Source organism: Sulfitobacter brevis (assembly GCF_900112755.1).
GTDB classification, from domain to species: domain Bacteria; phylum Pseudomonadota; class Alphaproteobacteria; order Rhodobacterales; family Rhodobacteraceae; genus Sulfitobacter; species Sulfitobacter brevis.
The window spans coordinates 57,672-113,871 of the sequence record NZ_FOMW01000009.1 but is presented as its reverse complement, the minus strand read 5'-3'; the positions used below and the strand labels follow the sequence as shown (position 1 = coordinate 113,871).

Here is a 56,200-nt window from a genome sequence, read left to right as displayed (position 1 = left end):
GTGCTGCCGAGGTTCACTTCCGCATTGCCTCACCCCCGACGGCATGGCCTTGCTTCTATGGTGTGGACACGCCGCAGCGCGAAAAGCTGCTGGCCGCGACCATGTCCGAGGAAGAGATGCGCGAGCATCTTCAGGTCGACAGCCTGAAGTTTATATCGCTGGATGGTTTGTACCGCGCCGTGGGCGAAGCCGAAGGCCGCAACAAGAAGTGCCCGCAATACTGTGACGCGTGCTTCTCGGGCGAATACCCTGTGATTCCATCGGATCAGGTCACGCAGGGCTTCGAGATGAAGCCGGCAGCGGAGTAAGCGCCGCCGCCCTTCCTTACGTATCGAACTTTAAACATATTCAGCCGCTTCAGCCTTCTAAACGCTGGGGCGGCTGTTTGTTTGTTCGATCAGCGTGTTAACGGCTGGCGCTTTTCGCTCGAAAAGCGCGCTCCTGCCCGTGACCCAACGTTTCCGGCCACTGTTAAGCTAATTTTTGCGCATCCTCTGGCAAACTACGGCTGATGCAAATCTGCACGTCTTCCGGCCTCCTATGGTGGCTGCTAGCTGCAGTGCAGCAACAACAGTTGAAACCACAGGTGCTGCTCCCCGAAAGGGCTGCGCTGAAAGGAACACATGGCTTCGAACACACAGAACGGGACAACGAATGCAAGAGTCGCGCAACTGGCGACTGAAAAGGCGCAGCTTGATCGCACCGCGCTGATCGGGATTTTTGGCAGCTCCAATAGACCCGGAGCTTTGGTGCGCGAAAGCAACGGGCGCGTCACACGGGTCGGGGTCGGCGACCGGATCGACGGGGCGCTGGTTTCCGCGATTGGCGAGACCCGATTGGTGCTGTCGCAGCGCCGCGGCACAAAAATCCTGGAACTTCCAAGCACCTGAGGAACCAAACGCTGCCCCAGTGCGTTGGGAAAAAATGTCTGACGCAAAAAGGGATCGCACCGCATGGAAGAAGTTGACGCCAATCCAGGTTTGATTTTCGATAAACTTGACGCTTGGCTCGACGGATTTTTCAGACTGTTGCCGAACATCGGCATCGCCATTGTGGTTTTTCTGATCTTTCTGGCGATTGCGCGCGGGGTCTCTGGCTTAGTGCGCCGCGCCGCGCGTCATCGCGACCGCCCCTCGCTCGGCGACGTGGGCGGGAGCCTTGCAGGCTGGATGCTGATCATCGTAGGCGCAATGCTGGCCGTCACCATCGTGGTCCCGTCGATGAAGCCGGGTGACCTGATTGCTGGGCTAGGCGTCAGTTCGGTCGCGATCGGTTTTGCCTTCAAAGATATTCTGCAAAACATGCTCGCGGGGATTTTGATCCTGCTGCGGCAGCCCTTTGAAGTCGGTGACCAGATTGTCTCCTCCTCGGGCCACGAAGGCACGGTCGAGCGGATTGAAACCCGTGCAACCATCATCAAAACCTACGACGGGCGCCGCGTGGTGATCCCGAATGCCGACATTTACACTGATAGCGTTGTGGTCAACACCGCCTTCGACAAGCGCCGCTCACAGTATGACATCGGCGTCGGGTGCAACGATGATTGGAACGAATCGCGCCGGATCATGGTGGAGGCCTGCGCGGGTGTATCTGGTGTGCTGTCCGATCCCGCTCCCGAAACAATTCCGGTCGAGCTTGGCGATTTTGCCAATGTCATCCGGCTGCGCTGGTGGACAAGGCCCGACCAAGCCTCCGTCATCCATACCCGCGGCGACGTATTGCAAGCCGTCTACAAAGCACTCGATGACGCGGGTATCGACATGCCCTACCCTACGCAGGTGCAGCTTTTCCACGACCAGACGGATGAGCATGACGGCGACCGCGCCCGCCAGCGCGAAGGCTGGCCGACCACGGGCGACGATCCAAAACCGCGCCGCATTGCTGACGCGCTTGAAAAATCCGCCGCAAAAACCACAAGTAAAGCCAAGTCGACAGAGACCAAGGCACCCGCCACCTCTTGACGCCTGTGCCCGCGCGGTGCAAAGCCCGATCCATGACAAAAACAGCTCTGATCACCGGTGCCTCGCGCGGCCTTGGCGCAGCCCTCGCCGAAGCGCTCGCTCCCACCCACCACATTATTGCTGTGGGCCGCACCACTGGCGCGCTGGAAGAGCTTGATGACCGCATCAAAGCCTGTGGCGGCAGCGCCACGCTCGCCCCGATGGACATCACCACGCCCGAGGCAATGGCGGTGATGTGCCGCGGTATTCATGACCGTTGGGGTAGCCTTGATATCTGGTTTCACACCGCGATCCATGCAGCACCGCTGGCCCCAACCGACCATATCGACACCCGCGATATGGCAAAATCGGTGGCCTGCAACATTACCGCAACGGCCACGTTGATCACCTATGTCGCCCCGCTGCTCGGCCAATCGGGCGATGCGGTGTTTTTCGATGATCCGCGTGCTGGCACTAAGTTTTTTGGCAGCTACGGCGCGACAAAAGCCGCACAGATCGCGCTGGCACGCTCATGGCAGACCGAAGCCGCAACAATCGGCCCCCGCGTTCATATCGTGACACCCGAACCTATGCCGACCGCGACCCGCGCCCGGTTCTTTCCGGGCGAAGACCGCGACAAGCTCTCGGACATCCACGCGCAAGCCGCTGCGGTATTGGCGCAACTCTAAGAATTTGGGCGGCGTAAAATCCGCGCCGCCGCTTGCCCCAGCTTCCCCCCTCGCTTATCAAACGAAAAAGGGGCGGTTTCATGCGTATTCTAATCACCAATGATGATGGCATCAACGCGCCGGGGCTGGCTGTGCTGCACGCGATTGCCACCGATGTCGCGGGGCCGGGTGGCGAAGTCTGGACCTGCGCGCCTGCGTTTGAGCAATCGGGCGTCGGTCATTGCATCAGTTACACCCATCCTATGATGATCAACCAGTTGGACGACTGTGTTTTTGCAGCTGAGGGCAGCCCCGCCGATTGCGTGCTGGCCGCGATCCACGACGCGATGACCGCCGCGCCGCCCGATCTGGTGCTTTCCGGCGTCAACCGCGGCAATAATTCGGCCGAGAACACCCTCTATTCCGGCACAATCGGCGGCGCGATGGAGGCAGCTCTTCAGGGCTTGCCCGCCATTGCCATGTCGCAATTCTTCGGGGTCGAGAACCGCAGTCTAGATGATCCGTTTGAAGGGGCTGCTGCGCATGGCGCCGACGTCGTACGCCGCATTTTGGCGAATACGCCCGCGCATACAGACGGTTACCGACTGTTCTACAACGTAAATTTCCCGCCCGTGCCCGCAGCTGACGTCAAGGGCATCCGGCTTGCGGCCCAAGGTCTGCGCCCCGGCACAGGATTTACAACCGAGCCGCATGTCTCCCCTTCCGGACGGCGGTTTTTGTGGATACGTGGTGGTGACCAACAGGTCCGCACCGCCGAGGGCAGTGACGCCGCCGTCAACCTTGATGGCTACGTCTCGGTGACCCCGATGCGTGCCGACCTGACCGACCACGCCGCGCTCAGCACCCTGAGCGGCATTGATACATGAACGAACCCGCCACCTCTGACGCAGAACGCAAAATGCAATTTCTCTACGCGCTGCGCTCAAAGGGCGTGACCGACAATGCTGTACTTTCGGCGATGGAAGCGGTGGATCGCGGCCCATTTATTCGTGGCATTTTCGCCAATCGCGCCTATGAGGACATGCCCCTGCCGATTGCCTGCGGGCAGACCATCAGCCAGCCTTCGGTTGTCGGATTGATGACGCAAGCGTTAGAGGTCAGTCCGCGCGATAAGGTCCTCGAGATCGGCACCGGATCGGGCTATCAGGCAGCGATCCTCAGCAAGCTGGCGCGCCGTGTTTATACGATCGATCGCCACCGCCGTCTTGTGCGCGAAGCCCGCGAGATTTTTGACGCATTGCAGTTGAACAATATTACGGCCATCACCGCCGACGGCAGCTTCGGCCTTGCCGAACAGGCACCGTTTGACCGTATTATCGTCACCGCCGCCGCAGAAGACCCTCCCGGCCCGCTGCTGGCGCAGTTGAAAGAGGGTGGCATTATGGTCCTCCCTGTTGGCCAATCCGACGCCGTTCAACACCTGATCCGTGTGCGCAAAACCGCCACTGGGCTGGAATATGACGAAATGCGGGCTGTTCGCTTTGTTCCCTTGTTAGAAGGGTTGGGCAAGGACACATAATCGGCTATAAGGCCGCAAACCCCGGATGCACATGGGGCAGACTATGAGGACATGCAGATGCGTCACCACACCTTGCGCCGCCCGATCACACGGGCCAGCCTGCTGGCCGGTGCCAGTGTCCTCTTTCTCGCGGGTTGTGAAAACCAGCCGCTGGATTATGATTTACGCGGGCTAAATGGCGGTTTTTCGACCGCTGATGCAGCCTCTGCTCCGGTCGCCGACCGGCCCCGCCCCGATAATCGCGGCGTGATATCCTATCCCAACTATCAGGTCGCCGTGGCGCGGCGTGACGATACGCTGGCCGATGTGTCCGCGCGGGTCGGCGTCAATCTGCAAGAGCTGGCGCGCTACAACGGCATGCAGCCCAACGTCCGCTTGCGCAAGGATGAGATCATCGTGCTGCCAAGCCGCGTGGCCGAGCCTTCGCCTGCCACAGGCGCCACCACAACCGGCCCGATCACCGCGCCGCGCGACATTACCAGCATTGCAGGCGACGCAATCAACCGCGCTCCTGCGACACCCGGCGTGCAGACTGCAGCCCTGCCGCCTGCCTCGGCTCCAGTTGCGGCATCGCCTGTCGCGGCGCAGCAAGCCAACAAAGAGCCGATCCGCCACAAAGTCGAGCGTGGCGAGACCGCTTATACCATTGCGCGGCTCTATAACGTGCCGATCAAGGCATTGGCCGAATGGAACGGCTTGGGCCCTGATTTCTCCATTCGTGCTGGGCAATTCTTGTTGATCCCCGTGCCACAGCAAAATCCGCCAGCCCGCTCGGTGCCCAGCGAAGCGGCACAGGCCACCACACCTCCCGGTGCTGGCTCACCAACCCCTACGCCTCCCTCGGCTGCCAAGCCATTGCCACAAGATACAACCGCGAAGCCGCTGCCTGCGGCAACAACGCCGGCCAAGCCGGTTGCCGATGTGGGAAAAACCTCAGCTCCCTCTGCCCCGACCAAAATGTCACCCCCAGTTCAGGGCAGCATCATTCGCGGCTATGCCAAAGGTAAAAACGAGGGTGTTAATATTCAGGCCGCTGCGGGCACTGCGGTCAAAGCGGCTGATGCGGGCGTCGTCGCCGCGATCACCAAAAGCGCCGAGGGCGTGCCGATTGTAGTCGTGCGGCATCCTGACAACTTACTGACCGTCTATGCCAATGTCGCCGATGTGAATGTCGCAAAAGGGGACAACGTGGCACGGGGTCAGCAGATCGCCAAACTGCGCGGCGGTGAGGATGCCTTCGTGCACTTCGAGGTTCGCAAAGGCTTCGATAGCGTCGATCCCGCCCCTTATATTCAGTAACCTGCACCGCGCCTTAGCTGATAATTATCGACCTGTGGGGAAAATGCCTCACAGGACCACGACTCTGCAGCGCGTGCCTACAGAGTCCACGATGCTGGTCTTGCCGGAAGCCCGGGTTCCACAGCGCCGGGGTTAGATCTGGACGCCCTTCCGGCCTGCGAGATCAACAAAATACTGCCACGCCACACGGCCCGAACGCGACCCACGCGTTGCCTGCCATTCAATGGCATCTGCTGTCAGCGTCTCGTCTGCGATCTCAACTCCGTGAGCGTCGCAGTAGCCACGGATCATCGACAGATATTGCGCTTGATCGCAGGGGTGGAAGCCGAGCCACAGACCAAACCGATCCGAGAGCGAGACCTTTTCCTCGACCGCTTCAGACGGATTAATCGCGCTACCGCGCTCGTTTTCGATCATATCCCGCGGCATCAGGTGACGGCGGTTGGATGTCGCATAGAGCACCACATTGTCAGGGCGCCCTTCAATGCTACCATCTAACACCGCCTTAAGCGATTTGTAGTGGCTGTCATCATGGCCAAAGCTCAGATCGTCACAGAACAGCACAAAACGGTGTGCGTCACCACGTAGCAGGTTCAGCAAACGACCCACCGATGGCAAGTCTTCACGCTGCAATTCAATCAGGCGCAACCCTTCATGCTGTGACTGAACATCGGCATGTATCGCCTTGACAAGGCTGGATTTACCCATCCCGCGCGCCCCCCAAAGCAAGGCGTTATTCGCAGGCAAGCCAGCCGCAAATTGGCGGGTATTGGCCAGCAGTGTCTCGCGCGACCGATCAACTCCGACCAGCAAATGCAAATCAACCTTTGCAACCTTGTGCACAGCTCCCAATCTGTCGGGGTTGGTGTGCCAGACAAAGGCAGTCGCTGCATCGAAATCAGGGGCTGCCAGCGGCGCGGGAGACATACGCTCCAGCGCCGCGGCGATCCGGTCCATCGGGTCGTCAATCACTTGTCAGCGTCCTCACGATCGTCCTCGAACTCGGCCATCAGGTCTTCGTCTTCGTCATAGAAGCCCTCTTCGCGTAGACGCTTCTCGCGCTTGCGTTCAACACGCTTCACCAGTTGGATCGAAATCTCGTAGAGGCCGTAAACTACAACGAACAAGATCACCTGCGTGATCACATCAGGCGGCGTTACCAGGGCAGCAAGCACGAGGATTGCCACAACCGCGTATTTACGTACGCTGCGCAGACCCTCGGCACTGACCAGCCCAGCCTTACCCATCAGGGTCAACAAAACTGGCAACTGGAAGCACAAGCCAAAGGCCACGATGAACTTGATCGTCAGGCTCAGATATTCCTGAGCGGAGCCTTGAAAAGCAATGGCTGCGATGCCGTTTTCGCCATTTGGCCCTTCACCGACAAGTGTACCCGCCTGCTGAAATCCAAGGAAGAAATCAAAGGCCAACGGCGTGACCACATAAAAGGCAAAAGACGCGCCCAGAAAGAACATCAGCGGGCTGGAGATCAGAAACGGCAGGAAAGCGCCCTTTTCGTTCTTGTAAAGCCCGGGCGCCACAAACCGCCACAGCTGGTAGCTGATATAGGGAAACCCCAACATCAGGCCACCAAGGAACGAGATCGAAATCGCAACAAAGAAGCCTTCTTGCAGCTTGATCAGGATTAGCCCGCAATCGTCTTGCCCACGTTCGGCCATGGCCGAGCATAGGGGCGCGGTCAGGAAGTTAAAGATAGGGTTCCATACGGTAAAGCAGATCACCATGCCGATGATAAAGGCGATGACCGAATGGATCAGCCGCGTGCGCAGCTCCGCCAGATGTTCGATCAGGGGGGCCGCGCTGTCGTCGATGTCGTCTGATGCGCTCATTTACGTGCTCTTTTTCGCAGCTGTTTTGGCCGGAGCCTTCTTGGCTGCTGGTTTCGCGGCTGTTGTGGTTGCCGCAGGTTTTTTTGCAGGCGCTTTCTTGGCGGCGGGTTTCTTTGCCACCGATGCTTTTGCTGCTGTCGCCGTTTTCTTGGCCGCAGGTTTTGCGGCTTTGGGCGTGGCCGCTGCAGTGGTCTCGGTCACACGTGCCGTGCTTGGCGCAGCTGTGGCCGCCGGTGTCAGCTTGGCTTCGGCCTCATCGGCCTTGGCAAGCGCCTCGGTTGCCTCGCGCTGTTTACGCTCTGCTGCCGCACGCGCTGTGCCCGCCTGTATCTTATTGACGTCCTCGGCCCGTTCCGCAGCTAATTTTCCGGTCTCGCTGTCCGGGTCGATCTTGGTGAGCGAACTTGCAGCTGATTTGACACTGTCCATCGCTGAACCTAGCGGATTGGTTGCGGCTTTAAGCGATTTGTTCAGGCTTGAGGAGACCTCGCGCACGCCGGTATCATCAGCGGCATCGTTCATTGCCTGACTGAATTCGCGGGCCATGCCTTTGGCTTTGCCGACAAATTGCCCGACACGCCGGAACAATACCGGCAAGTCCTTCGGCCCCACGACGATTAACGCCACGACACCGATGACCAATAACTCTGACCACCCCAGATCGAACATGTGCGTTTACACCCGGTCTTTGTCGGCGATTTTATCCGTCTTGGGGTGCGTGCCAAGGTCGGTATGCTCGGGCAGGTCGGCATCGTGCAGGTCTTCGACGTGTTTGGTGTCGGTCTTCTGCTCTTCTTCGCCTTCGCTGATGCCCTTTTTAAAGCTGGTGATGCCTTTGCCGACTTCACCCATCAACGACGAGATCTTGCCCCGACCGAAAAGTACCAACACCACAACCGCGATCAGCAGCAGGCCCGGCAAGCCAATATTATTCAACATCTGCGCTCTCCCATGATTCCGCAAAGCCGCACAGGGGCGACCGTTCGTCATCGGGTGTAGTGAATTTGTCAGGCTGGCAAAAGCGGCAAAGCCCTATGGCATGGTGATCAGCAGCGCAGTGCCGGGCTATTTGCAGGGTTGCAGCGGACAACTGACAGGTTAATGTCAGGAGTATGCTACGCCAGAACCGCCTTTTCGAGATTATGCAGCTCATGCGCGACGGGCAGACCCATCGCGCCGAGGATATTGCCAGCCGCATGGGCGTCACACCGCGCACGGTTTATCGGGATATGGACACTCTGGCGGCATCGGGCGTGCCGGTGTCGGGAGCGCGTGGCGTGGGTTACAGGCTCGCCGATGTGATCAGCCTGCCGCCGCTTACCCTGACCGACGTGGAATTCGAAGCGCTCAATCTGGGGCTCGCGATCGCGGGCGAAGTCGCCGATGCCGCATTAAAATCCGCCGCCCTTAGCCTTGCAGAAAAGATTGACGCGGTGCTGCCGGAGAGGATCACAGCCGAAGCGGAGGCGTGGAAATTTGCCGTCTATCCCTTTGCCGATACTGCGCGTGGCATCCGCCATATCGCTACCCTGCGTGCCGCGATCAAGGCACGGCAAAAGCTGCGACTGACCTATACGGCGCAGTCAGGCACCGTGACAACGCGCCGCGTGCGCCCCTTGATGATGGAGCATCTGGGCAGGATATGGCTGCTGACGGCTTGGTGCGAACTGCGCAGTGATTTCCGTACCTTCCGGCTGGATCTGATCGAGAGCGCCGAGGCGTTGCCGGAGCTTTTTACCGATGAGGCAGGCAAATCGCTGGCTGAATTCCAAGCGCAAAAGCCGTAAGGGAGTTGATCACTCTTCCTGCGCAGCGACCACAAGCCGCCAGTCGGTTTGCGGCGGCAAAAACGCCTCAACACTGGCCTGTGCGATTACAATCGTATCCTGCGCACCTGTCACATTCAGCCCGCCAAAAACCGCCCGAACTTCGGCTCGACCGCGCGGTAAACGCGCTGTGAGGGCTGCGATATCGATCTTGTCCGGCTCGTGCACCGCCACGGTCACCTGCACCCGCATCGCATCATGCGGAAGCTCCAACACGCCGAACAACGGCAGCGACGAATGGCGCAGCGCATCGTCAATCGCCCGCGCGGCGGCTTTGGTATAATCCATCCCGTGCAAGTCGTTGCCCATGCCCATTTCGATGATCACGCGCTGCTCACCCATCGGCCCGCTCCATATCAAAACCGACCGACAGCGCCACATTGGCGATGATCGTCGGGTTGCCCTGCCCTTCGGGACGCGGCACATCCAACCCGCCACGGTGCAGATTTACCGTGACAGAGCCATAGGGAAACACCGCCCGCAGCACATCTGCGTCAACCGCTTCAGGCTGCTGCACGCCAACATCGAGGGTGATCTGCATGTCCGCTTTGTCAAAACCAAACAGCTCGGCCAGATTGATCGAGTTGTGCCAAAGCGCATCCTCGACCGCGCGTTTGGCCGCTTGGGTATAGTCACCTCGCCGCAGCGACGATCCCATCCCGAATTCCACCAGCAATGTTTTGGTCATGACGTGCTCCTTGAAGCGACAGGGAAAACAAAGCAACGGTCGCGCCTTATGGTCAGCCACATCACTGCGCCGGGCTGGGGCAAAAACACATTCGGGACTGTCGCCTTAAGCGTCGATCCATCGTAATCCATCACAAATTCCACGAGGCTTTCGTTGCCCATGAACCGCGCCCGCGCCACGGTCGCACGCGCCGCCGTGCCGTCGGTGGCCGTCGGCACTGGCCCCTTGCCCCCTCGATCAAAGTCGATCCGGACGTGCTGGGGGCGAAACACGATATCAACGGGCGTGCCATCGGGCACACCGGGGGCGAGAAACCTGCCAAAGGGCGTCTGCGCCAGCGCGCCGGACACTTCGGCATGCAGCACATTTGCGTCAGAAAAGAACGACACCGAGGCGCGATCAAGCGGGCGGGTATAGACGTTATAGGGCGCGCCCTGCTGTACGATCTTTCCATCGCGCATCAGGGCAATTTCATCCGCCATGCGCATGGCTTCGTCCGGCTCGTGGGTGACCAGCAGGACGGCGGTGTCTTCTTCCTTCAACACAGTCAGCGTGTGGTCGCGTATTTCATCGCGCAAACGATTATCGAGGCCAGAGAATGGTTCGTCCATCAGCATAATCCGCGGCCGCGGTGCCAAAGCCCGAGCCAGCGCCACGCGCTGCTGCTCCCCGCCCGAAAGTTGATGCGGGTAGCCGTCCACAAAACGTTTGAGGTCCACGCGCTCCAGCAAATCTTCGATGCGGGCGCGGCGGGCGGCCTTATCCATCGTTTTGAGGCCAAAGCCCACGTTGTCCGCCACGCTCAGGTGAGGAAACAACGCAAAGTCTTGAAACATCAGGCCAATTTCCCGCCGCTCCGGTGGGACCCGAAAATTTGTATCGCAGATCAGCTTGCCATCCACATAGATCGAGCCGCTGTCTTGCATCTCGACGCCTGCGATCATCCGCAGCGTAGTGGATTTACCGCAGCCCGACGGGCCGAGCAGGCAGGTCACCTGCCCCGGCATGATCTGAAGGCTGACATCGTCGACAACCGCGCGCCCGTCGTAGCGGCGCTTGAGGTTGCGGATTTCAAGGCGGGGAATTGCGGCCTGCATGGGTATCCGATGAATTTACTCGGATACCAGCTATCAGCCGCGCCGCAGGCCCGCAAGCACTGCCGCAAAGCCCGAGACCAGAACCACCGCGCAGATCATCAGCAATTGCTCATATTTATGTCCCTCGGGCAGGAGCGCTGCAAACATCGGCCAGTCGCGGCCAAAATAGGCAATCGCGCCGAGCATCGCCGTTCCGAAGGCGGTGAAATAGGCCCAAGGCGCGATCTGCCGTCCGCCAATCAGCGCGACCAAAAGAACGGGCGTTAAAAACATCGATGCGGTGCCAGATACCGCCACCGCGTCGAACAAGGTCGCATCGCCCCAAAGTGTCAGGCAGGTGCCCACACCCATGAAAGCAACCATCGCCACCCGCCCGCCATTCAACGTGCGTGGCGCGATGCCCAATTCCTCAACAACCAAGCGGGCGGCAGCGGCCAGAGTGGAATCAAGCGTGCTTAGCGCCGAGACCAGCAAGGAGATCATCAGGGCCAGAAAAACCCAAGGCGGGAACATCACGGCCCAAGTGCCGAGCAGCTCGCCTTCGTAAGCCGCGCCCATGAGGCCGGCCTGTATCCCGAAAAAACCGAAACCGATGATGCAAAGTGTCGAAATCCAGAACGCATGCAGAAACGACCGGCGTGTGGTCTCAGGGTCGGCCAGAAATCCGCGATCCATCATCACCGGATCATGCGCAGGATAGGAAAATACCTGCAACAAAGCGACGGCCAGCAGGACCCACCCGTTCCACGCGCCCGAGGTGCCCGAAGCTGTCAGCACCGAAACGAGATCAAAAGCTGGGGCCGTGACCAGCGCCAAAAAGGCCAGACCAAAGATGACAATAAACACCAGCATCTGCATGACATCGGTGCGTAGTGATGCCGACAAACCGCCCCACGCGGAATATCCCAGCCCCAAAAGTCCGGCAATCAGAATTGCAGTGGTGCCGCTGCCCGCCAGAACCGCGTCGAAGATCAACCCAACGACCAGAAGGTTGGCGAAAACCTCGGACAGCAGCCGCAGGGCAATCACGAAGTTATAACATCCATTGCCGGCCGAGCCGAACTGCGTGCCGAGCCAATCCTGTAGCGACCGCGCACCATTTCGCCGCAAATGACCCACGATATAGCCGCCAGTCAGAAATGACCCATAGTAGGCGGCATAGGCCAGCGTTCCGGCGATCCCGTAATAATATCCCAAGATCGCTGCATTCATTAACGAACGGGCGAAGATCCATGTCGTTACCTGGCTGAGCACCAGAACCATCAGCCCCGGCGCGTGTCCGTTCTCATCTGCGCCGCCAAAGAACCCTTCGACGGTGGCGCGTTTAGGGGCCACAAGGAAACTGGCGATCAGGATCGCGCTGAAAACTATGATAAGGGTCGCGGCTTGCATCGTTACAGGAACCTTTACGCTCAAAAACTTTGCAAAGGATTAAGCCAGACGAGACGAAGCTACCAGCAACCGGAGGCTTGCTGTCAGAAACGTGATAACTAATGGCAGAAAATCTAGCGGTAGTTGCGCAGCGTTGGCGGCATGGTCTGCCGCCAACGCTGTCCATCGCACTTGGTCGCTAGAATACAATTGGCCCGAAAGCCAACGCTCCTACATGGTCAGATTGGTGCCGCCACCGTCCAACAATAGGTTTTGCCCGACGATAAATCCGGCGTGCTGCGAACAGAAAAACGCGCAAGCCGCGCCAAACTCCTGCCGCGTGCCATACCGCCCTGCCGGAATGCCCGCGGCACGCTGGCTGCGGGCTTCATCCATAGTGATGCCCTTGGCTTTCACCACACCCTGATCAAGGCTATCGGCCCGATCGGTCGCATGAATTCCGGGCAGCAAGTTATTGATTGTAACACCTTTATCGGCAACCTGCCGGGCCGTGCCAGCCACATAACCAGTCAATCCGGTGCGGGCAGCGTTCGAGAGCCCCAACACGCCAATCGGCGCGCGCACGGACTGGGAGGTGATGTTCACGACCCTGCCCCAACCACGATCCATCATGCCGGGCACCAACGCTTTGATTAGCGCAATCGGCGTCAGCATATTGGCGTCCAGTGCTTTGATGAAATCTTCACGCTCCCAATCATGCCACATGCCAGGAGGCGGGCCACCGGCGTTGTTGACCAGAATATCGACTTCGCCCGCTGCCGCGATCAACTGCTGCTGGCCCTCTGGGGTGGTCACATCAACGGCGACGGTTACAACTTCAACACCATGCTCCTGACGGATCCGCTCAGCAGCAGCTTCCAGCGCTTCAGCACCACGTGCGTTCATTACCAGCGACACGCCTGCTGCCGCCAATGCCTCGGCGCAACCAAGCCCGAGGCCCTTTGAAGACGCACACACCAATGCGCGTTTGCCTTTGATTCCCAAATCCATGATACGATTCCTTTGTTAAACTTTCCTAAGTCCTAACAGCAAAGACGCCGGACGCCAGCAAAACACCCGAAGGTTGTCCAAGCATTGTCACAATTCCGAACTATCTCTTGGGCATAAGCTCTAACCCCCGTCCAAAGGTTTTCCATGGCCCGTTCCCGCCCCGCCTCCGCGCAAAGCGTTCCTGTTTTTCGCGCCACTGATATCGTGGCGACGGATGGCGCAAATATGGGCGACACCTTGTCGTTTGCGGCCGAGCTTTTGTTGGATGATGTTTATGAGATCAGCCCTGATGCCGCACCTTTGCGGCTGTCGCTATTACCGCTCAGTGCCACACATTTCCGGCTTGGTGAAGCCACCGGCGCAGGCACGCCGGGTGCCGAAGTTTATCTTGATTCAGCGTTGATGTTCATGTCGCCGAACGGGCATTTAAATGAGGCTTTGCTTCTGGTCGAAGTAGATGACGAGCAAAACGTCTCGGACGTTTATCTGCTGCCGCTATCCACTCTTGCAGCACGGGTTGAACATCGGCTTGTCGGAATTGATATAAAGACAGCATCGCAAAAATTCGGACAGGTAGCCTGCGTTTCCTTTACGCGCGGCACCCACATTACGCTGGCCACCGGTGAGCAGCGCCTCATTGAAAACCTCAATGTTGGCGACAAGATCCTGACCCGCGACGACGGGGTACAGCAGGTACGCTGGATCGGCCAAAGCACGGTGCGCGCGGTTGGTGAGTTTGCGCCGATCTGCATCCGCGCGGGCACGTTGAATAACGAGCATGACCTGATCGTCAGCCCTGACCACCGCCTTTTCGTCTACCAACGCACCGACGAGGTTGGCGCGGGGCGCGCAGAATTGCTGATCAAGGCGCGGCATTTGGTCAATGGGGAGACCGTGTTGGTGCAAGATGGCGGCTTTGTCGATTATTTCCAGCTGTTGTTTGACAGTCACCAGATTATTTATGCCGAAGGGATCGCGGCAGAATCGATGCTGATTGACACCCGCACGCGCACCATCTTGCCAGCCGATCTCTCAGCCGCCATGGGCGACATCGTGCCCGGCCATTCCGACCTACCCCACGCCGGGCTGGACGTGAGCGAGGCGTTGCTAAAACGCCCCGACGCTGCTGAACTGTTGCGCAAGGCCAGCGGGCGCTAGCGCGCCACGCCAACGTCGCGCCTATTTGCCGCCACTAAGTGGTGTAGAAGAACTCCTCACGCGCAATCTTGCCATCGCTGACATGGTAAATCGCGACTTCTTTCATATCGAATGCCTTGCCGCTCTGCTTTTCCTTGCCCTGCATCTCAAAAATCACGGCAAAACGATCATCGCCATGCAACATCGGGTCGCTGATGTTTCCACCGGTGACTTCCATCTCGCTCTCCCACCACTCATGCTTGCCCTTGATCCCTTCAAGGCCCTTGGTCTCTCTCCCTTGACCCATATCCGCCGCCTCAACCGACACTGCGTCGGACTTGTAGAGCTTGTCCAGATTGGCAATCGTCCGGCCCTCGCGACAGCCAGCCACCAATTCTTGCGCCAATTGCTTGATTTCCATTTTTAATCTCCCCATAATGTTCATGATACGTTCACAATACATTAAATTCGGCCACCGGGGAAGGATTGCTTTTTAATCCAAGCCGCAGAAGGCGCCGCGCTTGCGCAGGTTGCGCACCGCGGATATACGCCAAACGATGTTGGACACAGCCAAAAACCGCCCCGATCTGCCGCCGGAAATTGCCCGGCGTCGCACCTTTGCGATCATTTCTCACCCTGACGCGGGTAAGACCACGTTGACCGAGAAATTCCTGCTGTTTGGCGGGGCGATCCAGATGGCCGGACAGGTCCGCGCCAAGGGCGAAGCCCGTCGTACGCGCTCAGACTTTATGGCGATGGAAAAAGACCGCGGAATTTCGGTCTCGGCCTCGGCAATGTCGTTTGATTTCATGACCTACCGCTTCAATCTTGTCGATACCCCCGGCCACTCGGACTTCTCGGAGGATACCTACCGCACGCTCACGGCCGTTGATGCGGCGGTGATGGTGATTGACGGTGCCAAGGGCGTTGAAAGCCAGACCCAAAAGCTTTTTGAAGTTTGCCGGATGCGCGATCTGCCGATCCTGACTTTCTGTAACAAAATGGACCGCGAAAGCCGGGATGTCTTTGAAATCATCGATGAAATTCAAGAGAATCTCGCGATTGACGTGACACCTGCGAGTTGGCCCATTGGCGTAGGTCGCGACTTCATCGGCTGCTATGACATTCTGCGTGACCGGCTTGAATTGATGGACCGCGCCGACCGTAACCGCGTGTCGGCAAGCGTTGAAATTAACGGTCTCGATGACCCCAAACTGGCCGAACATGTGCCCGCCGCGCTTTTGGAAAAACTCCGCGAAGACCTTGAGATGGCGCGTGAATTGCTGCCGCCGCTGGATATCAAGGCGATGCACGAAGGTACCCTAACGCCGATCTGGTTCGGTTCCGCGATTAACTCCTTCGGGGTTAAAGAACTGATGGAAGGCATCGCCACCTACGGGCCTGAGCCGCAGATTCAATCGGCCGAGCCGCGCTCGATCCTGCCAGAAGAAACCAAGGTTTCGGGGTTTGTGTTCAAGGTTCAGGCCAATATGGACCCCAAGCACCGCGACCGCGTGGCCTTTGTTCGGCTTGCATCGGGGCACTTCCTGCGTGGCATGAAAATGACCCATGTACGCAGCAAAAAACCGATGGCGATCACCAATCCGGTAATGTTCCTCGCCTCGGACCGCGAACTGGCCGAGGAAGCTTGGGCCGGTGACATTATCGGCATCCCCAACCACGGCCAGTTGCGCATCGGCGATACCTTGACCGAAGGTGAAGTCCTGCGCGTCACCGGCATCCCGTCCTTTGCACCGGAGCTGTTGCAAGGCGTTCGGGCGGGCGATCCAATGAAGGCCAAACACCTCGAAAAGGCGCTGATGCAGTTTGCCGAAGAAGGCGCTGCCAAGGTCTTTAAACCGGCGATCGGATCAGGTTTTGTGGTTGGCGTTGTGGGGCAATTGCAGTTCGAGGTCCTTGCCAGCCGGATCGAGCTTGAATACGGGCTGCCTGTCCGGTTTGAGCAGTCGCGATTCAGCTCGGCCCGTTGGGTGAACGGCACACGCCAAGCCGTTGATAAATTTAGCGAAGCGAACAAACAGCACATCGCGCATGATCATGATGGTGACGTTGTGTACCTGACCCGTATGCAGTTTGATATCGACCGCGTTGACCGCGACTATCCAGATATACGCCTGACCGCGACCAAGGAAATGATGGTGTGATTGGGCCCTTCGATGGATGAAGGTGAAAACCTTTACTCCGGCGGATTTGCCAGCCTTTTGAAGCGGCAGGAAAAGCGCCAGCGCCGGTTTGACGGGGTGGATAATATCCTGCCCCTTGAAGACACCGACCTTGCCGCGTTGTTCGAGGCGGTAACACCGCCACCCGCGCAACACTATGAAGATGCGCCGCGCTATTCGGCACAGCGGAAATGGCTGGAGCTTCAGGTCGAATTCGCGGGCCAGCCGAAAATCCTGCATCTTCACGCCATGCTGATCGCAATCTCGCGCCGCGATGACCCGCCGCCCTGCGCCGACGCGCTGTTCTTCCGCATCTGGCGCGACCACGGCAACCGGCTTGTGCCGCTGCTAACCCCGCGCTGGATGATTTCCACAGCTACGACCTTTTCAGACCGCGGAGAGACGGGTGCGCAGCGCGCGCTCGGCATGGGGCTTTCGGTGCTGTTTGATATGATCAAGCTGCACGACAGCGAGCGCCGCCGTTCGGGTCAACCGGGGCGCTCGCCGTTTCGCACTATGGCCAAGCGCAAGACTTTTCCCCTGCCCTTCGGTATGGACGCCTACGGCTTTCGCGGCGGCGATCTGGATAAAATCCTCCTGGCCCGCCTGTGGCAACTGGCAGAAAGTGACGCCATCATCCGTCCGCTGGGCTTTGCCATGCTCCGGCTGGTGATGAGCGACCAGCGCAGCATCTTTGCCCGCATCCAAGCGATAAAAGCCAAGCTGAAGGGAGACGGCTGATGGCCAACCTGACCACATGGGGGCTGAGCGCCACCATCCTCGCCCCTGCCGCCGATATCCTGCGTTTTGCCGCCTACCATCTGGAGGCGGGCGCACAGCGGCTCTATATCTATCTCGATGCGGAAAACGCGCAGGCTTTTGAGGCGCTAAAAGCCCACCCCAAAGTACGGGTACAAACCTGTGACACGGCGTGGTGGAATAAAGTCGGCAATGGGCGCCCGAAAAAGCATCAGGTGCGCCAGACCATGAACGCCACACATGCCTATAATCGCAAGGCCGAGGTGGACTGGCTCATCCATATGGATGCCGACGAATTTCTGGTCAGCGCCGAGCCGGTAGCGGAGATTCTTGGCACGCTAACGTCTGAAACCCTCGCCGCCCGTATCCGCCCGATGGAGGCGCTGTCGGGCGATGGCACGGCCTTTAAGGCCTTTGTGCCCAACGGCCCTGACCGAAACCGCATCGTGCAGGATATCTACCCGACCTTTGGCGCCCATCTGAAGGGCGGTTTTCTCAGCCATCTCGCCGGCAAGGTTTTTGTCCGCACCGGCCTTGCGGGCGTACGCGTGCAAATCCACAACGCGTTTCAAAATGAAACAATGATCCCGACCGAAGAGCAACAGGCGGGAATCGGTCTGGCACATATGCACGCAAAGACGTGGGACCAGTGGCATGCTGCCTATCGCTACCGTCTCGCACAAGGTTCCTATCGCGCCGAGCTTGCCCCCAACAAACCGCGCGACAAAGGCGGGATGTCGATGCACGATCTGTTCCAACAGATCGAGGCGCAAGATCCCGAAAGTGGTTTAAAAGCCTTTTTCGACGAGGTTTGCGCCGATACGCCGCGTTTGCGGGGCAAGCTTGCGGAACATGGTTTACTGCGACAAGCCAATCTCAACCTGGATGGCCTATTGTCCACACATTTCCCCCACGTAAGCCTCTGACGGCGCATTGATTTGACGAGCGTTACGCAACTTGCTATGGCCTGCGCAACATACAGCGGCACCTGCGCCGCCTCTTGGGCCATGCGGGCCGGTATGGAACGCTGACGCGGGCCAAGTGAGTGTCCGCAATTATTCGGACACACATGATAAAATTCTCTGATCTCAACCTGAATCCAAAGGTCCTGCGGGCCATCGAAGAAGCCGGCTACGAGACGCCGACACCCATTCAGGCCGGTGCGATCCCACCCGCCCTCGAAGGCCGGGATGTATTGGGCATTGCCCAGACCGGCACCGGCAAAACCGCTAGTTTTACACTGCCAATGATCACAATGCTGGCCCGTGGCCGTGCCCGTGCGCGCATGCCGCGCAGCCTGGTTTTGTGCCCGACACGCGAACTGGCCGCACAGGTTGCCGAAAATTTCGAGACCTATGCCAAGCACGTCAAATTGACGAAAGCCCTGCTGATCGGCGGCGTGTCATTCGGCGAGCAAGACAAGTTGATCGACAAGGGCGTCGATGTGTTGATCGCCACACCAGGCCGTCTGCTCGACCATTTCGAACGCGGTAAACTGATTCTTAACGACGTGAAGATCATGGTTGTCGACGAAGCCGACCGGATGCTCGACATGGGGTTCATTCCCGATATCGAACGGATTTTCGGCCTGACCCCTTTCACTCGTCAGACGCTGTTTTTCTCCGCCACTATGGCGCCTGAGATCGAGCGGATCACCAATACGTTCCTCAGCAGCCCCGAGCGGATCGAAGTGGCCCGTCAGGCTACCACGAGCGAGAACATCACCCAAGGTGTGGTCATGTTCAAATCGTCCCGTAAAGAGCGCGAAGCGACAGAAAAGCGTCAACTGCTGCGCGCGCTGATCGACGCCGAAGGCGCGAAATGCACCAACGCCATCATTTTCTGTAACCGCAAGATGGATGTTGATACGGTCGCCAAGTCACTGAAAAAGCATGGCTATGACGCGGCGCCAATCCATGGCGATTTGGATCAAAGCCAGCGAACACGCACGCTTGACGGTTTCCGCGCCGGCGATTTGCGCTTCCTTGTCGCCTCGGATGTGGCGGCGCGCGGGCTTGATGTGCCTGCGGTCAGCCATGTGTTTAACTTTGACGTGCCAAGCCATGCCGAAGACTATGTTCATCGGATCGGCCGCACGGGCCGTGCGGGCCGTGATGGTACCGCGATCATGATCTGCGTACCGCGCGACGAAAAAAACCTCGCCGATGTCGAGCGTCTGGTCCAGAACGAGATACCGCGTTTGGAAAACCCGCTCGGGACCGGTGCTGTCCAAGCGCCTGCCGAAGCCAAGACCGAGGCGTCCGCCAAGCCGGAAAGTACAAGCGACAAGCCCAAGCGGAGCCGGTCACGGTCACGCAAACCGAGTGATTCTGCCAAGAAGTCCGATGCCGCTAAAACTGACGAAGCCGGCAAGGTCGAGGCCATATCCGGCGAGGCGGAGCAGCCTGCAGAAGCACCTGTCCAAGCAGCCCAGCCAGAGCCCAAAGATACGCCAACTTCCACGGCTGAATCCGATGACATCCGCACCCAAAACGACAGTAACGACAACCGTTCTCGCAACGAAAACAGCCGCAACGATGCTAGTCGCAACGATAATCATCGTAATGATAACAATCGTAACGAGAGCGAGCGTAACGACAGAAACCGTAACGACAGCAATCGCAGCCGTAATGACAACAACCGCAATGACAACAACCGTAACCGTCGCAACAATGATCGCGGTGGCAATCAGGTTGTGGGCTTGGGCGACCATTTGCCCGACTTCATTGGCCTCAGCTTTGAAGAACGCGACAGCTAAGCCTCGCTGATCAGCGCAAACCAGCCAGCGCCATCACCGGAAAAACACCGGTGGTGGCGCTGGCATTTCAGGCAGGCTATTTCTCGCCGGTACTCATTTACCGGAGCTGCCGATGTTGCGCCTTATCCTCTCCATCCCTTTTGCTGTGATCGCCGTGCAAGCGCAGGCAGACCAATGCCGCGCGCTGGTTAACGGCGACGAAATCGTTGTCGAAGCAGAGAATTTTCAGACCTTCGCCGAAGAGGTCAAGACCCGCGAAAAGCTTTTGAACTGGCCGAACCGGACGTGGAACCGCACATTGGGTACACCGGTGGCATGCAATAGTGGCGTGCTCTACGACTACCTCGCTACTACGGTCCCGGACAATGACATTAACGGCTACTGCCTGACCGAAACCGCTGACTACGGCTATTTTTTGGTCCCCGGCGAGCGGAACTTCCGTGGCCTGTGCAAGACGACATTCTGTGAAAAGGTCAACACCACCAAGGATCAGGGCATCGGCATTGCGGCTTCGATGACCCAGACCATCGCGCAAAACGCCCGTACCGCCGGTTTGAACGCGATCAAACACGGCTCTGGCGCAATGATCCTGTCAGGCACCGCCTCCTCGGTCAGTGCCAGCCTTGGGACTGCCAGCAGCACGGCGGTCACAGCGCTGTCGACGCCAGCGGTTCTGGGTGCGGCGGCGGTAAGTGTGGTGGCTGTGGGGGGAGCTGTCTATATGTGCAGCGGCGACGAGGCGATACCTGCGAGTGCTGCTGAAATCCTGCCCGAGAGTGTTCCAGTCACGGAGCCCGTCGAGACCCCAGTAGAAGAATATATCGAGGTGCCGGAGCCGTCATCGGCGGCAGACATCGAAACCGAGCTGCCGCCAATTAATGACGTAATTGAGTAGTCGAGAGGCTGGTAAGTCGGCTTAACTAAGCCGGCTTACCACCACTGTCACTTCGGGTTTTTTGCCGATTTCATCGTTCGCCGACTGGCGTGCGACTTTCTTCAGACCGTCGTTCAGCGCTTTGTCGTCACGCAAAGTGCGCGCGCCTGCACGGTTGAGCCACTGTGCGAGATCGGCTTCGAGGACATCCGCCAGCGGGCTGTCGGAATTGCCCATTTCCGGCAGACCCATCATATCGACCCATGGCTCACCAAGGGGCGAGTCGTCGGCGTCGAGGATCACGGTCACAGTGACATGACCGTTCAACGCCATGCGGATACGGTCGCGAACAACGCCGTCCAGCGCACCGATTTTGACCGATCCATCAAGATAGGTGCGGCCAGTATCGATATACTCGATCACCTTAGGCTCGTTGCCCGACAAGTCGATCATCATGCCGTTCACGGCCAGCACACCTTTGATGCCTTTGGCATTGGCGATCTTGACGTGTTCGCGCAGATGGCGATGTTCGCCGTGCATCGGGATCAGGATTTGGGGCTTAACGATGCTGTGCAACTGCTCCAGATCAGGGCGGTTGGCGTGGCCGGACACATGGTACAGCCCCGAGGAATCATCCACCACATCAACGCCCTTTTCAGAGAACATGTTGATGATGCGGATCACGCCGCGCTCGTTGCCCGGAATCGTCTTGGAGGAGAACAGGAACAGATCGCCCTCTTTGGCTTCCAGACCCTGAAACTTGCCATTCGCGAGCTGTGCGGAAGCCGCACGGCGCTCGCCCTGGCTGCCGGTGACCAGCAGCATCAGGTTTTCGCGTGGCAAGCCGCGCGCGTCCTCGGGAGCGATACGGGTCGGGAAGTCGGTCATAACGCCGCTTTCGAGCGCCGCTTCGACCATGCGGTTCATCGACCTGCCCAAAAGCACGATAGAGCGCCCTGCCCGTTCGCCCGCAACTGCAAGAGTTTTTACCCGTGCCACGTTGGAGGCAAAGGTCGTCGCGATCACCATACCGTCGGCATTGCTGACCAGTGTTTCGATCTCTGGCCCGACAGTCGCCTCGGAGCGGCCAGCATTGGGAGAAAACACATTCGTGCTGTCACAGATCAGCGCTTTCACACCGTCTTTGCAGATATCGGCCCAAAGCGCATCGTCAAAGGCTTCGCCAACACCGGGGGTACGGTCGATCTTGAAATCGCCGGAGTGGATGACCCGACCTTCGGGCGTGTCGATCACCATAGCAGAGGATTCAGGGATCGAGTGTGAGATCGGTAGGAAAGCAACCGTGAACGGGCCCGCCTTGATCTGCTCGGGCCATGCCTGCACAACGGTCACCGCCTCGTCGGGGTGGCCGTGCTCGGACATTTTGCGCCGTGCGATATTGGCAGTGAAGCGCCGCGCATAAACGGGTGCGCGCAGGGCCTCGTAGTAATGCGCGACGGCACCAACGTGGTCTTCGTGTGCGTGGGTGATAAAGATAGCATCGATCCGGTCGCGCCGCTCTTTCAGCCATGTGATGTCCGGCAGGATCAGGTCCACGCCGGGGCTGGTGTCCATATCGGGGAAGGCCACGCCGATGTCGACGACGATCAGCCGTTCTTTACCGGGCTTGCCGTAGCCATAGACATAGGCATTCATGCCAATTTCGCCCGCCCCACCGAGGGGCAGGTAGATCAATCTCTCGCTGCTCATATTATTCAGCTAATTCCTTGTTGTATTCATGTATCACGGTCAAACCGTGCATTGTCAGGTCATCTTGATATTCGTCAAAGAGGTCCACGGACTGTTGGAACAGCGGTGCCAGACCTCCGGTGGATATGACGCGCATTTCGCGCGCACGTTCCGCCTTTATCCGCGCACATATCTCACGGACGAGCCCGACATAACCCCAAAAAACGCCAGACTGCATACAGGCGACCGTATTGGTGCCCACAACCCGCTGTGGTTTGGAGATATCGACATGTGGCAGGGCCGCAGCAGCGCTGTGCAATGCCTCAAGGCTCAGGTTGACGCCGGGTGCAATTACGCCGCCGATATAGGCGCCATCTGTGTCCACCACGTCAAACGTTGTCGCAGTGCCGAAATCCACCACAATCAGGTCACCCCCGAAGAGATCAAAGCCCGCGACAGTGTTCACCAGACGGTCCGGCCCGACCGTTGTGCCCGCGTCGACGCGCGGTGCGACGGGCAAGGCACACTCGGGCTTGCCGACGACCAGTGGGCGGGTATCGAAATAACGATCGGCGAAAACCCGCAGGTTGAACACCACGCGGGGCACGGTTGAGGAAATAATCACATCCGTGATGTCCGCTTCGACCTTGCGAAACCGCATCAGCGTCGACAGCCAGACATAGTATTGATCCGCCGTGCGCTGCCAGTCGGTCGAGGTGCGCCAAGTGGCAATGAATTCGGTGCCATCCCAGATGGAAAACACCGTGTTGGTATTGCCGCAATCAATCGCCAGAAGCATGCACGCCCCCTTTTACTTAGAAAAACACATCTGCAGCAGTGACAGCAACGCGGCCCTGTGCGGTTTTCAATATCAGGTTTCCAGTGTCATCGACATCTTCAAACACGCCGACGGTTTCGCTGCGCATGGTCCGCGCAGTAATCACCTCACCCAACTTGGCTGCGCGGGCCAGCCACGCCTTGCGGATCGGCAGGAAACCAAAGGTGACAAATTGGTGTTCGAGCCTGGCATATTCGGCGGCCAGCGCATCAAGAAAACCGGTCGGGGTGATCGCGACGTCTAAGGCACCCGATAGGGTCACCGGTGCCAAGGCCTGCGGCTCAATCGCTGCGACGCTGGGAGCATGTGCGAGATTCACCCCGATCCCGATCAAAAGATGCGGGCCAACGCTCTCCAGCAAAATCCCCGCAACCTTGCCGCCATGCAGCAAGACGTCGTTGGGCCATTTCAGCATGAAAGCATCAGGCTGCCCGCTGACTGCGACGAAGGCCCGATACAGCGCCAGTGAAGCCACAAAGGACCGCAGCGCGGCATAGCCGGGGTCTTCGCGGCGCTGCATGATCAGGGTGCCGGCAAAATTGCCGCGCGGGGTGGACCATGCCCTGCCCCGTCTGCCGCGTGCCGCAGTTTGCTCTTCGGCCAGTATCCAAGTCGGCCCGCCCAAAGTAGGGGCAAGCCGCATCGCTTCGGAGAGGGTTGAATCGACGCTGTCGTAGACCCGCCGCGCGTAGCCCGAGGGCCAGTTGCCGCTCTGGCTGGCCTGCTGGCCCTGCACTGCGCGCGGCAGTTCGGGATCAGTTGACAAGTGTTGACGCGGCCGCCGCTGCTGCGTTCTCGACGCCGAACATATTTACAATGCCCAACACCATAATCACGGCCGAAGCGATCAACATGCCCTGCAGCAGAGTGCCGCCTTTAACATCCAGAGGCTCGGAGCCTTCTTCGCCAAAGTACATCAGGAAGACGATACGCAGATAATAATAAGCTCCGATGACGCTGGCGATCACACCTGCGATGGCCAGCCACGCCAGATCGGCCTCATAGGCGGCACGCAGCACATAAAGCTTGCCAAAGAAGCCCAGCATCGGAGGCACACCCGCCAGTGAGAACAGCAGTACCAGCATAGCCAGTGCCCGCCCGGGCGCGCGTTTGGAATACATGTTCAGCGAGTTGATATCGGTGATCGGGGCACCGTCCTTGCTCATCAACATGATGAAGGCAAAGGTGCCGACGTTCATCGTCACATAGATCGCCATATAGACGAGCATCGCCTGCACGCCAAAGGCTGTGCCCGCCGCAAGGCCCATCAGGGCATAACCCATATGAGCAATCGACGAATAGGCCATCAGACGCTTGATATTGGTCTGGCCAATCGCGGCAATCGCACCAAGGAACATCGACAGAACCGACAGCAGCGCGATGATCTGGCTCCAGTCAGCAACAGCATTGCCAAAGGCATCAAACAGCACCCGCGCAAACAAGCCCATCGCCGCCACTTTCGGCGCAGTCGCGAAGAACGCTGTGATCGGGGTTGGCGCGCCTTCATAGACGTCGGGGGTCCACATGTGAAACGGTACAGCGGATACTTTGAACGCCATACCGGAGATCAGGAATACCAGACCAAAAAGTAGCCCGATGGAGGTATCCCCGCTTTGCGCTGTGGTGATGATGCCCGCAAACAAAGTGGTGCCTGCGTAACCATAAACCAGTGACGCGCCATAGAGCAGCAGACCCGAAGACAGCGCGCCGAGCACGAAATACTTCAAACCAGCTTCGGTGGATTTGATGCTGTCACGGCGCAGCGAGGCCACAACGTAAAGCGCGAGGGACTGAAGCTCCAACCCCATATACAGCGCCATCAGGTCACCGGCGCTGACCATCATCATCATGCCAACGACAGCCAGAACAACCAGCATCGGATATTCAAACCGCAGCAAGCCGCGCGATTTCATGTAGCCTTCGGACATGACCATCACCGCCGCTGCACTCAGCAGAATGGTGATCTTGGCAAAGCGGGCAAAGCCGTCATCGACGAACATGCCGTTAAACGCGATGCGGGTGGTGGCACCGGTCAGCCCGATCCACGCCGCGGCGGCGACAAACAGCCCCGCCGTCAGCCAGACCAGCACGCCAGCGAGCCCGTCCTTGGAGGTATAGACCGCAGCCAGCAAACCGAGCAGGGCAAAAGCCGACAGCACGATTTCGGGCATGATGATGTTCAGATCAGCGGAAATCATCGCTTGGTCCTTTTCAGTGAGAAGCTTCGGCAGTTTGGGCGGCGTCAGCGACGCTACCCAAGGCCGTTTCGTAGTTTTCAACCAGTGCCGATACTGACGGCCCGATCATATCAAGCACGAGCGCGGGATAGACCCCGAGCAGCAGCGTCATCGCCACCAATGGCGCAAAGATCCAGCGTTCGCGGGCGGTCATGTCGGTAATCGATCGCAGGCTTTCCTTGATCAGATCGCCCATCACCACACGGCGATAAAGCCACAGCGCATAGGCCGCCGAGAAAATCACCCCGGTCGCCGCAACCGCCGCCACCCAAGTGTTGACCTGGAAGGCCCCCATCATGGTCAGAAATTCCCCGACAAAGCCCGAAGTGCCCGGCAGGCCGACATTGGCCATGGTAAACAGCATAAAGATCAGCGCGTAGGCAGGCATACGGTTCACCAGACCGCCGTAAGCGTCAATCTCGCGGGTGTGCATACGGTCGTAAATCACGCCGACGCAAAGGAAGAGCGCGCCAGAGATGAAGCCGTGGCTGATCATCTGGAAAATCGCGCCATCAATGCCCTGCTGGTTAGCAGCAAAGATGCCCATTGTCACAAAGCCCATATGCGCGACCGATGAATAGGCGATCAGCTTTTTCATGTCTTCCTGCACCAGTGCGACCAGCGACGTATAGACAATCGCAATCGCCGACAGCCAGAGCACCAGCGGCGCCATCACGTCCGAACCCACAGGGAACATCGGCAGCGAGAACCGCAAGAAGCCGTAGCCGCCCATCTTGAGCAGGATCGCCGCCAGCACCACAGAACCCGCCGTTGGGGCCTGAACGTGGGCATCAGGCAGCCATGTGTGGACCGGCCACATCGGCATCTTGACCGCAAAGCTGGCAAAGAACGCGAGGAACAGCAGCGTCTGCATACCGCCCACAATCGTAAAGCCCCAGACGGTCATCGTGTCGGCAGGGAAGTTATGGGTCAGCAAGCTGACTTCGCAAGCGCCGATACAGGTGGTGCCGGCCTCAGAAAACATCGCCACCATCGCAACCAGCATCAGCACCGAACCGAGGAAGGTATAGAGGAAGAACTTGAAGCTCGCGTAAATCCGGTTCTTGCCGCCCCAGATACCGATGATCAGGAACATCGGGATCAAACCTGCCTCGAAGAACAGGTAGAACAGCACCAGATCCAGCGCCATGAAGACGCCGAGCATCAGCGTTTCCAGCATCAGGAAGGCGATCATGTATTCCTTGACCCGCAGCTTCACATCCCAGCTGGCGGCGATCACCAGTGGCATCATGAAGGTGGTCAGCATTACAAACAGGATCGAGATCCCGTCAACACCCAAGCGATACTTGAGACCCAGAAGCCAATCGGCCTCTTCGACAAACTGGAAGCCGGAATCGTCCGCATCAAAGCCAAACAGGATGAAGAGCGACACCGCAAAGGTCACGGTGGTGGTGAACAGTGCCAGCCACTTGGCATTGCGCTGTGCCGCTTCGTCGTCGCCGCGCAGGAAAATCGCAAGGATCAGCGCTGCGAAGGCAGGCATGAAGGTAATAATAGAAAGCAGGTGGGAGTCCATCAGTTCGCCCCCCCGCTCATCGTCATCCAGGTCACAAGCACCGCAATTCCGATCACCATCGCAAAGGCATAAGTAAAGATATAGCCGGACTGCGCCCGACCGGCGAGACGGGTAAGGAACGGAATGATCCCCATCGCCACGCCATTCAGCGAGCCGTCAATCACATTGCCATCGCCACGCTTCCACAAGAACCGCCCGATTGCCTTGGCCGACCGCACAAAGAGCACGTCATAGACTTCGTCAAAGTACCATTTGTTCTTGAGGAACTCGTACAAAGGCTGCTGGTTGGCCGCCAGACGCGCAGGCAGGCTCGGGTTCCAGATATAGAACCACAACGCCATCACCAGACCAAAGAGCATCGCGATGAATGGGCTGACTTTGACCCAGACAGGGGCCGCATGAGCCTCGTCCAGCACATGGTTGTCAGGGCCGAAGTACAAAGCCCCCTCACCCGGTGCGCCGCCAAAGCCTGCAGGATGCTCGCCCTCGGCAGCCTCGCCATGCGCGGCGCCTTCGCCTTCAACTGCGTCATGTGCTTCTTCGGCACCCTCAACATGGGCATCGCCCCCTGCGGCCATTTCGGCCAGCGGGATGTCATAGAACTCGGCCATATCTTCGGCATGGCCAAAGAAGGAGTTATACCAAAGCATCCCTGCAAAGATCGATCCGAGGCTGAGCACGCCAAGCGGGATCAACATGACCATCGGGCTTTCGTGGGCATGTGCATGGGTATGCTTGTCGCCGCGCGGCTTGCCGTAGAAGGTGAGGAACATCAGGCGCCAGCTATAGAAACTGGTCATCGCCGCTGCGGCTACCAACAGCCAGAAGCCGTACATCGACCCGCCACCATAGGCGCTCTCGATGATCGCATCTTTGGACAGGAAACCTGCAAAGCCGATGTGGGTCAGCGGAATGCCAACGCCGGTGATCGCAAGCGTGCCGATCATCATCGCTGCAAAGGTATAAGGGATCTTTTTACGCAGCCCGCCGTAGTTGGTCATGTCCTGCTCATGGTGCATCGCGTGGATGACCGAGCCTGCACAAAGGAACAGCATCGCCTTGAAAAACGCATGCGTGAACAGGTGGAACATCGCGGCAGAGTACATGCCAACGCCTGCGGCCACGAACATATAGCCAAGCTGAGACATGGTCGAATAGGCAATAACGCGTTTGATATCGGTCTGCACAAGGCCAATGGTCGCGGCTACAAACGCTGTGGTCGCGCCGATCACTGTCACGAACATCATCGTTTCGGGTGCAAATTCCATCAGTGGTGACATGCGGCAGACGAGGAACACACCTGCGGTCACCATGGTTGCTGCGTGGATCAGCGCCGATACGGGTGTCGGGCCCTCCATCGCGTCGGGCAACCATGTGTGCAGGAACAACTGCGCCGATTTGCCCATCGCGCCGACAAACAGCAAGAAGGCGATCAGGTTGGCGGCGTTCCAGTCGGTCCACAAGAAGGTGATGCTCTGCTCGGCCAGATCGGGCACGGCAGCAAAGATATCATCAAACTTTACGCTATCAGTCATCAGATAAAGCGCAAAGATACCTAAGGCGAAGCCAAAGTCACCGACCCGGTTGACCACAAAAGCCTTGATCGCAGCGGCATTGGCACTTGGCTTGCGGAAGTAGAAGCCGATCAACAGGTAGGACGCAACGCCCACACCTTCCCAGCCAAAGAACATCTGAACAAGGTTGTCAGAGGTCACCAGCATCAGCATCGCGAAGGTAAAGAACGAAAGGTAAGCAAAGAAGCGCGGGCGATAGCTCTCGTTCTCGGCAAAGTTCACGTCATGCGCCATGTAGCCAAAGCTATAAAGGTGCACGAGGCTGGAAACCGTGGTCACAACGATCAACATGATCGCGGTCAGACGGTCCATCCGGATCGCCCAATCGGTGCTGAGTGTGCCGGATTCGATGAACCGCAGAACCTGAATATGCTCTGTCGGGCCATCAAAGGTCAGGAAGGTGAACCACGACAGCAGTGCCGCGAGAAACAGCAGGCCCGTGGCGATCCACATACCCGCTGTTTCGCCAATGATCTTCCAGCCAAAACCGCAGATCAGCGCGCCCACAAGCGGGGCAAAGAGGATGATGGTTTCCATGTCCCCTTACCCCTTCATCACGTTGACATCTTCGACCGCGATCGTGCCGCGGTTGCGGAAGAAGCAAACCAGAATAGCCAGACCAATGGCGGCCTCGGCGGCAGCCACAGTCAGCACGAACAGGGTGTAGACCTGCCCGACAAGATCACCGAGAAAGCTGGAGAAGGCGACAAAATTGATGTTCACCGCCAAGAGCATCAACTCGATGCTCATCAGCAGGATGATCACATTCTTCCGGTTCAGGAAAAGCCCGAATATGCCAATGACAAACAGCGTCGCTGCCACCGTCAGGTAGTGTTCAAGTCCGATCATGTCGTCCCTCGGTAATCACGCCCGTTTGTCGGGCTTGTAGTCTCAGTTCATCCCGACTTCCATCGGGATCGGGCGTTTAGCCCCAGATTGAATAGCCGCCGAAAACGATGATCAGAACAACGATCAATGCGACAATGGTGGTTCTCGACATGGTGTATTCCTTTGTGTGCACCGGACCCCTTGGGGCAAGCCGGTCAGTTTCTTTAAAATCTGGCGTTTCAGCGCGCCAGACCGGTTCATCGTCTTTGGCCTGTGCCTTGGGGAATAAGCCTCCCCCTCCGCACTGGCGCCCTTTTTACGTCCGCAAAGCGGGGTGGGTCAAAGCCCCTGCCCCGGTTTCACGTCACGCAATTCCATCGCCTTGGCCGGATCACGCATCATCTGCGCCACCACGTCCTGACGTTTTACATCGACCCTATGGCGCAGTGTCAGCACGATTGCACCGATCATCGCCACCAGCAGGATCAAGCCCGCCAGTTGGAACAACAAGAAATATTGATCATAGAGGATCAGCCCGAGGCTTTCGGTATTGAAACGCTCGGGCTCGATCACCTGCGCACGCAGACCCTCGGCAGCCGCGTTGGTCTCCCATGCGCCAAAAGCCATGACAAACTGCATCAGGATAATCAGCCCGATCAACAAGGCCAGCGGCAGATAGCGCGCCATCTCGGCCTTCAGCTCGGCAAAATCGACATCCAGCATCATCACCACGAAAAGGAACAGAACCGCTACGGCGCCGACATAGACAATGATCAGCAACATCGCGACGAATTCCGCGCCCAACAGCACGAACAGGCCCGCTGCCGACAGGAACGACAAGATCAACCACAACACCGAATGCACCGGATTGCGGCTGATCACGGTAAAGAGGCCGCCGGTGATGACGCTGATCGCGAACAGATAGAAGGAAAAGACTGTCATGCGTCACCTTTCGTGTCGTCGGACTTGGCGTCCAGCACCGTCTGCGCCAAATCCAGCGCTCGGGTCATGGCGGGGATACCGGCAAAAACCGACATCTGCCCGATTGTCTCAATGATATGCTGCTTGGTGGCACCGGCCTCCAGCGCGTGGCGCACGGTCTGGCGGATCGCCGTATCATTCTGCGCGCCCTGCATGGTCAGCCCTGCCAGTGTCAGCAATAGACGGGTCCGTGCATCAAGGCCGCCGTCGTTGAAGGTATTGCCGAACATCATTTCCATCATGTCGCGCGGCATCGTGCCCATCATCGCTTCAAAGCCCTTGGGCGAGAACGCATCCATCGCCGGAAAGGCTTTCGCCATCTCCCGCGCCTGTTTCATCATCGCCTCGAAAGGGTTGGTTGGATCGGTCATCGGTAGGGTGCATCCATCTCAAGGTTGCGGGCAATCTCGGCTTCCCAGCGGTCGCCGTTCTCCAAAAGCTTGGCTTTGTCGTAATACAGCTCTTCGCGGGTCTCGGTCGAGAACTCGAAGTTCGGGCCTTCGACAATCGCATCCACGGGACAAGCTTCCTGACAGAACCCGCAGTAGATGCATTTGGTCATGTCGATGTCATAGCGTGTGGTGCGGCGGCTGCCGTCTTCCCGCGGCTCGGCGTCGATGGTGATGGCCTGCGCAGGGCAGATGGCTTCGCACAGTTTGCAGGCAATGCAACGCTCTTCGCCGTTGGCGTAGCGACGCAGTGCGTGCTCACCGCGAAAACGCGGGGACAGCGGGCCTTTTTCATGCGGGTAGTTCAAGGTCACCTTGGGGGCGAAAAAATAGCGCATCCCCAGCATGAACCCTTTGAAATAGTCCTGCAACAGAAAGTACTTAGCGGCGCGGGCATAGTCAGTATTTGCCATATCAGCCTCCTACGGTCCAACGGGCATAGACGCCCCAGAACCAATCAAACTTTGCCGCAAAGGCAACGAACACGACCCATGCCAGCGAGAACGGTAGGAACACTTTCCAACCCAGCCGCATCAGCTGATCATAGCGGTAGCGCGGCGTGATCGCCTTGACCATGGCGAACATGAAGAACACCATCAGCATCTTGATGAACATCCAGAAGAAGCCATCGGGCAGGAACGGCACCGGCGAGAGCCAGCCGCCAAAGAACATCAGCGACACCAGTGCACACATCAGCACGACGGCGACCAATTCACCGATCATAAAAAGCAGGAACGGCGTCGAGGAATATTCAACCTGATAGCCCGCGACCAGCTCTGATTCCGCTTCGGGAAGGTCAAAAGGTGGGCGGTTGGTTTCAGCCAACGCCGAGATGAAGAAAAGGATCAACATTGGGAAATGCGGCAGGAAGTACCAGTTGAACAGGCCCCAATCGCCCCGCTGCGCGTCGACAATCGCGGTAAAGTTCATTGATCCGGTCGAGAGGATCACACCGATGATGATCAGGCCGATCGACACCTCGTAAGAGATCATCTGCGCCGCAGAGCGCAACGAGCCGAGGAACGGGTATTTCGAGTTGGAAGCCCAGCCGCCCATGATCACGCCGTAAACCTCAAGCGAGGAGATCGCGAAGACATAGAGGATTGCCACGTTGATGTCCGACAGGATCCAGCCTTCGTTAAAGGGGATCACTGCCCAAGCTACCATCGCCATCACGAAAGAGATCAGCGGTGCGAGGAAGAACACCGGACGGTCTGCACCGGCAGGGACAACGACTTCCTTAACGATATATTTAAGAAAGTCGGCAAAGCTTTGCAGCAATCCGAAGACACCGACCACGTTGGGCCCGCGCCGCATCATTACAGCGGCCCAGATCTTACGGTCGGCGTACATCAAGAACGCCAGCGCCAGCAGCAAGGGGATCACCAGCAGGAACACCTGCCCCACGGTCAGAAGGCCAATGCCCAGATACGTGTTGGTAAAGAAATCAGCCATATGTCCTCACACCGCCGGAATGCCTTTTTCCGCACAGTTTTGTGCGGTCACTTCAGCATCAATTGTCTTCAAGCCCCGTGGCAGGCTTGGCGAGATTGTGTAAACAGCATCTGCCCGCCAGACGCCACCCTCTACGTCCACATTTGTGCGGACATGTCGGGCAAAACCGTAGCCGCGGATCAAGGTGTACTGCGCTGCAGCACATTCGGCATAGGCTGCCACATCTTCCGTGCTTTGTGCTTTGGTCATTGCCACCTTGAATTGCACTAAATCCCCGTCCAACAAGGCGGTTTTAACGCCTTTATATTCGGGAATAAAATCTTCGGCACTGGGCACCTGTGGTTCGCAGGCGCCCAGCAAAAAAGGTAGAATCGCAGTCAACCGCTTCACTCTGCCGCCAGCGCGCCACCGGCCCGCACCGCGACCCCGGCAGAAAGCTCAGCCATCAGGGCGCTTGCACGCGCAATCGGGTTGGACAAATAGAAATCGGTGATCGACGCGGCGAACGACGCCTGCCCCAACGCGCCTTTTTCCAGCGCTTGCCATTCATTTTCGGCAACCTGATCAATTTTGCCCAGATGTGGCACCTCGGCGACCAAAGCCCGACGCAGGGCCGCAATCGAATCAAACGGCAAAGTGGCGCCCAACTCGGCGGAGAGAGCACGCAGTATCGCCCAGTTTTCCTTGGCTTGCCCCGGTGCAAAACCGGCACGCTGTGCAAGCTGTGGCCGCCCTTCGGTGTTCACAAACAGACCACCCTCTTCGGTGTAGGCGGCACCGGGCAGGATAATATCGGCACGGTGGGCACCACGGTCGCCATGGCTGCCTTGATATATCACGAAAGGACCACCAGCGATATCGACCTCATCGGCGCCAAGGTTATAGATCACCTCGGCAGCGCTAACATCGTCCATACCGTTCTCGGCAACGGCACCGATGTCCATCGCGCCCACACGGCTCGCGGCGGTGTGCAGAATCATCAGCTTGCTCTTGGTCTTGTCGGCAAGTTCCATCGCGGCGGCGAGCACGGCGGCGCCGTCAGCCTCGCGCAAGGCACCCTGCCCGACGATCACTACCGACGGCGCGTCCAACACTTCGCTGAAGTCCTTGCTTAACAACCGGTCGAGGGCGGCGCGGTCGTCACCGAGATAGTGATGGTCATAGGTCAGATCTGCCCGCTGGCCGATCAGACCAATATCAGCTCCCTTGGTCCACGCTTTGCGAATTCGCGCGTTCAACACCGGAGCTTCGATAGCAGGGTTGGTGCCGATCAGCTGGATCATTATGGCGTTATCCAGATCTTCGATCCGCGCTGTCCCGACATAGCCCGAGCGGTTCCCCGCAGGCAATTTCGCGCCATCAGTACGGCATTCGACAACGCCGCCCTGCCCTTCAATCAGCTGCTTAAGCGCAAAGATCGCTTCCACGGGCGCCAGATCCCCCACGATACCGGCAAGTTTCTTGCCCTTCATCGCAGCGGCCGCGGCGGCCAGCGCTTCGGGCCATTCGGCTTTGCGCAGCTTTCCGTTCTCACGAATATAGGGCGTGTCCAACCGCTGGCGGCGCAACCCGTCCCAGACAAAGCGCGACTTGTCGGAAATCCATTCCTCATTCACACCATCATGATTGCGCGGCAAAATCCGCATCACTTCGCGGCCTTTAGTATCGACGCGGATATTCGCGCCCATCGCATCCATCACGTCGATGCTCTCGGTCTTGGACAGCTCCCAAGGGCGTGCGGTAAAGGCGTAGGGCTTGGAAACCAGCGCACCGACGGGGCAAAGGTCGATGATGTTACCCGACAGATTGCTGTCAATCAGCGAGCCCAAATAGGTGGTGATTTCGGCGTCTTCGCCGCGACCGGTCTGGCCCATCACATGCTGGCCCGCGACCTCGGTGGTAAAGCGCACGCAACGGGTGCACGAAATACAGCGCGTCATATGGGTTTCGACCAGCGGGCCGAGATCAAGATCAACCGAAGCACGCTTGGGCTCGCGGTAGCGGGAGAAATCGACGCCGTAAGCCATCGCCTGATCTTGCAAGTCACACTCGCCGCCCTGATCGCAGATCGGGCAATCGAGCGGGTGGTTGATCAACAGAAATTCCATGACGCCCTCGCGGGCTTTTTTGACCATCGGCGAATTGGTTTTGACCACGGGCGGCTGGCCTTCGGGACCGGGGCGCAAATCTCGCACCTGCATGGCGCAGCTCGCCGCTGGCTTCGGCGGGCCGCCCACAACCTCCACAAGACACATCCGGCAATTGCCCGCGATGGACAGACGCTCGTGATAACAAAAGCGCGGGATCTCAACGCCAGCCTGCTCACAGGCCTGAATCAGCGTCATCGCCCCTTCGGCTTCGATTTCCTTGCCGTCGATGATGATCTTGCGGATATCGCTCATATGTTCACTTCGCTCTTAGTAACGAACCTATTCGGCTCGATTTCTGAATCTCTGCCCGTCCAAGCGCACAATAGCTTTGCGGGTCAGAAGTATCGACCCCCTTTGCTTTGAAAAACGCCTTACCACGCGCCCTCATACGCGCTTTTTCAGCGTCTGAGTCGACATATGCCTCAATCTCGGCCTCGGAATAGCCCAGATCGCGGGCTTGGGCCTTCACGCCCCAGACGTAATTCACGGCTTTAAGCATTCGAGCGCTGATATCGGGGCACTCTTTGCGGATAATGTCGGCGATTCCCAGATCGAGCAGCGCGTCATCGACAGCTGCCACGTCGCGCAGGGGTGGTTTGGCAAATGCAGGGGCGGCGCTCAGGCTGGCACCCAACAGGGCAATGATTAAAACTCGCATGGTCTCTCCTCATGTGCGGGGGCCAGTGTGGCCCGTGTTGCACATGTGGTCTGCACCGGCTGATATGCAATAACACGCAGCGTTCCAGCCGCTTGCCTGCGATATCCCGCCGTTTGCGTCATTGCGGACACGTACCTTGGAACACGATCGCATTGTCGACGATCCGCAATTCCGGCGTGTCTGGCCCGACCACCCAATCGATGTCAGAACTGCCGTAGGTCCCGACGCAATAAGACACCGCCTCATGGCGGCCTGCTTCGCGCGCACCCGCAATCGACTGGGCCACATCCCGCACGGTGACGGTAAAGACGTCGCGCTTGCCGTCGACCTTGGTGACCTTGGTGCGGAAATATTTGCCGTCAAAAGCAACGCGCTCGCTGCCAGCCTGACAGGCGGCCACGGCGGTAGTTGCCACCAGTATCCCGATTAAAAACATCTTCTTTGTCATATCTTACCCTCGAATTTCCGCTGGCCGTGCTTTGGTGTTGTGATCCCACCTAAGGGAGGTCGTCAATGATCTGCGCCGTTGCCTCAGCGTTTTCGGTCGCGCAGCGGCGCCACCCCGTCCAGCGCTTTACGTAGAAAAGCAATCGTCAGGTTGCCCCCGATATAGATCAGCCCCACCAGCGCCAGATAGGCCCATACCCCGATCAGCCCGCCGTTGATCGCCAGATGCGTGGCCCAAACCGGTACCGCAAAAATCGCCAGACTAAGGAGCGCCGCGCAGAGGCTCAGCAGCCCGTCCAAGACATTGCGCAAAAAGCCCATCAGCGCGCCATCACGTCAAATGGCCGCAAAAATTGCGATGACAGCCAGCCCGAGCACACAAAAGAACCCGATCCCGAAGAATGCGGACCGCATCGGCTGGTTGGTGGTCCGGATATGAACCACCGCCATCGCCAAACGCGCAACCACAAAGACCGACGCCAGAATATTAACCCAGAACGGGGATGCGCCCGCCAGCATTGCCGCGACCGAGGCCGCGATAAACGGACCGGAAGTTTCAATCGCGTTCATAAAGGCCCGCTCGCGCCGATAGACCGCATCGCCATAGTCGCGCTTTGGCTTGCCACAGTCACAGCGTTTTTCGGCGCTGCGCCCGACGGTAGAGAGCGCTCCCAGCACCATGATCAGCACCGACCAGAGCGCTAGTGAAACGATCGTGTGGCTATAGGCGGCAAAGCTTTCCATCACTCAGCCGCCACGGCACTGACGCGGCCAGTGCGTTTGTGTTTGATCCGGTCCTCGATCTCGTCACGGAAGTGACGGATCAAACCCTGGATCGGCCAAGCCGCCGCATCACCAAGTGCGCAGATGGTATGGCCTTCGACCTGTTTGGTCACGTCCAACAGCATATCGATTTCTTCCGGCTCGGCGTCGCCGGTCACAAGACGGTCCATCACCCGCATCATCCAACCGGTGCCTTCGCGGCAAGGCGTGCACTGGCCACAGGATTCGTGCTTGTAGAACTTCGCCAGACGCCAGATCGCCTTGATCACATCGGTCGAGTTATCCATCACGATTACCGCAGCCGTGCCCAGACCTGACCGCTGCTCGCGCAGATAGTCGAAATCCATGATCGCGTCTTTCATCTGTGCGCCGGGGATCATCGGCACCGACGAACCGCCCGGGATGACGGCTTTGAGGTTGTCCCAGCCGCCCCGAATGCCGCCGCAGTGACGCTCGATCAACTCCTCGAACGGGATCGACATGGCTTCTTCGACCACGCAGGGGTTGTTCACATGGCCCGAGATTGCAAACAGCTTAGTGCCCGCGTTGTTGGCACGGCCAAAGCCCGCGAACCACTCCGGCCCGCGCCGCAGGATTGTTGGCACCACAGCGATAGATTCGACGTTGTTCACCGTTGTCGGGCAACCATAAAGGCCCGCGCCCGCAGGGAATGGCGGCTTCATCCGTGGCATGCCCTTTTTGCCCTCAAGGCTTTCAAGCAGCGCGGTTTCTTCGCCGCAGATATAGGCACCCGCGCCGTGCGCCACGTAAATGTCGAAATCCCAGCCTGAGCCGGAAGCGTTCTTGCCCACGAGGCCGGCATCGTAAGCCTCATCAATGGCGCGCTGCAGCGCCTCGCGCTCGCGGATATATTCACCGCGAATGTAGATGTAGCAAGCATGGGCCTGCATCGCGAAGGAGGCGATCAAGCAACCTTCGATCAGCGTATGCGGATCGTGGCGCATGATCTCACGGTCTTTGCAGGTGCCGGGTTCGGATTCGTCGGCGTTCACGACCAGATAGCTGGGGCGACCGTCGCTTTCCTTCGGCATGAACGACCATTTCAGGCCGGTGGGGAATCCCGCGCCGCCGCGCCCGCGCAAGCCGCTGGCCTTCATCTGGTCGATGATCCAAGGTGCACCCTTGCCGATGATATCAGCGGTATTGTCCCAATGCCCCCGCGCTTGCGCGCCTTTGAGGGTGCGGTCATGCATGCCGTAAATATTGGTGAAAATCCGGTCTTTGTCCTGAAGCATGATGCCTACCTTTGGTTATCCTTTTGGGCCTGTCGGGCCCGCCACATCTGATAAATTACGACCAACGCCCAAACCATCGCCGCCAGTGCGGCAAAGTCGAACAGCAGTGCATAGTGCCCTGGCAACCCGAACTTTCGGGCGGCCATCGGTGCGACTAGCCACAACACCATTGTGCCTGCAATGACAAGACCCGCAGTCTGTCCCTTGCGTGCCAGCGCTCTATCCTGTTCGTCGGACATGATCTGAATTTAGCCCTTCGTGCCGTTGACAAAGGCTTTGGCCTGCGCGACCCAATCGTCGCGCTCGATCCGGCCTTTAACGCGCAACTGTGCATCGACCCAAGCGATATCGTCGGGACCCCAGTTGGCGATCTGGTCGAAATGATAGATTCCGATGCCGTTCAGGGTCTGTTCGATCTTGGGGCCAACGCCGCCAATCCGCTGCAGGTCATCTGGCCCCTCGGCGCGCGCTTGATCGAGCAATTCAGGCTTGGCGCCTGTCGCGGCTGGTGTTGCAGCCACCGCAGTTTTCGGCGCGCTGTTCGTCGGGGGCGGTGTTGTCGCCACTGGTGGGGCTTTCGCAGTAGCACCCTGCGGCACCGGATCGCGGCTCTCGCGGGCGGGGGTCGCCGCAGCCATATCCGGTTCAGCGGTGCTCGAAGTCTGCGTTTCACCAATTGAAGCGCCGGCAACTGGCGGAGTGCCAGCCGTGGCATCTTGCGGCACCGGATCATGACTAGCAGCGGCAGAGATTCTACTTGTCACGCTTTGATCGGTCGATGGCGCAGTCGCGGCCGAAGGATCCGCCAAATCGCGCGGCGCGACCACGGACGTGGTTGGGGTGTCCTCGGAACACAGCTTCGCGCCCAACACAAATCCCGCAATGACTGTCACAAGGACCCCCGAAACCAGTGCCATCAAGAAAGACATTGACGTCATAAGGAGAAGCAATATCGCCGCCACAGCGCCGACACCCATGCCGATAAGCCAGCAGTTGCGCGTACAGGTTGCGTGATCTTGATCTTCCAGCATCTGTCGTCTCCCTAAAGGTTAATCGTTCAGTCTGCGTCCTCGTCCGTTTTTTTGCCTGCGCCCGCTGTAAAGCTTTGTGCCTGAGACACCCAATTGTCACGGCTGGCCCGACCTTTGAACCCTTGCAGGTTCTGATCAACCCAGGCAATCTCACCCTCGCCCCAATTGCCGATCTGGTCGTAGTGGTAGAACCCCATATCATTCAGCATGGTCTCCAACTTGGGACCCACACCTTTGATCAGCTTAAGATTGTCTGCGCCTGTCGCGCGGGCCGCTTTCAGACCACTGGGCTTGGTGCCCGGCTCTGCTGCCAGCTTTTTTGCGCGAGGGGCAGGATGGCCTGCCACGTCTGTTGTCTCATCGTGCTCGGGCTTGCCAGTGGCAGTGCCTTCGGGCGCTTCGCCGGGCGTTTCGGAATACTGGTCAGAGCTGTCGCCGCGCTCCCGCTCGACACCATCAACCGCGTCAATCGCATCATCGCCCGCAACCGACGAGCCGGCATCCGGCCCGAGTGGTCCGTCCATTGGCGGATTTTGGTCGTCGTCGGCGCCACTAGTCTGCCAAGGCGCAGTCAGCGGCACTTCGGTCCCGTCAATACGCTTGACGGTGTCGCCGATATCAACTGCAAGCTGGGCGCTCGCATTGTACTGCGTGCGCCCGCTCTCATGCTCGCTCAAGCTGGTGAGACCGCTCAAGGGCTCGGAGGCGAACCGGCCATTTTGCGGACCGGGCACCGGCACCTTACCAGCGGCGAGTTCGTCAATGATTTCGCTCAGGCGTTCGGTCGTCAGGTCTTCGTAATAGTCCTTGCCGATCTGGGCCATCGGAGCGTTCGAGCAGGCCCCGAGGCATTCGACTTCTTCCCAAGAGAACTTGCCATCAGCGCTGACTTCGTGGGCACGGGAGGCGATGCGGTCTTTACAGACCGCCATCAGGTCTTCTGCGCCACAAATCATGCAGGACGTTGTGCCGCAAACCTGAATATGGGCAACGCTGCCAACAGGTTGCAGCTGAAACATGAAGTAAAATGTCGCCACTTCAAGCCCGCGAATATAGGCCAGACCCAGCATTTCGGACACATGTTCGATTGCGGGACGGCTAAGCCAGCCCTCTTGCTCCTGCGCGCGCCACAACAGCGGAATGATCGCGCTGGCCTGACGGCCCTCGGGATATTTTGTGATCTGCGTTTCGGCCCACTTTTGATTGGCGGGGGTGAAGGCAAAGCTGGCGGGTTGGTCAGGGTGGAGACGACGGAGCATCAATTCGGGCCTTCGTACGGGCGGAGACGGCGGGAGCCTCCGGCGGGAGTTTTCTTGGTCAAGTGAAGACGGGGCGCGGCGCGACCCATCACGCGTGTTTTGTATCAGGCTTGGCGGTATGGTGCGGGAAGCTCATCGGTCAATCTCCCCGAACACCACGTCCATTGTGCCGATAATGGCGGCGACATCCGCAAGCTGGTGGCCCTTGGAGATATAGTCCATCGCCTGCAAGTGCAGAAAGCCCGGCGCGCGGATCTTGGCGCGATAAGGTTTATTGGAGCCGTCGGCCACAAGATAGACGCCGAACTCACCCTTGGGCGCTTCGACAGGGCAATAGACCTCGCCTGCAGGCACGTGGAAGCCTTCGGTGTAGAGTTTGAAGTGGTGGATCAGGCTTTCCATATCCGTCTTCATCGCAGTACGCGATGGCGGGGTGATCTTACCGCGGGCCAGCACATCGCCCTGCCCTTCGGGAGCACGCAGTTTTTCAATGGCCTGCTGAATGATGTAGACCGACTGGCGCATCTCTTCCATCCGCACGAGGTAGCGGTCAAAGCAATCACCGTTCTTGCCGACGGGGATCTGGAAATCAAACTCGTCGTAGCATTCGTAAGGTTGCGAACGGCGCAGGTCCCACGCGAGGCCGGAACCACGCACCATCACGCCAGAAAAGCCCCAATCGAGGATGTCCTGCTCGGTCACGATGCCGATATTGACGTTGCGCTGCTTGAAAATCCGGTTCTCGGTCAAGAGCTCGTCGATATCGACCATGAAGCGGGTCATGAATTGCTGGCTCCAAGCCTCGATATCATCGAGCAGCTTGGGCGTAACGTCCTGATGCACACCGCCGGGGCGGAAGTAGGCTGCGTGCAATCGCGCACCGCTGGCGCGCTCATAGAACACCATCAGTTGTTCGCGTTCCTCAAAGCCCCAAAGCGGCGGGGTCAACGCGCCGACGTCGAGTGCCTGTGTGGTCACGTTCAGCAAATGGTTCAGCACCCGACCGATTTCGCAAAACAACACGCGGATAAGGCTGGCGCGGCGCGGCACCACGACCCCGGTGAGCTTTTCAATGGCCAGACACCAAGCGTGTTCCTGGTTCATCGGGGCCACGTAATCCAGCCGGTCGAAATACGGCAGATTTTGCAGGTAGGTGCGGCTTTCCATCAGCTTTTCGGTGCCACGGTGCAGCAAGCCGATATGCGGATCACACCGCTCGACGATCTCGCCGTCAAGCTCAAGGACAAGGCGCAACACGCCGTGGGCCGCAGGGTGCTGAGGGCCGAAGTTAATGTTGAAATTGCGGATCTTCTGTTCACCGGTGAGCGCGTCTGTCGACCCGTCGTCATAGGTGTTGGTCCGGATATCGCCGTCCATCATGTCACAACTTCTCCAACTCTTGCAGCTTGATCCCCATCCACCACAGCAGGCCAAGCGTGCCAAAGGGGATCAGACAGGCAGCTGCCCAATATTTGTGAATCCCGAAATGCGGCAACAACCGTACCATCGGAATGGCCGTTAAGGCCGACAGGATGAGCCACCAGATCATTTCGGCGCATCAGCCTTGTCATCACCCGGCAGGATGTACTCGGCACCCTCCCACGGGGACATGAAATCAAACTGGCGGTACTCCTGCACCAGCTTCACCGGTTCATAGACAACGCGCTTTTGCACCTCGTCATAACGCACTTCGGTATAGCCCGTTGTCGGGAAGTCCTTGCGCAGCGGATAGCCGCGAAAGCCGTAATCGGTGAGGATGCGACGTAGATCAGGGTGGCCGGAAAACAGGATGCCGAACATGTCGAAAACTTCGCGCTCGAACCAGTTGGCCGAGGGGTGCACGTCGGTCAGCGACGGGACCATATCCTTTTCGCGCACGGCCACGCGCAGGCGAATGCGGTGGTTCTGGTACATGCTGAGCAGGTGATAGACGACGTCAAACCGCTTGGCGCGGCCCGTGTAATCGACCGCGGTAATGTCAACCAATGTCGAAAAACGGCAGGTCGCATCGCCTTTGAGGAAGTCGATCAGACCGGCAATATTGGTCAGCGTGACATCCATGTTCAACTCGCCCTGCGAGATGTCCCAGCCCAGCACACAGTCGGGGCGTTTGGCTTCAATATAGCCGCCAAGCTCCTGAAGATGGTCACTCATCGCTGGTTCCTTTCCAACACGCGCTCATCGTACGATTGTCCCTGTCCGGCGCATTTTGCGCTGCAATTGCAGGATACCGTAAAGCAATGCCTCTGCCGTTGGCGGGCATCCGGGCACATAGATATCGACCGGCACGATCCGGTCACAGCCGCGCACAACGCTATAGCTGTAATGGTAATAACCGCCGCCGTTGGCGCAGGACCCCATCGAGATCACATAGCGCGGTTCTGGCATCTGGTCGTAGACCTTGCGCAGCGCGGGTGCCATTTTGTTGGTCAGCGTGCCGGCAACGATCATCAGGTCGGACTGGCGCGGTGAGGCGCGCGGCGCCGTACCAAAACGCTCAAGGTCATAGCGCGGCATCGAGGTGTGCATCATCTCGACCGCGCAACAGGCCAGACCAAAGGTCATCCAGTGCAGCGAACCGGTGCGCGCCCAGTTAATGATGTCCGCCGTGGAGGTGACAAGAAAGCCCTTGTCCTGCAACTCGGCGTTCAACGACTGGGTCGCCACATCGCGGTCAAAGCCGGCTTTGTTCACAGCCACAGGTGCCTGAGCGGAAGGGCCAGATTTAACGCGGTCGCTTTGATTGCCGCCCATGCCCATGGTGTCGGTCACGCGCGGTGTTTCGTTCACTGCCATTCCAGCGCCCCTTTCTTCCATTCATAGGCAAAGCCCGCTGTCAGCACGCCCAGAAACACGATCATCGACCAGAAGCCGACCATGCTGATATCTTTGAATGCAACGGCCCAAGGAAACAGGAAAGCGATTTCGAGATCGAAGATGATAAACAGGATCGACACCAGATAGAAGCGCACGTCGAACTTCATCCGCGCATCGTCAAAAGCGTTAAACCCGCACTCATAGGCGCTGACTTTTTCAGGGTCGGGATTGCGCACCGCAAGGATCACCGCGGCAAGGATCAAAACGACCCCCAGCCCGATAGCAACGGCCAGAAAAACTAGAATCGGTAGGTATTCCCGCAGCATGTCGTCCAAGGGGAGGCTCCTTTAGCGTGGCACGGCCTTTACAACACGCAAAGGCCATGAGGGGCAGACTTGCAAACGGGTTTAGCGGGGGTGGTCGGCAGGGTCAACGGGATGCGGCGGTGAAAGGTGCCTAACTGGCACCCTGCCCGACCGGGTTTTACCCCGTTCAGGCCCGTTTTATGCCGCGAGACGCCGCGCTGCAGCGAATGAAACCAGCTTGCGGCTTTTTTCATCCCAAAGATCGAGGCTAGCACACTTGAAGCTTTCCATCAGCGACATCCGCGCGTGAGTCGCCAACTCGCTATGATCACGCACAACTTCGGTCAACCGGTAGAACGGAATCCGCGCATATAGGTGGTGCACATGGTGGATACCGATATTGGCGGTGAACCAACGCAGGATTGGTGGCAGATCATAGTGCGAGCTGCCGTGCAGGGCTGCTTCGTGCACTTGCCAGTCCGGCGCGCTGTCCCACTGGGTATCCTCAAACTGGTGCTGGACATAAAACAGCCAGACACCGACCGAGGCCGCCACCAGTGTGGAAGGCAAGAACACCAGAAATAGCGCCTGCCAGCCGCCAAACCAGACGATGATCGACAGGATTGCAACGATACCCGCGTTCGTGGCCATAGCCGAGAACCAGTATTTACGCTGCCCCATCAAGCCAATCGGCAGACGGTATTCGAGAAAGAAAAGATAGGCCGGGCCAATGCCGAACAACACCAGTGGATGACGATAGGCGCGATAAAGGAATCGCCCCCAAGCGCTGCGCTGGTGATATTCTTCGATAGTCAGGGTCATCACATCTCCAATGCCACGGCGGCCCAGATCGCCCGCGTGGCTGTGGTGAATCGAGTGGGTCCGACGCCAGACATCATAAGGCGTCAGCGTAACCACACCCAAAATCCGGCCGATCCAGTCGCTTGCCGTCCGGTTGCCCAGAAACGAGCCATGGCCGCAATCGTGCTGGATGCAGAACAGCCGCACCAGAAAGCCGCCGTTCAGCGCCGAAATCACAAAGGCGCCGAGATAACTGTATTGTGCGACCCAGCAAGCGGCGACCCAAAGGGCCACAAAAGGAATCATGCTGACGCAGAGTTCAAAGATGCTGCGTGCGGTACTGGGTTCGCGATAACGCGCCAGCACCGTGATCCAATCACGGGCGCGCGTAGGTGTTTGGGATGCTGAGATGTCTGACACTGCCTGCTTCAACCTGTTTTTCCGTACCGGATACCCTAAACCAGATAGTTGGCAAGCTTAAAGGAAGGGTTGACACGCATGTGATTGCCGCCATCGGCGGATCATCGCACCCAATTGGCCGCCCGTTTGTCGAAAAATGCGCCAATTCCCTCGGCGGCTTCCTCGGTTTCCCAACGTGCGGACAGCGCGGCGATGGTATGCGCCACAACTTCGTCATTAATGCGCGGCCCCAGATCACGCGCCAGTTTTTTGGCTGCGGCCACGGCACCGGGTGCGCAGGAAAGGTACGGGACCACCTCACGCTCGACTGCGGCGTCAAGCTCTGCCGCTGGCACGGCGCGGGCCAGCAGATCCAGATCCACCGCCTCGGCAGCACCAAAAAGCCGCGCCGACATAAACACACGCCGCGCCCGCCCCTCGCCCATCCGCGCCAGAACGTAAGGCCCGATGGTGGCGGGAATGATACCAAGCCGGGTTTCAGTGAAGCCCATCTTGAGCGTATCAACACCGATCGCGACATCACAAACCGCCGCCATCCCGACGCCACCGCCCAAGGCATTGCCCTGCAAGCGCCCGATCAACGGTTTCGGCAGCGCGTTCAGCACACCGAGCATGGTAGCCAGCTTCCCAGCCTCCGCCGCCCGTGTGGCGCTGTCCATATCGGCCTGTGCGCGCATCCACCCCAGATCGGCACCGGCACAGAACGACTTGCCCGCACCCGTCAGCACAACCACCCGCACCGCATCATCGCCGCCCAATTGCGCGGCAGCGGCCGTGAGGTCGGCCATCATCTGCGGCGACATGGCGTTGTGTTTGTCAGGGCGGTTCAGGGTCAAGGTCGCAACCCCGCGTGCATCGGTGTCGATCGTGATGGTCTCGTACATGCTTAGCCCCGCATCGCGCGCGCCATAGCGGCGGCCTCTTCCAAAATTTCCTGATTTAAACCAGTCTTGTAGCCTAGGGTCTTAAGGTGTTTATTGACCGCTTCAGTGGCGACATTACCTTCTGCACCGGGCGCAAAGGGGCAACCGCCCAGACCGCCAACCGCCGCATCGAATACCCGCACCCCCAAGGCAAGGGCTGCATCAATATTAGCCATCGCCCGCCCGCCGGTGTCATGAAAATGCCCCGCCAAACGACCTGCTGGCACAACGTTGCGCACGGCCAATAGCATCTTTGCAATACTAGCAGGTGTGCCCGCGCCGGTCGTATCGCCGAGCGAAATCTCGTAACAGCCCATCGAGAATAACCGGTCGGCCACTTTTGCGACCTGCTCGGGTGCCACTGGCCCGTCATAGGGGCACTCCACCACGCAGGAGACATAGCCCCGCACCGGCATATCTATGTGACGTGCCTCCTCCAGTATCGGTGCGAAACGCTCAAAGGCTTCGTCGATACTGGCGTTTATGTTCTTCTGGCTGAACCCTTCAGAGGCTGAGGCGAAAATTGCAATCTCGTCCGCGCCCGCCTTACGCGCATCCTCATAACCCCGCATGTTCGGCGTAAGCGCAGCATAGCGCACGCCCTCGGCCCGCTTAATCCCCGCCAGCACCTGATCAGACCCGGCCATCTGCGGCACCCATTTCGGGCTGACAAAACTGGCACATTCAATCCGCGAGAACCCTGCCTCGCTGAGCTTGTTCACCAAGGCGATCTTCTCCGCCACCGGTATATCGCGTTTTTCATTCTGCAACCCGTCGCGCGGGCCAACCTCAAAAATCTCGCATGGTCCTAGTGTCATATGGTGTCCCTTACGTTGCAGAATGATCGGGCCGATTTATTCAGCCATCGGCCAAGGTGGGTAGAAATCTTCGGTAAAAAGCGTGCGTTCGTCCGGCAGCGACTTGATGAAGCTCTCGCGCTCGGTGATCCTTTCGTACCATTCGGCAACCGACGGGTGCTTGTCCAGCTTGACGAAAAATTGCGCCATGTAAACCGCTTGCCCGACCGAGATATCAACAGCCGAAAAACCCGAGGTCAAAAGATAGTCGCGGTTTTCGACGGGCGTACTCAGCCGTGCCTCCAATGCATCGTAGCATTTGCCGATCCGCGCGGCCTCCAGTTTCATCACAATCGGGCTGCGCATGGCATCCTCGCGCAGCGCGATGTGTTGCTGTGTCAGAGCAGCGGTATGCTGGCTGATGGTTTCCGCAAAATGCAGCCACACCAGCCACGCCATCCGGTCAGGGCTGCCGACCGAACGGCCCAAACGATCGGGGCTAAAGCGCTCACACAGGTATTGGGTAATTGCGCCGGTCTCGAACATCCGCTCGCCGTCAATCTCCAGCGCCGGTACCCGCCCCGCAGGCGATAGGCTAAGAAATTCCGGATCGCGCAAGCTTTTGTCAAAGGCATGCCCGCGCAGTTGGAACGGCTCGTCCATCTCGTTCAACAGCCACAACGTCCGCATGGAGCGGGTTTGCGGCGTGTGGTGTAAAACGATCATGCTGCCACCTCTGCGTCGTCAGCGGGTTCAAGCCGGATCAGCGCCGCCCCCGCTTCGACCTGGTCGCCTGCTGCGGCCAGCACCTCGGCAATGACACCATCCCGCGCCGCCAAAAGCGCATGCTCCATCTTCATCGCCTCTAGTACCGCGAGCTTGTCACCCTGTGACACGGTCTGCCCGACCTTCGCCGTAACCGACCGGACCAACCCCGGCATTGGTGCTTCGATCAAATTGCCATCCCCCTGTGCGCCCGCCGCGCGGTCGAGCGGATCAATCACATCAAAGGCCAGCCCGTAGCCGTCAAACACCGTGACAATCCCGCCCGCCTTGACCACATGCGGCGCGGGCTGGCCATCGACTTGCCAGCGCCCCTTGATCCGCTCGGCTTTGACCTCGTGATCGCCAAGCGTCCAAAGCTGTACCAACGGTGATAAAACCCGCACCTTCAACATCTGCTCCTCACCGTCCCGCGCCAGCAAAACCTGCCGCCGCAAGGGCCGCCAGAGGGTAAATCCGGCCTCGGCCATCGGTTCAAGCAGATCGAGCGCCGCCATGCCCGCCACAACAATATGGCGCGCCGCGACCTCCGGTGCGGCGGTCAAGCTCTCAATATCCCGCGCGATCAAGCCTGTATCGACCTCGCCACGCACAAAACCGTCATGGCTGGCTAATGCGCCCAAGAATGCCAGATTGGTCACCGTTCCAGCCACCTCACAGCCCGCCAGCGCCGCGCGCAACCGCGCCAGCGCCACATCGCGGTTGGGCCCGTGCACGATCACCTTGGCGATCATCGGATCGTAGAACGGCGAAATCGTATCACCCGCCCGCACGCCCGAATCCGCACGCGTCTGATCAGTGAAGGCCAGATGCGTCAGCGTGCCTGTCGCTGGCAAAAACCCTTTCGGCACATCCTCGGCATAAAGCCGTGCCTCAAACGCATGCCCGTCAATCGTGAGCGCGTCTTGCCGCATCGGTAAGTCTTCCCCAGCCGCCACGCGTAACTGCCAAGCCACCAGATCAACGCCTGTGATCGCCTCCGTTACCGGATGCTCAACCTGCAATCGGGTGTTCATTTCCATAAAATAGAAGCCATCGGCGCTTAGCCCGCCGGAGCCGTCGACGATGAATTCTACCGTGCCAGCACCGGCATAGCCGATCGCCTCGGCAGCACGCACCGCCGCTTGGCCCATCGCTTCGCGCACCTCGGGGGTCATGCCGGGCGCAGGCGCTTCTTCAATCACCTTCTGATGACGGCGCTGCAGCGAACAATCGCGCTCGAACAGATGCACCGCCTTGGTGCCATCGCCAAAAACCTGCACTTCGATATGGCGCGGCTGGGTCACGAATTTCTCGATCAACACATCCGAATTGCCGAACGCAGTCTTGGCTTCCGAACGGGCACTGTCCAATCCCTCTTGAAACCCGGAGGCGCTCTCCACCATCCGCATACCTTTGCCGCCGCCGCCTGCAACCGCCTTGATCATCACCGGAAAGCCGATCTCGTCAGCCTGTCCTGCTAGAAACCCGTCATCCTGATTGTCGCCGTGATACCCCGGCACCACGGGCACTCCGGCCTCAACCATCAGCGCCTTGGCGGCATCCTTCAAACCCATCGCGCGAATTGCTTTTGCGGATGGACCGATAAACACCAAGCCAGCCGCGACAACCGCTTCCACAAAATCAGGGTTCTCCGACAAAAACCCATAGCCTGGATGGATCGCCTGCGCGCCCGTATCAAGCGCCGCTTGAATGATCACATCGCCCTTCAGGTAGGACTCCGACGGCGACGAGCCCCCGATGTGCACCGCACGGTCCGCCATCGCCACATGCTTGGCGCCGGCATCCGCGTCCGAATACACAGCTACACAGCGCACCCCCATCGCCTGCGCTGTTTCCATCACCCGACAGGCAATCTCGCCCCGGTTCGCAATCAAGATCGTATCGAACATGCTCACACCCGTCTTTCTATTCTAACTTCATTTGGCCTATATGTTCCGGGCGAGCGGTCCGCAGGCAGCGAGGGCAGCGCCCCCTGCTTCGCCATTCGCAAAACCAACCCACACCCGAAGCGTCGCCCCATTCTCACATTCGGAACAAGCCAAAGCGCGTCGGCTCGATCGGCGCGTTGAGGCTGGCACTCAGGCTCAAGAACAACACATCACGGCTTTGGCGCGGGTCAATGATCCCGTCGTCCCACAACCGCGCCGAGGCATAAAGCGGATGCGACTGTTCTTCGAACATATCAATTGTCGGCTGCTTGAACGCGGTCTCTTCCTCTTCGGTCCAAACCTCGCCGGCGCGCTCCAGCGCATCGCGTTTGACAGTGGCCAGAACGCCCGCCGCCTGGGGCCCGCCCATGACCGAAATCCGCGAATTCGGCCAAGTCCACAAGAACCGAGGCCGATAGGCGCGCCCGGCCATGCCGTAATTGCCCGCCCCGAAGGAGCCGCCAACCAGCATGGTAATTTTCGGCACATTGGTCGTCGCCACAGCCGTGACCATCTTGGCGCCATGCCGCGCGATACCCTCGTTCTCGTACTTACGGCCCACCATGAAGCCGGTGATGTTTTGCAAAAAGACCAGCGGGATATTGCGCTGCGAGCAGAGCTCGACGAAATGTGCACCTTTCTGGGCCGCTTCCGAGAACAACACCCCGTTGTTCGCAATAATCCCGACAGGGCAGCCTTTGACGTGCGCAAAGCCTGTCACCAAGGTCTCCCCGAAGCGGGATTTGAATTCGTCAAACCGGCTACCATCAACCAACCGCATGATTACTTCGCGGATGTCATAGGGGGTGCGCAAGTCGGCAGGCACCACGCCGAGCATCTCGGACGGATCATAGGCAGGCTCTTCGGGGCTTTCCCATTGCACGGTTGCGGGTTTGGCACGGTTCAAACCTGCCACCGCGCGCCGCGCCAGCGCCAGCGCATGGGCGTCATCTTCGGCCAGATAATCCGCCACGCCCGACAGGCGGGTATGAACGTCACCGCCGCCCAAGTCCTCGGCCGAGACGACCTCGCCCGTCGCTGCCTTCACCAAAGGCGGACCGGCAAGAAAGATCGTGCCCTGATCCTTTACGATAATCGTCACATCCGACATCGCCGGCACATAGGCGCCGCCTGCGGTGCACGATCCCATAACAACCGCGATCTGCGGAATGCCTTTGGCGCTCATCCGCGCCTGGTTGTAAAAGATCGCACCGAAGTGGTCGCGGTCGGGGAAAACCTCGTCCTGATTGGGCAGGTTCGCGCCGCCGCTATCGACCAGATAGATGCACGGCAGATGGTTGGCCTCGGCGATCTCTTGGGCGCGCAGGTGCTTTTTGACGGTCATCGGATAGTAGGTGCCGCCTTTCACCGTGGCGTCGTTGCAGACCACCATGACCTCATGGCCTTGCACCCGCCCGATACCGGCGATCACCCCCGCACAGGGCGCAACCCCGTCATAGAGTCCGTGCGCCGCAACTGCGCCAATCTCCAGAAACGGGCTGCCCGGATCAAGCAGGTTCGCCACCCGTTCCCGCGGCAGCATCTTGCCACGGCTGGCATGGCGGGCGCGGGATTTCTCACCGCCGCCCAAGGCTGCGGCTTCGGCTGCCTCGCGAACGGGCATCATCGCCTTGAGATGCGCCATTTCGTTCGCCTTGAAGCTTTCGGAAGATGGCAAAGCCTGTGATTTCAACTTCATGTGTTATCCTCGTTTTCCCGCGCCGCCATGCGCTTTAGTTCTTTGCGGATGACCTTGCCTGTGACGGTCATCGGCAGCGCCTCAAGAAAGGCTATTTCTCTTGGGTATGAATAGCTTGCGAGCCGTTCTTTAACCCAGTTCTGTAATTCTTTTGCATCTGCCGTCGCGCCGTTGCGCAAGACCACATAGGCTTTTACCACTTCGGTGCGCAGCGCGTCGGGCTTGCCCACCACGCCACAGGTCGCCACATCGGGATGCGCAAGCAGGCAGTCCTCGATCTCGGCGGGGCCAATGCGGTATCCGGACGAGGTAATTACATCATCCTCGCGGCCTACAAAACACAGGTAATCCCCCTGCCACCGGCCGCGGTCTCCGGTGACCATCCAAGGCCCTCGGAACTTGTCGGCAGTCTCCTCTGGCCGGTTCCAGTAGGCCAACATCATGGACGCCGATCCCTTGCGGATCGCGACATCGCCTTCATCCTGCGTCGGCTGCCCATCTGCATCAATCACTGCAATCTGGTGCCCCGGCACCACCTTGCCGATACTGCCCGGACGCGCCGCGAAATCAGCCCCACAACTGCTCGCGACCATGTTACATTCGGTCTGGCCGTAAAATTCGTTGATATTGAGCCCGAAGGCCCGCCTGCCCCATACCAACATTTCGGCTCCCAAAGGCTCGCCGCCGCTAGCAACCGAGCGCAGTCCGGGTATCTGCGTTTCCGCCGATTTGAGCATCCGCAGCGCCGTTGGAGGGAAAAATACGTTGCGCACATCGCCCGCCGTGATGATATCGGCACAGCCTTGGGGGGAGAACTTCTCCATCCGTGCGGCGACCACCGGCACACCGAGCGCCAGCCCCGGCATCAACACATCAAACAACCCGCCAATCCACGCCCAGTCGGCTGGGGTCCAGAGGCAATCGTCGGGCTGACCCAGATGATCATGGCTGACCGACACACCCGGCAAATGGCCTGTCAGCACGCGGTGCCCGTGCAGTGCGCCCTTGGGGGTGCCCGTAGTGCCTGAGGTATAGATCAGCACCGCAGGATCATCGGGGCCGGTTTCGGCGGGGGTCACGGGGGCCCCGTCAATCCCGACCTCGGCAGCGATCCACGGATGGGCGATGCCGTTCAGCATCGCAGCGCCTTCGAAATCGGTGAGCACCACAGCGCAGCCTGCATCCTCGATCCTGCTGGCCAAAGCGTCGCGCCGGAACAATTTGAACAGCGGCATCGAGATCGCGCCCGCCTGCCAGATCGCCAGATGCGCCGCGGCGCACCATGGCGACTGACTGAGCAATACACCGACGCGGTCTCCGGCTATGATCCGGCGTTGCAAGGCGCGGGTCAGCCCGTCGGCCATTTCGGCAAGCTCGCCAAAGCTCACATCGCGCCGCTCCGGGCCTGTCAGATCGATGATCGCCACAGCATCGTCTGGCTGGGCCAGACATTGCTGCGCCATGTTCAACTGCGCAGGCAGATCCCATGAACCATCGCTCTGTAGGCCCGGATATCGCATCTCAGCTCCGATACTCGGGGTTTTCAAAACCGAAACGCGCGCCCGCGTCCCATGCGGTCCGGTCGTTACCCTCGTTCGGATAGCCGCCGGCGGATTTCAGCATCCGCGCAAGGTGCATTGCGTTCCATGTCATGATTGTGGTGTTGCGCTGCGTAAACTCGTTGTCAAAGCCCACACGCTTACCGTCCAGATCGTCCCCATAGGACGGCCCCGGCCCTGCCTCGCCGATCCAGCCGCAATCGGCCTGTGGCGGGTTGGTATAGCCCAGATGGTTCATCGCAAATCCAGTGGTCATGGCGACGTGTTTGATGCCGTCCTCATTGCCGGTCACAATCGTCGCGCCAACCTTGCCATAAAATACTGACTGGCCTTTGTCGTTGAGCAGACCACTCATCGCGTACAGCCGCTCGATCAAAATACGACAGACCGAGGATTCTTCGCCCAGCCAGATTGGCGACCCAATGATCAGGATATCGGCGGCCTTGACCTGCTCCCAAAGCTTGGGCCAATCGTCACGGTCCCAGCCGTGTTCCGTCATATCGGGATAAATGCCGGGGGGCACCTGATGGCTAAGCAAGTGCAGATGCTCGACCGTCACGCCCTGCTCTTCCATGATCGCGGCAGAGGCGTTTATCAGCAGCTTTGTGTGGCTCTCGGAGGGCTGTTTCTTCAACGTCGTGTTGATGTAAAGCGCCCGCAGGTCTGAAAAATCACTCATCGTTCAAGCTCCTTTTTGACGTCGGCCAGTTCCCGATCGAGAAAAAAGGATATCAGCGAGCGGATGATGACCAACAAGCCCAAGAACACTAGGTCGGCCATCGCGAAGGACAAGGCGGTGTGGATGATGTCGGACACGATCAACAACTCAAGCCCGCCAAGGATATAACGCCCCAGTTCAACCCTTTCTGTATTGACGCCGCGCACCCGTGCGGTCTGATCGCGCGATACTTCTGCGCGCAAAAACCCGATCATGAACCGCACGGCGCCGATCACAAGGATCACGCAGCCAAAGATATCGGTCAGCGAGGCGATCCACTCAAAGATCACCACCATCCAATGCAACTGCTCATGCAGGATTGGCGTCTCTCGCACATAGCCCAGAAATCCTTGGCCCTGTTCCAAGTTACATCGCCCCCATCATCTCGCGGCCAATCAACATGCGACGGATTTCAGAGGTGCCCGCGCCAATTTCCATCAGTTTGGCATCGCGGAAGATGCGCCCGACGGGATTGTCAGACAGATAGCCCGCGCCGCCCATTGCCTGCACCGCCTGATGCGCCTGCACCATCGCCTGCTCGGAGGCGTAAAGACAACAGGCCGCCGCGTCCTGACGGGTCACGTCACCACGATCACAGGCCTGCGCCACGGCATAGACATAGGCACGGGCAGAGTTCATCGCCGTGTACATATCCGCCATCTTGCCCTGCATCAGCTGAAAATTCCCGATCGGCTGGCCGAATTGCTTGCGCTCCGCCATGTAGGGCATGATTTCGTCGAGACAGGCGGCCATGATGCCAAGGCCAATACCCGCCAGCACAACGCGCTCGTAATCAAGGCCAGACATCAGAACCCGCACGCCCTTGCCCTCTTCGCCCAGCACATTCTCGAACGGCACTTCGACGTTGTCAAAGATCAGCTCGGCCGTGTTGGAGCCGCGCATCCCGAGCTTGTCGAAATGCGGGCTGGTGGAGAAACCCTTCATCGACTTTTCAATCAGGAAGGCGGTGATGCCCTTGCTGCCTGCCTCGGGGTCGGTCTTGGCATAGACCACCAGCGTCTCGGCGTCTGGCCCGTTGGTGATCCAGTATTTGTTACCTGACAGGCGGTAGTGATCGTTGCGCTTTTCGGCCCGCAGTTTCATGCTGACCACATCACTGCCTGCCGACGGTTCTGACATCGCAAGCGCGCCCACATGCTCGCCCGAGCAGAGCTTGGGCAGGAATTTCGCCTTTTGCTCGGCGGTACCATTGATGCGGATCTGGTTGACGCAAAGGTTGGAATGCGCCCCGTAGGACAGCGAGACCGAGGCCGAGGCGCGGGCAATTTCTTCGACTGCGACGGTATGCGCGACATAGCCCATCCCCGTGCCGCCAAACTCTTCCTCGACGGTCATACCGAGCAAGCCAAGCGCGCCCATTTCGGTCCAAAGCTCTGGCGGGAATTCATTTTTTGTATCGATCTCGGCGGCCATCGGTTTGACCCGTTCTTGCGCCCAGCGGTGCACCATATCGCGCAGTGCTTCGACATCTTCGCCCAGATCGAACTTCATGCTGGCGTTGAACATGGACTTCCCCCAAAAGTTTATTGAACACTTGTTCATTACTTATCGCGCCGTCTGTTCTGCGTCAAGCGCCGCGCGAGGTGGAACCGCGCTGCCCCTCGCCACGTTCTTCCTGCGAACACGCTAGCATAGATATGAAAAGGTATCCGACATGAGCGATAAAGTTAAAAAAGAATTTTGGGACCGTCTTGAAGACACCCGCACCGGTATGTTGTCAGCAGATAGCGCCCGCGCCGTCCCGATGAGCCACTACGTCGATGAAGACGGCCCAGCCAATGTGCTGTGGTTCATCACTGCCAAAGGCACCGACCTCGCGAAAGCCGCGACAACTGGCGCGCAATCGCAGTATATAATTTGCAGCAACGACGAACATCTGCATGCCCGCATTGATGGTCGTTTGACCGCGTCCAACGACAAGGCAGAGCTTGACCGGATCTGGAATGGCGTCGCCTCAGCATGGTTCGAGGGCGGCGAGCGTGACCCTGATGTGCAACTGCTGCGTCTTGATCTGACGCAGGCCGAGGTTTGGATTACCGGTGGCAGCATGCAGTTCCTGTATGAGATCGCCAAAGCCCATTTGACCGATGAAAAGCCGGATATGGGGGATCACGCGACCCTGCGATTCTAATGGGTAATGCGCCTTTGTCTGCAGCCAATTTGTAGCAGACAAAGGCGCTACTTACTTGACGTTACTTTGAAAGACAGTCGAAACTTCGGCGCGTATGATGCGCGCGATCAAGGCACAATCCTCAAGGCTGAAGGTTAGTGGCACCCGCATATCGATGATCCCCGCCAGCACCGCATCACTCTGCGGCATCGGCAGCGCGTCCACATAGCGCCATGAATCGTATCGGCTGGTAAAGCCGACAGGCTCGGCCCCGCCGAACCATTTCAGCTCGACCCCGCGCGCTGCACAGCGCCGCAAAACTGCTTGCACAGCGTCAGCGCTCCAACCCTGCAACAATAACTGGAAGGATGAACCGACAAAGGCTTCCTGCGCCGGTCTTTGGATGACTGTCAGGCCGGCAGTGTCCTTGAGACCCTTTTCGACTTCTAAGTACCGCGCGTTCCATCTTGCCCGCCGCTCCTCAAGATCGCGCAGTTGCGGCCGCAAGATCGCGGCACGCAGATTGTCCATCCGGCCCGATATATTAGGCGTCTCGAAACGGATCGTCTCAAACGCTTCTTTGGGTGGACCGGCCAGATGCCGTTCATAAAGCATGTAAGAGCCCGACAGCATGATCGCCCGCGCTGCAATTTCGGCATCGTCAGTGACCAGAAGACCACCCTCGCCCGAATTTACGTGTTTATAGGTCTGGCACGAATAGCAGCCTACGGTGCCATGCCGCCCTGACGGCACGCCATTCCATGCGGCTCCCATTGTATGGGCGCAATCTTCGATCACCGTGATACCCGACTGCCTGCATATCCGCATCAGCGCGTCCATATCAGCCAGATGCCCGCGCATGTGGCTGAGCAGCAGCACATCGGCCTGATCCGCCTTGGCCGCCAGATCATCAAGGTCAATCACCAGTTGATCGGTGACGCCAATAAAGACCGGCACCGCGCCCACGGCGGCAATCGCACCCGGTACAGGCGCCAGCGTAAAGGCATTGGTCAGCACCCTGTCGCCCGTTTGAACCCCAACTGCCCGCAACGCCGTCGACATCGCATAGCCGCCCGAGGCCACCGCGAGGCAGTATTTTGCCCCGACCAATGCGGCAAATTCCTGCTCCAGCAAAACCGTTTC

At 58.9% G+C, this 56,200-nt stretch carries 62 protein-coding genes (2 of these 62 only partly in view); 15 read left to right on the top strand and 47 right to left on the bottom strand.

Annotation, left to right across the window (positions count from 1 at the left end):
- The 7 genes from purF to BM174_RS13340 form a co-directional block, all read left to right on the top strand.
- On the top strand, positions 1–308 hold the end of the coding sequence (gene purF / locus BM174_RS13370; RefSeq protein WP_093924450.1) for an amidophosphoribosyltransferase. The gene continues 1,177 nt to the left of window position 1, outside the view; the window shows 308 of its 1,485 coding nt (coding positions 1,178–1,485); the start codon falls outside the window, past its left edge; its stop codon occupies positions 306–308.
- Positions 309–623: 315 nt separating this feature from the next.
- On the top strand, positions 624–890 hold the full coding sequence (locus BM174_RS13365; RefSeq protein ID WP_093924359.1) for a pilus assembly protein PilZ: 267 nt from the start codon (positions 624–626) through the stop codon (positions 888–890).
- A 63-nt stretch (positions 891–953) separates the two neighbouring features.
- Entirely contained in the window at positions 954–1,961 is a 1,008-nt protein-coding gene (locus tag BM174_RS13360) for a mechanosensitive ion channel family protein (protein ID WP_093924358.1), read from the top strand.
- A 32-nt stretch (positions 1,962–1,993) separates the two neighbouring features.
- Positions 1,994–2,629, top strand: a complete 636-nt coding sequence (locus BM174_RS13355; RefSeq protein WP_093924357.1) for an SDR family NAD(P)-dependent oxidoreductase — start codon at positions 1,994–1,996, stop codon at positions 2,627–2,629.
- A gap of 80 nt (positions 2,630–2,709) precedes the next feature.
- On the top strand, positions 2,710–3,495 hold the full coding sequence (gene surE, locus BM174_RS13350) for a 5'/3'-nucleotidase SurE (protein WP_093924356.1): 786 nt from the start codon (positions 2,710–2,712) through the stop codon (positions 3,493–3,495).
- Complete coding sequence (locus BM174_RS13345) at positions 3,492–4,148, top strand: protein-L-isoaspartate(D-aspartate) O-methyltransferase (RefSeq protein ID WP_093924355.1); 657 nt, start codon at positions 3,492–3,494, stop codon at positions 4,146–4,148. Before surE ends, BM174_RS13345 begins: the two co-directional genes overlap by 4 nt.
- Before the next feature lie 51 nt (positions 4,149–4,199).
- Positions 4,200–5,447, top strand: coding sequence for a LysM peptidoglycan-binding domain-containing M23 family metallopeptidase (locus BM174_RS13340; RefSeq protein ID WP_093924354.1), 1,248 nt, complete (start codon positions 4,200–4,202; stop codon positions 5,445–5,447).
- A 132-nt stretch (positions 5,448–5,579) separates the two neighbouring features.
- On the opposite strand, the gene BM174_RS13335 is transcribed toward BM174_RS13340, so the two are convergent.
- The 4 genes from BM174_RS13335 to BM174_RS13320 are packed head-to-tail and all read right to left on the bottom strand — an operon-like array spanning position 5,580 to position 8,236.
- Positions 5,580–6,419 carry an ATP-binding protein gene (locus BM174_RS13335; protein ID WP_093924353.1) on the bottom strand — a complete coding sequence of 280 codons (840 nt, stop codon included), beginning with the start codon at positions 6,417–6,419 and terminating at the stop codon, positions 5,580–5,582.
- Positions 6,416–7,297 carry a twin-arginine translocase subunit TatC gene (gene tatC / locus BM174_RS13330; RefSeq protein ID WP_093924352.1) on the bottom strand — a complete coding sequence of 294 codons (882 nt, stop codon included), beginning with the start codon at positions 7,295–7,297 and terminating at the stop codon, positions 6,416–6,418. Before tatC ends, BM174_RS13335 begins: the two co-directional genes overlap by 4 nt.
- The gene (tatB, locus tag BM174_RS13325) at positions 7,298–7,966 is read right to left on the bottom strand and encodes a Sec-independent protein translocase protein TatB (protein WP_093924351.1); all 669 of its coding nucleotides are present in this window, start codon (positions 7,964–7,966) and stop codon (positions 7,298–7,300) included.
- Positions 7,967–7,972: 6 nt separating this feature from the next.
- Entirely contained in the window at positions 7,973–8,236 is a 264-nt protein-coding gene (locus BM174_RS13320; protein WP_093924350.1) for a twin-arginine translocase TatA/TatE family subunit, read from the bottom strand.
- Between the two features lie 173 nt (positions 8,237–8,409).
- On the opposite strand from BM174_RS13320, the gene BM174_RS13315 reads away from it, so the two are divergent.
- Positions 8,410–9,084, top strand: coding sequence for a helix-turn-helix transcriptional regulator (locus BM174_RS13315; protein ID WP_093924349.1), 675 nt, complete (start codon positions 8,410–8,412; stop codon positions 9,082–9,084).
- Positions 9,085–9,093: 9 nt separating this feature from the next.
- Here the strand turns inward: BM174_RS13315 and BM174_RS13310 are convergent, their stop codons facing one another.
- The 5 genes from BM174_RS13310 to BM174_RS13290 all read right to left on the bottom strand — a co-directional run bounded on the left by BM174_RS13310 (position 9,094) and on the right by BM174_RS13290 (position 13,290).
- On the bottom strand, positions 9,094–9,465 hold the full coding sequence (locus BM174_RS13310) for a Lin0512 family protein (RefSeq protein ID WP_093924348.1): 372 nt from the start codon (positions 9,463–9,465) through the stop codon (positions 9,094–9,096).
- On the bottom strand, positions 9,458–9,811 hold the full coding sequence (locus BM174_RS13305) for a Lin0512 family protein (protein WP_093924347.1): 354 nt from the start codon (positions 9,809–9,811) through the stop codon (positions 9,458–9,460). Before BM174_RS13305 ends, BM174_RS13310 begins: the two co-directional genes overlap by 8 nt.
- Positions 9,808–10,908 carry an ABC transporter ATP-binding protein gene (locus BM174_RS13300; RefSeq protein ID WP_093924346.1) on the bottom strand — a complete coding sequence of 367 codons (1,101 nt, stop codon included), beginning with the start codon at positions 10,906–10,908 and terminating at the stop codon, positions 9,808–9,810. Before BM174_RS13300 ends, BM174_RS13305 begins: the two co-directional genes overlap by 4 nt.
- Before the next feature lie 33 nt (positions 10,909–10,941).
- Entirely contained in the window at positions 10,942–12,300 is a 1,359-nt protein-coding gene (locus BM174_RS13295; protein ID WP_093924345.1) for an SLC5/6 family protein, read from the bottom strand.
- 210 nt (positions 12,301–12,510) lie between these two features.
- On the bottom strand, positions 12,511–13,290 hold the full coding sequence (locus BM174_RS13290) for an SDR family oxidoreductase (protein ID WP_093924344.1): 780 nt from the start codon (positions 13,288–13,290) through the stop codon (positions 12,511–12,513).
- A 144-nt stretch (positions 13,291–13,434) separates the two neighbouring features.
- Here BM174_RS13290 and BM174_RS13285 point away from each other — a divergent pair, with 144 nt between their 5' ends.
- Positions 13,435–14,448, top strand: a complete 1,014-nt coding sequence (locus tag BM174_RS13285) for a Hint domain-containing protein (protein ID WP_093924343.1) — start codon at positions 13,435–13,437, stop codon at positions 14,446–14,448.
- A gap of 34 nt (positions 14,449–14,482) precedes the next feature.
- Here the strand turns inward: BM174_RS13285 and BM174_RS13280 are convergent, their stop codons facing one another.
- Positions 14,483–14,848 (bottom strand): nuclear transport factor 2 family protein, encoded by a 366-nt coding sequence (locus BM174_RS13280; RefSeq protein WP_093924342.1) that lies wholly within the window; start codon positions 14,846–14,848, stop codon positions 14,483–14,485.
- 136 nt (positions 14,849–14,984) lie between these two features.
- Between BM174_RS13280 and BM174_RS13275 the strand changes: the two genes are divergently transcribed.
- The 5 genes from BM174_RS13275 (at position 14,985) to BM174_RS13255 (ending at position 21,022) form a co-directional block, all read left to right on the top strand.
- On the top strand, positions 14,985–16,592 hold the full coding sequence (locus BM174_RS13275) for a peptide chain release factor 3 (RefSeq protein ID WP_093924449.1): 1,608 nt from the start codon (positions 14,985–14,987) through the stop codon (positions 16,590–16,592).
- A gap of 12 nt (positions 16,593–16,604) precedes the next feature.
- On the top strand, positions 16,605–17,351 hold the full coding sequence (locus BM174_RS13270; RefSeq protein ID WP_093924341.1) for a hypothetical protein: 747 nt from the start codon (positions 16,605–16,607) through the stop codon (positions 17,349–17,351).
- Entirely contained in the window at positions 17,351–18,295 is a 945-nt protein-coding gene (locus tag BM174_RS13265; protein ID WP_093924340.1) for a glycosyltransferase family 2 protein, read from the top strand. Before BM174_RS13270 ends, BM174_RS13265 begins: the two co-directional genes overlap by 1 nt.
- Before the next feature lie 143 nt (positions 18,296–18,438).
- Positions 18,439–20,127: a DEAD/DEAH box helicase gene (locus BM174_RS13260; RefSeq protein ID WP_093924339.1), complete on the top strand. Its 1,689-nt coding sequence runs from the start codon at positions 18,439–18,441 to the stop codon at positions 20,125–20,127.
- A gap of 112 nt (positions 20,128–20,239) precedes the next feature.
- Positions 20,240–21,022, top strand: coding sequence for a hypothetical protein (locus tag BM174_RS13255; RefSeq protein WP_093924338.1), 783 nt, complete (start codon positions 20,240–20,242; stop codon positions 21,020–21,022).
- A 21-nt stretch (positions 21,023–21,043) separates the two neighbouring features.
- Here the strand turns inward: BM174_RS13255 and BM174_RS13250 are convergent, their stop codons facing one another.
- The 36 genes from BM174_RS13250 to BM174_RS13080 all read right to left on the bottom strand — a co-directional run bounded on the left by BM174_RS13250 (position 21,044) and on the right by BM174_RS13080 (position 54,453).
- On the bottom strand, positions 21,044–22,711 hold the full coding sequence (locus BM174_RS13250; RefSeq protein ID WP_093924337.1) for a ribonuclease J: 1,668 nt from the start codon (positions 22,709–22,711) through the stop codon (positions 21,044–21,046).
- Between the two features lies 1 nt (position 22,712).
- The gene (locus tag BM174_RS13245; protein ID WP_093924336.1) at positions 22,713–23,489 is read right to left on the bottom strand and encodes a type III pantothenate kinase; all 777 of its coding nucleotides are present in this window, start codon (positions 23,487–23,489) and stop codon (positions 22,713–22,715) included.
- A 16-nt stretch (positions 23,490–23,505) separates the two neighbouring features.
- Positions 23,506–24,294 carry a biotin--[acetyl-CoA-carboxylase] ligase gene (locus BM174_RS13240; RefSeq protein ID WP_245766369.1) on the bottom strand — a complete coding sequence of 263 codons (789 nt, stop codon included), beginning with the start codon at positions 24,292–24,294 and terminating at the stop codon, positions 23,506–23,508.
- Positions 24,284–25,726, bottom strand: coding sequence for an NADH-quinone oxidoreductase subunit NuoN (gene nuoN / locus BM174_RS13235; RefSeq protein WP_093924335.1), 1,443 nt, complete (start codon positions 25,724–25,726; stop codon positions 24,284–24,286). Before nuoN ends, BM174_RS13240 begins: the two co-directional genes overlap by 11 nt.
- 13 nt (positions 25,727–25,739) lie before the next feature.
- A complete protein-coding gene (locus BM174_RS13230; RefSeq protein ID WP_093924334.1) occupies positions 25,740–27,302 on the bottom strand; it encodes an NADH-quinone oxidoreductase subunit M in 1,563 nt (520 codons plus the stop codon).
- Positions 27,302–29,413, bottom strand: coding sequence for an NADH-quinone oxidoreductase subunit L (gene nuoL / locus BM174_RS13225; protein WP_093924333.1), 2,112 nt, complete (start codon positions 29,411–29,413; stop codon positions 27,302–27,304). Before nuoL ends, BM174_RS13230 begins: the two co-directional genes overlap by 1 nt.
- A gap of 6 nt (positions 29,414–29,419) precedes the next feature.
- Positions 29,420–29,725: an NADH-quinone oxidoreductase subunit NuoK gene (gene nuoK / locus BM174_RS13220; protein ID WP_025048953.1), complete on the bottom strand. Its 306-nt coding sequence runs from the start codon at positions 29,723–29,725 to the stop codon at positions 29,420–29,422.
- A gap of 318 nt (positions 29,726–30,043) precedes the next feature.
- Positions 30,044–30,646 carry an NADH-quinone oxidoreductase subunit J gene (locus tag BM174_RS13215; protein ID WP_093924332.1) on the bottom strand — a complete coding sequence of 201 codons (603 nt, stop codon included), beginning with the start codon at positions 30,644–30,646 and terminating at the stop codon, positions 30,044–30,046.
- A complete protein-coding gene (locus BM174_RS13210) occupies positions 30,643–31,056 on the bottom strand; it encodes a carboxymuconolactone decarboxylase family protein (RefSeq protein ID WP_093924331.1) in 414 nt (137 codons plus the stop codon). The genes BM174_RS13215 and BM174_RS13210 overlap by 4 nt, the downstream gene beginning before the upstream one ends.
- Positions 31,053–31,547: an NADH-quinone oxidoreductase subunit NuoI gene (gene nuoI / locus BM174_RS13205; protein ID WP_093924330.1), complete on the bottom strand. Its 495-nt coding sequence runs from the start codon at positions 31,545–31,547 to the stop codon at positions 31,053–31,055. The genes BM174_RS13210 and nuoI overlap by 4 nt, the downstream gene beginning before the upstream one ends.
- A 1-nt stretch (position 31,548) precedes the next feature.
- Positions 31,549–32,589, bottom strand: a complete 1,041-nt coding sequence (gene nuoH, locus BM174_RS13200) for an NADH-quinone oxidoreductase subunit NuoH (protein ID WP_093924329.1) — start codon at positions 32,587–32,589, stop codon at positions 31,549–31,551.
- 6 nt (positions 32,590–32,595) lie between these two features.
- Complete coding sequence (locus BM174_RS13195) at positions 32,596–32,979, bottom strand: hypothetical protein (RefSeq protein WP_177209482.1); 384 nt, start codon at positions 32,977–32,979, stop codon at positions 32,596–32,598.
- Entirely contained in the window at positions 32,976–34,991 is a 2,016-nt protein-coding gene (nuoG, locus tag BM174_RS13190) for an NADH-quinone oxidoreductase subunit NuoG (RefSeq protein WP_093924328.1), read from the bottom strand. Before nuoG ends, BM174_RS13195 begins: the two co-directional genes overlap by 4 nt.
- 4 nt (positions 34,992–34,995) lie before the next feature.
- Positions 34,996–35,397, bottom strand: coding sequence for a DUF5333 domain-containing protein (locus tag BM174_RS13185; RefSeq protein WP_093924327.1), 402 nt, complete (start codon positions 35,395–35,397; stop codon positions 34,996–34,998).
- Positions 35,398–35,515: 118 nt separating this feature from the next.
- Positions 35,516–35,845, bottom strand: a complete 330-nt coding sequence (locus tag BM174_RS13180; RefSeq protein WP_245766368.1) for a hypothetical protein — start codon at positions 35,843–35,845, stop codon at positions 35,516–35,518.
- Positions 35,846–35,928: 83 nt separating this feature from the next.
- Positions 35,929–36,165: a hypothetical protein gene (locus tag BM174_RS13175; RefSeq protein WP_093924326.1), complete on the bottom strand. Its 237-nt coding sequence runs from the start codon at positions 36,163–36,165 to the stop codon at positions 35,929–35,931.
- 15 nt (positions 36,166–36,180) lie between these two features.
- Entirely contained in the window at positions 36,181–36,588 is a 408-nt protein-coding gene (locus BM174_RS13170) for an MAPEG family protein (protein ID WP_093924325.1), read from the bottom strand.
- Entirely contained in the window at positions 36,588–37,883 is a 1,296-nt protein-coding gene (nuoF, locus tag BM174_RS13165) for an NADH-quinone oxidoreductase subunit NuoF (RefSeq protein WP_093924324.1), read from the bottom strand. The genes BM174_RS13170 and nuoF overlap by 1 nt, the downstream gene beginning before the upstream one ends.
- 5 nt (positions 37,884–37,888) lie before the next feature.
- Positions 37,889–38,122, bottom strand: coding sequence for a DUF5337 domain-containing protein (locus BM174_RS13160; protein ID WP_093924323.1), 234 nt, complete (start codon positions 38,120–38,122; stop codon positions 37,889–37,891).
- A 9-nt stretch (positions 38,123–38,131) separates the two neighbouring features.
- Positions 38,132–38,914 carry an NADH-quinone oxidoreductase subunit E gene (locus BM174_RS21090; protein WP_177209481.1) on the bottom strand — a complete coding sequence of 261 codons (783 nt, stop codon included), beginning with the start codon at positions 38,912–38,914 and terminating at the stop codon, positions 38,132–38,134.
- Between the two features lie 26 nt (positions 38,915–38,940).
- A complete protein-coding gene (locus tag BM174_RS13150; protein ID WP_093924322.1) occupies positions 38,941–40,173 on the bottom strand; it encodes an NADH-quinone oxidoreductase subunit E in 1,233 nt (410 codons plus the stop codon).
- A gap of 132 nt (positions 40,174–40,305) precedes the next feature.
- A complete protein-coding gene (locus BM174_RS13145; protein WP_093924321.1) occupies positions 40,306–41,553 on the bottom strand; it encodes an NADH-quinone oxidoreductase subunit D in 1,248 nt (415 codons plus the stop codon).
- Position 41,554: 1 nt separating this feature from the next.
- Entirely contained in the window at positions 41,555–41,722 is a 168-nt protein-coding gene (locus BM174_RS21085; RefSeq protein ID WP_177209480.1) for a hypothetical protein, read from the bottom strand.
- Entirely contained in the window at positions 41,719–42,327 is a 609-nt protein-coding gene (locus BM174_RS13140; protein ID WP_093924320.1) for an NADH-quinone oxidoreductase subunit C, read from the bottom strand. The genes BM174_RS21085 and BM174_RS13140 overlap by 4 nt, the downstream gene beginning before the upstream one ends.
- Positions 42,328–42,351: 24 nt before the next feature.
- A complete protein-coding gene (locus BM174_RS13135; protein ID WP_245766367.1) occupies positions 42,352–42,969 on the bottom strand; it encodes a NuoB/complex I 20 kDa subunit family protein in 618 nt (205 codons plus the stop codon).
- A complete protein-coding gene (locus BM174_RS13130) occupies positions 42,960–43,325 on the bottom strand; it encodes an NADH-quinone oxidoreductase subunit A (RefSeq protein ID WP_093924319.1) in 366 nt (121 codons plus the stop codon). Before BM174_RS13130 ends, BM174_RS13135 begins: the two co-directional genes overlap by 10 nt.
- Positions 43,326–43,493: 168 nt before the next feature.
- Positions 43,494–44,516, bottom strand: a complete 1,023-nt coding sequence (locus BM174_RS13125) for a fatty acid desaturase (RefSeq protein ID WP_093924444.1) — start codon at positions 44,514–44,516, stop codon at positions 43,494–43,496.
- 101 nt (positions 44,517–44,617) lie between these two features.
- Complete coding sequence (locus BM174_RS13120) at positions 44,618–45,400, bottom strand: crotonase/enoyl-CoA hydratase family protein (protein WP_093924318.1); 783 nt, start codon at positions 45,398–45,400, stop codon at positions 44,618–44,620.
- A gap of 2 nt (positions 45,401–45,402) precedes the next feature.
- Positions 45,403–46,257: a hydroxymethylglutaryl-CoA lyase gene (locus BM174_RS13115; protein ID WP_093924317.1), complete on the bottom strand. Its 855-nt coding sequence runs from the start codon at positions 46,255–46,257 to the stop codon at positions 45,403–45,405.
- Between the two features lie 36 nt (positions 46,258–46,293).
- Positions 46,294–46,962, bottom strand: a complete 669-nt coding sequence (locus BM174_RS13110; protein WP_093924316.1) for a glutathione S-transferase family protein — start codon at positions 46,960–46,962, stop codon at positions 46,294–46,296.
- Entirely contained in the window at positions 46,959–48,911 is a 1,953-nt protein-coding gene (locus BM174_RS13105; RefSeq protein ID WP_093924315.1) for an acetyl/propionyl/methylcrotonyl-CoA carboxylase subunit alpha, read from the bottom strand. The genes BM174_RS13110 and BM174_RS13105 overlap by 4 nt, the downstream gene beginning before the upstream one ends.
- A 133-nt stretch (positions 48,912–49,044) precedes the next feature.
- Positions 49,045–50,649 carry a carboxyl transferase domain-containing protein gene (locus BM174_RS13100; RefSeq protein ID WP_093924314.1) on the bottom strand — a complete coding sequence of 535 codons (1,605 nt, stop codon included), beginning with the start codon at positions 50,647–50,649 and terminating at the stop codon, positions 49,045–49,047.
- Complete coding sequence (locus BM174_RS13095; protein ID WP_093924313.1) at positions 50,646–52,169, bottom strand: AMP-binding protein; 1,524 nt, start codon at positions 52,167–52,169, stop codon at positions 50,646–50,648. Before BM174_RS13095 ends, BM174_RS13100 begins: the two co-directional genes overlap by 4 nt.
- Before the next feature lies 1 nt (position 52,170).
- On the bottom strand, positions 52,171–52,887 hold the full coding sequence (locus BM174_RS13090) for a flavodoxin family protein (RefSeq protein ID WP_093924312.1): 717 nt from the start codon (positions 52,885–52,887) through the stop codon (positions 52,171–52,173).
- Positions 52,884–53,291, bottom strand: a complete 408-nt coding sequence (locus BM174_RS13085) for a DUF1622 domain-containing protein (protein ID WP_245766366.1) — start codon at positions 53,289–53,291, stop codon at positions 52,884–52,886. The genes BM174_RS13090 and BM174_RS13085 overlap by 4 nt, the downstream gene beginning before the upstream one ends.
- A 1-nt stretch (position 53,292) precedes the next feature.
- Positions 53,293–54,453, bottom strand: coding sequence for an isovaleryl-CoA dehydrogenase (locus tag BM174_RS13080; protein ID WP_093924311.1), 1,161 nt, complete (start codon positions 54,451–54,453; stop codon positions 53,293–53,295).
- A gap of 148 nt (positions 54,454–54,601) precedes the next feature.
- On the opposite strand from BM174_RS13080, the gene BM174_RS13075 reads away from it, so the two are divergent.
- The gene (locus BM174_RS13075; RefSeq protein ID WP_093924310.1) at positions 54,602–55,078 is read left to right on the top strand and encodes a pyridoxamine 5'-phosphate oxidase family protein; all 477 of its coding nucleotides are present in this window, start codon (positions 54,602–54,604) and stop codon (positions 55,076–55,078) included.
- Positions 55,079–55,129: 51 nt separating this feature from the next.
- Here BM174_RS13075 and BM174_RS13070 read toward each other — a convergent pair whose 3' ends face one another.
- Positions 55,130–56,200: the 3' portion of a DegT/DnrJ/EryC1/StrS family aminotransferase gene (locus BM174_RS13070; protein ID WP_093924309.1), read on the bottom strand. 144 nt of this gene lie beyond the right edge of the window; only the last 1,071 of its 1,215 coding nucleotides appear in the window; the start codon falls outside the window, past its right edge; its stop codon occupies positions 55,130–55,132.

Coding starts and splice junctions, on each gene's coding strand:
- nuoL (WP_093924333.1), bottom strand. CDS start 29,413: ATGGAAACCATCATCCTCTTTGCCCCGCTTGTGGGCGCGCTGATCTGC.
- BM174_RS13345 (WP_093924355.1), top strand. CDS start 3,492: ATGAACGAACCCGCCACCTCTGACGCAGAACGCAAAATGCAATTTCTC.
- BM174_RS13295 (WP_093924345.1), bottom strand. CDS start 12,300: ATGCAAGCCGCGACCCTTATCATAGTTTTCAGCGCGATCCTGATCGCC.
- BM174_RS13215 (WP_093924332.1), bottom strand. CDS start 30,646: ATGACAGTCTTTTCCTTCTATCTGTTCGCGATCAGCGTCATCACCGGC.
- BM174_RS13140 (WP_093924320.1), bottom strand. CDS start 42,327: ATGAGTGACCATCTTCAGGAGCTTGGCGGCTATATTGAAGCCAAACGC.
- BM174_RS13255 (WP_093924338.1), top strand. CDS start 20,240: ATGTTGCGCCTTATCCTCTCCATCCCTTTTGCTGTGATCGCCGTGCAA.
- nuoI (WP_093924330.1), bottom strand. CDS start 31,547: ATGGCAAATACTGACTATGCCCGCGCCGCTAAGTACTTTCTGTTGCAG.
- BM174_RS13360 (WP_093924358.1), top strand. CDS start 954: ATGGAAGAAGTTGACGCCAATCCAGGTTTGATTTTCGATAAACTTGAC.
- BM174_RS21085 (WP_177209480.1), bottom strand. CDS start 41,722: ATGATCTGGTGGCTCATCCTGTCGGCCTTAACGGCCATTCCGATGGTA.
- BM174_RS13340 (WP_093924354.1), top strand. CDS start 4,200: ATGCAGATGCGTCACCACACCTTGCGCCGCCCGATCACACGGGCCAGC.
- nuoG (WP_093924328.1), bottom strand. CDS start 34,991: ATGAGCGATATCCGCAAGATCATCATCGACGGCAAGGAAATCGAAGCC.
- BM174_RS13120 (WP_093924318.1), bottom strand. CDS start 45,400: ATGTACGAGACCATCACGATCGACACCGATGCACGCGGGGTTGCGACC.
- BM174_RS13170 (WP_093924325.1), bottom strand. CDS start 36,588: ATGGAAAGCTTTGCCGCCTATAGCCACACGATCGTTTCACTAGCGCTC.
- BM174_RS13175 (WP_093924326.1), bottom strand. CDS start 36,165: ATGGGCTTTTTGCGCAATGTCTTGGACGGGCTGCTGAGCCTCTGCGCG.
- BM174_RS13285 (WP_093924343.1), top strand. CDS start 13,435: ATGGCCCGTTCCCGCCCCGCCTCCGCGCAAAGCGTTCCTGTTTTTCGC.
- BM174_RS13230 (WP_093924334.1), bottom strand. CDS start 27,302: ATGGACTCCCACCTGCTTTCTATTATTACCTTCATGCCTGCCTTCGCA.
- BM174_RS13115 (WP_093924317.1), bottom strand. CDS start 46,257: ATGACACTAGGACCATGCGAGATTTTTGAGGTTGGCCCGCGCGACGGG.
- BM174_RS13320 (WP_093924350.1), bottom strand. CDS start 8,236: ATGTTGAATAATATTGGCTTGCCGGGCCTGCTGCTGATCGCGGTTGTG.
- nuoN (WP_093924335.1), bottom strand. CDS start 25,726: ATGATTTCCGCTGATCTGAACATCATCATGCCCGAAATCGTGCTGTCG.
- BM174_RS13315 (WP_093924349.1), top strand. CDS start 8,410: ATGCTACGCCAGAACCGCCTTTTCGAGATTATGCAGCTCATGCGCGAC.
- BM174_RS13310 (WP_093924348.1), bottom strand. CDS start 9,465: ATGGGTGAGCAGCGCGTGATCATCGAAATGGGCATGGGCAACGACTTG.
- BM174_RS13245 (WP_093924336.1), bottom strand. CDS start 23,489: ATGCTTCTGGCGATTGATTGCGGCAATACCAACACGGTGTTTTCCATC.
- BM174_RS13095 (WP_093924313.1), bottom strand. CDS start 52,169: ATGCGATATCCGGGCCTACAGAGCGATGGTTCATGGGATCTGCCTGCG.
- tatC (WP_093924352.1), bottom strand. CDS start 7,297: ATGAGCGCATCAGACGACATCGACGACAGCGCGGCCCCCCTGATCGAA.
- BM174_RS13260 (WP_093924339.1), top strand. CDS start 18,439: ATGATAAAATTCTCTGATCTCAACCTGAATCCAAAGGTCCTGCGGGCC.
- BM174_RS13150 (WP_093924322.1), bottom strand. CDS start 40,173: ATGCTCCGTCGTCTCCACCCTGACCAACCCGCCAGCTTTGCCTTCACC.
- BM174_RS13265 (WP_093924340.1), top strand. CDS start 17,351: ATGGCCAACCTGACCACATGGGGGCTGAGCGCCACCATCCTCGCCCCT.
- BM174_RS13135 (WP_245766367.1), bottom strand. CDS start 42,969: ATGGCAGTGAACGAAACACCGCGCGTGACCGACACCATGGGCATGGGC.
- tatB (WP_093924351.1), bottom strand. CDS start 7,966: ATGTTCGATCTGGGGTGGTCAGAGTTATTGGTCATCGGTGTCGTGGCG.
- BM174_RS13300 (WP_093924346.1), bottom strand. CDS start 10,908: ATGCAGGCCGCAATTCCCCGCCTTGAAATCCGCAACCTCAAGCGCCGC.
- BM174_RS13365 (WP_093924359.1), top strand. CDS start 624: ATGGCTTCGAACACACAGAACGGGACAACGAATGCAAGAGTCGCGCAA.
- BM174_RS13185 (WP_093924327.1), bottom strand. CDS start 35,397: ATGCGAGTTTTAATCATTGCCCTGTTGGGTGCCAGCCTGAGCGCCGCC.
- BM174_RS13355 (WP_093924357.1), top strand. CDS start 1,994: ATGACAAAAACAGCTCTGATCACCGGTGCCTCGCGCGGCCTTGGCGCA.
- BM174_RS13100 (WP_093924314.1), bottom strand. CDS start 50,649: ATGAAGTTGAAATCACAGGCTTTGCCATCTTCCGAAAGCTTCAAGGCG.
- BM174_RS13270 (WP_093924341.1), top strand. CDS start 16,605: ATGGATGAAGGTGAAAACCTTTACTCCGGCGGATTTGCCAGCCTTTTG.
- BM174_RS13280 (WP_093924342.1), bottom strand. CDS start 14,848: ATGGAAATCAAGCAATTGGCGCAAGAATTGGTGGCTGGCTGTCGCGAG.
- nuoH (WP_093924329.1), bottom strand. CDS start 32,589: ATGGCTGATTTCTTTACCAACACGTATCTGGGCATTGGCCTTCTGACC.
- BM174_RS13160 (WP_093924323.1), bottom strand. CDS start 38,122: ATGTCCGACGAACAGGATAGAGCGCTGGCACGCAAGGGACAGACTGCG.
- BM174_RS13290 (WP_093924344.1), bottom strand. CDS start 13,290: ATGGATTTGGGAATCAAAGGCAAACGCGCATTGGTGTGTGCGTCTTCA.
- BM174_RS13105 (WP_093924315.1), bottom strand. CDS start 48,911: ATGTTCGATACGATCTTGATTGCGAACCGGGGCGAGATTGCCTGTCGG.
- BM174_RS13080 (WP_093924311.1), bottom strand. CDS start 54,453: ATGTTCAACGCCAGCATGAAGTTCGATCTGGGCGAAGATGTCGAAGCA.
- BM174_RS13180 (WP_245766368.1), bottom strand. CDS start 35,845: ATGACAAAGAAGATGTTTTTAATCGGGATACTGGTGGCAACTACCGCC.
- BM174_RS13250 (WP_093924337.1), bottom strand. CDS start 22,711: ATGAGCAGCGAGAGATTGATCTACCTGCCCCTCGGTGGGGCGGGCGAA.
- BM174_RS13305 (WP_093924347.1), bottom strand. CDS start 9,811: ATGACCAAAACATTGCTGGTGGAATTCGGGATGGGATCGTCGCTGCGG.
- nuoF (WP_093924324.1), bottom strand. CDS start 37,883: ATGCTTCAGGACAAAGACCGGATTTTCACCAATATTTACGGCATGCAT.
- BM174_RS21090 (WP_177209481.1), bottom strand. CDS start 38,914: ATGCTGGAAGATCAAGATCACGCAACCTGTACGCGCAACTGCTGGCTT.
- BM174_RS13090 (WP_093924312.1), bottom strand. CDS start 52,887: ATGAGTGATTTTTCAGACCTGCGGGCGCTTTACATCAACACGACGTTG.
- BM174_RS13275 (WP_093924449.1), top strand. CDS start 14,985: ATGTTGGACACAGCCAAAAACCGCCCCGATCTGCCGCCGGAAATTGCC.
- BM174_RS13145 (WP_093924321.1), bottom strand. CDS start 41,553: ATGATGGACGGCGATATCCGGACCAACACCTATGACGACGGGTCGACA.
- nuoK (WP_025048953.1), bottom strand. CDS start 29,725: ATGATCGGACTTGAACACTACCTGACGGTGGCAGCGACGCTGTTTGTC.
- BM174_RS13075 (WP_093924310.1), top strand. CDS start 54,602: ATGAGCGATAAAGTTAAAAAAGAATTTTGGGACCGTCTTGAAGACACC.
- BM174_RS13210 (WP_093924331.1), bottom strand. CDS start 31,056: ATGACCGATCCAACCAACCCTTTCGAGGCGATGATGAAACAGGCGCGG.
- BM174_RS13110 (WP_093924316.1), bottom strand. CDS start 46,962: ATGATCGTTTTACACCACACGCCGCAAACCCGCTCCATGCGGACGTTG.
- surE (WP_093924356.1), top strand. CDS start 2,710: ATGCGTATTCTAATCACCAATGATGATGGCATCAACGCGCCGGGGCTG.